The following is a 57,294-nucleotide window of genomic DNA, read 5'->3' as shown; positions in this document are numbered from 1 at the left end:
CCCGTCGCCTGGTGAACCGGCCGGCGCCGCGCTCCGCCCCCTCGCCAGGGGCGGACCGCGGCGCCGGCGTACGGACCGCGGTCCCGGGCCCGGGAGGGAGACGGGAACTCACCGCATACCCCGCCTTTACGAGGAAGGAGGACAATGACCACAGGGGGAGAACCGCTACGGGAGTCGAAGATGATCCGAAGCCGCTACACCCTCGACCGCGGTCTCACCACGCGCATGGTGACCACCATGTTCCTGCTCGGTCTGCTGTACGTCGTCCTGGTCGGTGTGCTGCTCGTCCTGCTGCACGGGGCCTGGCTGGTCATCCTCGTGATCGCGGGAGTCGTCCTCGTCGCCCAGTTCTGGTTCAGCGACAAGATCGCGGCCGTCACCATGGGCGCGCGGGAGGTCACCCCCGCCGAAGCTCCCGGACTGCACGGCGCGATCGACCGTATCTGTGCGCTCGCGGACATGCCCAAACCACGGGTGGCCATCGCCGCCAGCGACATCCCGAACGCCTTCGCGACCGGCCGCAGCGAGCGCACCGCACTGGTCTGCGCCACGACCGGTCTGCTGCGCCGGCTGGAGCCCGAGGAACTGGAGGGCGTCCTCGCCCACGAGATGTCCCACGTGGCCCACCGCGATGCCGCGGTGATGACCATCGCCTCCTTCCTCGGCGTACTGGCCGGCCTCCTCACCCGGATCACCCTGTGGAGCGGACTCGCCCGCAGCAGCAGGAGCTCGGACCCGATCGGCCTCGCGATCGCACTTGTGCCGCTGGTCAGCGCCGTGGTGTACGCGATCAGCTTCCTGCTGACCAGGCTGCTCTCCCGCTACCGTGAACTCTCCGCCGACCGGGCCGCAGCCCTGCTGACCGGCCGCCCTTCGGCGCTCGCTTCGGCGCTCACCAAGGTGAACGGCCAGATGGCCCGCATCCCGACCGAGGACCTGCGGAAGGCGGAGCCGTACAACGCCTTCTACTTCATGCCGGCCTTCTCCTCGAAGGAGAGCCTGGGCCGGCTGCTCTCCTCCCACCCGACGCTCGAACAGCGCCTGGACCAGCTCGCCCGCATCTCCGCCGAGCTCGCCCGGCCGTGACAGCCCGGCCCCCCGCTCGTCGAGCGGGCCGCGGCACCGGTCCGTGACCCGAGGACGGCGGCCGGCCGCCCCGACCCGTAGGAGTACGCCCCGTGGGACTTCTCGACAGCATTCTCGGCCGGAGCAAACCGGTCAGGCCCGACCTGGACCAGCTGTTCGTTCTGCCGTCCGCGGCGCTCACCCTCCAGGCGGGTGCGGGTTTCACCCCCACCGGGCTGGGGTCCGTCTGTTTCGCGGGCGTCGAGGGCGGTGGCTTCGCACGGATCAGGCAGGACGTGGAGGAACTGCTCGACGCGGACACCGCGCAGGGCGGCTCACCGGTCCGTTTCAGCCGCGACGCGTACGGCTACACCTGGCTGCTGGCCCAGCAGCCGCCGGACGACACCGCCGCGCTCGTCAACGACCTGCACGCTGTCAACTCGCTCCTGGAGGAGGGCGGGTTCGGTCCGCAGCTGCTCTGCTCACTGCTCGCGTTCGAGGACGCGGAGCAGCGGCCGCTCGCGCTGGTCTATCTGTACAAGCGGGGCACGTTCTTCCCCTTCGCGCCGGTGCCGGACGCTGCGGAGAAGCGGAACAGCTCGCTGGAGCTCCAGGTCAAGGCGGTTCTGGGGGACGACCTGCGGATCGAGCCGGACCTCGCCAGATGGTTCCCCGTCTGGGGTGCGCCCGGTCTGCGGAGCGGCTGAGGAGCGGACCCCTCGGGTGAGCCCGCACGAGCCGGGGAGGGTACGGGCGGCGCCCGTGAGGACGAGGAAGCGGTCAGCTCGGCGCGCGCAGTTGCCGCTGCCCGGGAGACGTTTCCGCAGGGACCTGTTCCAGCGGCGGCGCGGACAGCCCGCAGCTCATGCGGCACTCGGGCGCCGCACGGACCTGCTCGGGCTCAGCGGGGGCCGGCCTCCGGACGGTGAGGAAGGCGACGAGCGCGCCCGTGATCATGATGCCCGCGCAGATCGGCATGGCCTTGTCGAAGGACCGGTCGAAGGCGGTGGCCGAGTGGTACGCCTGCGGCCCCATCCCCGTGAGGAACGGCAGCGCGGCGACCGCCATCAGCCCCGCGGCCCGGGCCGCCGCGTTGTTCACGCCACTCGCGAGACCCGCCCGCGCGGTCTCCACGGAGGAGAGCACGGTCGAGGTCAGCGGGGCGATGAGCGTGACCAGACCCGCGCCGAGCACGAGCAGCGCGGGGAGCACGTCCGTGGGATAGAAGGCGTTCCTGCCGACTCGCAGCATCAGCAGCAGGCCTCCTGCGCAGAGCAGCGGGCCGACGGTCAGCGGGATCCGGGGGCCGATCCTGTCCGCGAGCTGCCCGGAACGCGCCGAGAACAGCAGCAGGAGGACCGTCGTCGGCAGCAGCGCCGTGCCGGCCGCCAGCGGCGAGTAGCCGGCCACGACCTGGAGTTGCAGCGTGCCCAGGAAGAAGAAGCCGCCCAGCGCCGCGTACACGCAGAGGGTCACGGCATTGACCATGGTGAACAGGCGTGAGGAGAAGACCGAAAGCGGCAGCATCGGGTCCGGCCGCCGCTTCTCCACCAGCACGAACGACACCGCGCCCACGACGCCGAGCGCCCCGGCCCACACGTTCTGCGCGATGAGTGAGTAGGCCAGGAGGGCCAGTGCGAGCGCCCCGAGCAGGGCCCCGGCCACGTCGAACCTGCCGTGGTGCCGTGGATCCTTCGTCTCCGGCACGTGCCGCAGCGCGACCGGTACGCACAGAGCCGCGAGCGGAAGATTGATCAGGAACACCCAGCGCCAGCCGGGTCCGTCGACGAGCCAGCCGCCGACGAACGGGCCGATCGCCGATCCGATGCCGCCGAGACCCGACCACATGCCGACGGCTTTCGAGCGGTCGTCGGGATGGAAGCTGGCCTGGATGATGGCGAGGGAGCCCGGCGTCAGCAGCGCGCCGCCGACGCCCTGCAGGGCGCGCGCGAGGATCAGCACCGCGGTGTTCGGCGCGACGCCGCACAACAGCGAGCCGCACGCGAACCAGACCACCCCGGTGACGAACACCCTGCGGCGTCCGTACCGGTCGCCGAGCGAGCCACCCAGGAGGATCAGGCCGGCCAGTGTGACCGTGTAGGCGTTGGTGATCCACTGCAAGGAGGCCAGCGGGGCGTGCAGGTCGTCACCGATGCGCGGCAGCGCGACGTTGACGACGGTGGAGTCCAGCAGCGCCATACTCGATCCGAGCACGGTCGTGAGGATGACCCAGCGGCCCCGGGTCGTGGACAGGCGGATATCCATATCCGGATCATCCCCGTCCGCAGCGGGTGCGGCGAGCCGGTCAGCACCCTTTCGGCCGCGCCCCGCCCTGCGCGCCGGCCGCCCGGCGCCATGCCTGCCGGGTGACTCCGTCCCGCGGACCGGCGGCCCGCTCCGGGGTCAGCGGCGCCACCAGCGGTCCTTCGGCCTGCGGTGGTCAGGCGGGGCGGGTTGCGGACCAGGCGGGGGCGGGGGCGCCGGGTCGGCCGGAGAAGGGGGCGGAGCGGCGGGCGAGGACGGCTCCGGGGGAGCGGGGTCCTCCCCGCTCCCCGCGTGACCGGGCTGCCCCGGGCTGCTCACGCCCCTCGCGCCGGTGTCCGCAGCGGCGCCGGTACTCCTCGCGCCGCTGTCCGCCGGGGCGGTGCCCGTGTCGGCACCGGCGGGCGGACGGAGACCCTCGGTCGAGTAGCGGGTGGTGGCGATGGTGTCGATCAGCTGCTGTTCGGTGAAGTCCTCGGAGCCCTCGATGTGGGGCACGAACCCCACCAGCATTCCGTCGCTGAGCACCTGTGCGTCGAGCCCCGCGGCCCCGTCCGTGTCCCAGATCGCCTCGATGTTCCAGTCGATGACGACGCGGACCCCGAACTGGTAGACGCCCACCTCGGCGAGGTGCGCCATCACCCCACGGGCGCGCAGCGCGGTCACCAGACGTTCGGCGCGTTCGGAGTTCATGGGCGGCAGCACCTTCCTGGGGGCGTGGACCCGGCGAGCGAGAACACCCAAAATTGGTACGCAATGAGATAAATCTCCCTCTCGATTCCACTGTATTCCCCGCACGACGGCAACGGCAGGGCTCAGATGTGGAACGGCACAGTCGTTACGACGATCTTCGGCAGGGGGCGCAGCGCGCGTCGCAGCCGCCCTCCGAGCGGGCTGTGCAGCAGGCGGTGCTGCCGGTGGCGTACGACGATCTCCGGGAGGATGACCGTGATGGTCAGGTCAGGACGCTGGTGGTGCAGCGACTCGATGTACCCGACGAGCGGAGCGACGGTCGCGCGGTACGGCGAGATCACGATCCGCAGCGGAAGGTGGTCCCCCACAGCAGCCAGCCCTCGCGGAACCGTTCGGCGTCCTCGTCACCGGCGCTGACGTGCAGCGCGAGAACCGGCTGCTGGAGAGAGGCGGCGTAGGCGAGCGCGCGCATGCTCGCCTGGTGCAGCGCGTCGATCAGGACGACGGACAGATGACTGACCGACTCCGGTGAGTCCTCGGACTCCCGGTCGTCCGCGGGCTCCCGGCCCCCTGCCACGGTCCCGAGGGGCGGCCCCGCCGTACCCGGGGGCCGCGGGGCGGGCGGCGAACTGCCGGCGCCCTCGGTGAGCTTGACCGATGTCGGGGTCGACGGGCAGGGCGTGGCGCCAGGCCGCCGGCGCGGCGGACACCCGTCCCCACTCCCGCCCGGTGCGCCGCAGGAGTCTCGACTGTTCCCAGGTGAGCTCGGGGACCACCAGCGGACTGGACGAGCGGTCCGGTTCCTGGCCGCCGGTCCCCGGCTCCTCGCCCGGGACCCGCTTCACAGCGGACCGTGCCCGCCGGCCGCTGGGCACGGACTGCTCCGGCCCGCCGGTGTGATGCCGTACCCCCCGGCGCGGCCGGGCGCGGCACAGGCGGGCGGCCCCGGGGTCCGGTCCGCCGGCCGGCCGGCCGCGGAGGACGCCGAGGGGAGCGTGGCGGTGGTGATGGTCATCGGTCTGTCGCTGACCACGATGAGATAGAAGGGCGCACCGCTGCGGGGCAGGCTGCGGAATCCGCCCGGTGGGCTCACCACGTACGAGGCGGAGGCGTGCGGGGCGAGAGTGGCAGGACCCGAACGGACGGTCCAGAATCCGGAGGCCCCCTGGCCGGTACGGCTGGCGAAGTGCGGCGAGAGCGGGTGGCCGGTGGTGTTCACCGCGCGGACGAGAACCGAGGTGATACCGCGGTGCGGCCGGTCGGCGAGCCGCGGCGTCACACTCATGCGCAGCGGCGGGGGGCTCGCGGCGGCCACCGTCAGGCAGAGCAGGGACGGGACGACCAGCACGGTGGCCACCAGCGACTTGGCTCTGCGGGAGCGCACACCCCGGAGCCCCGGCTGCCAGGCGGCGGCCAGCGCGGAGGCGGGCACGGTGGCGGCCGCCGCCAGCCACAGCGGCGTCATCAGCAGGTAGTAGCCGTCCTGCGAGCGGATGGCGAGATAGAAGGGCAGCCAGGGCAGCACGGTGAGGGCAGGGCCGAGCCGCCGCACGAAGAGCAGGGTGGCCCCGAGCAGTCCCAGGAGCAGCAGCGCGCTCGCGTAGGAGTAGAAGTTCAGGCGGCTGCTGCCGCCGGTGAAGTAGTAGGAGATCCCCATGGCGCCCTGGCCGTGCAGGATCGCCCCCTGGGTGAGGGGCAGCAGTGAGCCCTCCAGCCAGTCGTGGAAGCCGGCGGCCGCGAAGGGGGCGTTGAACACTGCCCAGGTGAGGGCAGCGGTACCGGCGTACCTGGCCACCACACCGAAGGCGGCACGCCCGCCCAGCTCGCCGCGGCGCACGGCATGGACCCCGATCAGCAGGAAGGGGACGAGGAACCAGGCCAGCTGCTGACTGGCGCAGGCCGCACCGAGGCAGACGGCCCGGAACACCCCGTACCGTCCGAGCCGGCCGCCCGCCCCTGTCCGGTGCCAGCGGACGACGACCGGGACCAGGAAGGCGAGGGCCACCACGGCCGGATAGCCCAGACGCGCGTATCCGGGCAGCAGGCCGAAGCCCAGGCAGACCGCGGTGACCGCAGGACGCCACGGTGCGGACAGCAGCACCCACAGGGCGGCCGTGCCGATCAGCAGCGCTGCCGTGGTGACCGCGGTCGCCGCTGCCGTGGAGTGGATCACGGCGTGGACCGGGGCCGCGATCAGCGCGGTCAGCGGGGGATAGGCGTACGTGTAGTCGGCGCCGCCCGACATCGTCTTGGTGACCCCGACCTTCGGTGAGTCGAAGAGCCAGGGCCAGGGCTGACCGTAGACGGGCCGGCCGTGCAGGATCGCGTTCGCCGCCTGAGCGGTCAGCACACCCTCGTCGGAACCGGCGTGATCCAGCCAGTAGTTGCAGAGCACGAGGGTGGCCGCGAGGGCCAGCACGGCCAGGTCGACTCTGCCCAGGGCGCGGCGGCCGCGTACCGAGAAGGCGAGGACGCCGCAGACCAGGATCCCCGCGTAGACGACCATGACGATGGCCGCGACCGTCGCGTGCGCGGTGATCGCCTCGGTCCAGAGATCGCGGGTGCCGATGAAGAGACTGATGACCGCGATGACGGTCAGGCCGCGGTGCCACTGCGGCGGGGCCGCGTCCGGCAGCCGCTGCGCCCGCAGCACCCGGACAGGACCGCCGAGCGGCCGTCGCGTCCCGGCGGCCGGGCCGCGCGTGGGCGGGCGGTCGTCCATGGCAGCTTCCTTCATGGTGAGCCCGGAACCCCGGACCGGAAAGCAGCGGCAGCCGTCGTGCGGACGCAGACCGTACGGGAGCACGTCGCGCACGCAGGCAGGTCGCTCGCGGAAGGCCCCGGACGGCGTCCGCCGTGCGGCCTTCTGTTGCGAAGGCTAGGACGGGAGCCGCCGCCGGGGGCCGCGACGGATACACCGATGGCCAGGCGGGGCCGTAAAACCCCAGGTGGGCGGGGTGGCAGCCGTACGGTGGCGCATTGCGCCGAACGGCTGTCCCGGGCGCACGGCCGGGTCCGGCCGCCTCCTCCGCGCCCAGGACGCGGGGGCGGGGCGGACGACGCTCATGCTGTGGTTACGAGAGGTTGATAAGCCTATTGTCAGTACCTGGCGGGCGGCAGCGGGCCGGTACGCCGAGCACGGCAGCGGGGGTGAGGGCGTGACCGGAACCGGCGGCACCGGCCTGGAACCGGCGGACTCGGCCGGGGCGGCGGAGTCCATCAGGCTGGTGGTGGCGAGAATCGCCCGCAGACTGAGACAGGCCCACCGGGTGGGTGACGTGACGCTCTCCGAGGTGTCCGTGCTCTCCCGGCTGAGCAGGGACGGGGCGGATTCCCCCGGCTCGCTCGCCGAGCTGGAGCGGGTGCGCCCGCAGGCGATGGCATCGACACTGGCCGCCCTGGAGGAGCGTGGACTGGTGAGCCGCGGGCCGGATGCCCGGGACGGCCGCCGTGCGGTGATCACGGTGACCGACGCCGGCCGGAAGGTGCTGCTCCACCGGCGGTCGGAGTCGGTCCAGCGGCTCGCCGGGGTGCTCGACGAGGAGTTCACGCCCGCCGAGCGGCAGGCTCTCCTCGCGGTGGTGCCACTGCTCGACCGGCTCGCGGAGCGACTGTGATGCGGGCCGCCGGGAACGGCAGCCCGCGCGGCAGCGCCGAGGTCGGCGAGCGATACAAGTGGATCGCGCTCTCGAACACCACACTCGGCGTGCTGATCGCGACCATGGACAGCTCGATCGTGATCATCTCCCTCCCCGCCATCTTCCGCGGGATCGGGCTCGACCCGCTCGCCCCCGGGAACATCGGCTATCTCCTCTGGATGATCCTCGGCTATCTGCTGGTCTCCGCGGTGCTGGTCGTCGCACTCGGCAGGCTCGGCGACATGTTCGGCCGGGTCCGGATGTACAACATGGGCTTCGCGATCTTCGCGTGCGCCTCACTCGCCCTCTCGCTCGATCCGCTGAAGGGCGGATCCGGTGCGCTGTGGCTGATCGGATTCCGTGTGGTGCAGGCGGTCGGCGGCTCGATGCTGACCGCGAACTCGGCTGCCATCCTCACCGATGCGTTCCCCGCCCGGCAGCGCGGCATGGCGCTGGGCGTCAATCAGATCACCGCGCTGGCCGGGCAGTTCCTCGGCCTGCTGGCGGGCGGTCTGCTGGCCACCATCGACTGGCGTGCCGTGTTCTGGGTGAGCGTGCCCATCGGTGTGTTCGGCACGATCTGGTCGTACCGGAGCCTGCGCGAGACCGGCTCCCGCACGGCCGGCCGGATCGACTGGGCGGGCAACCTCACCTTCACCGCCGGCGCGGGCATCCTGCTCGCCGCCATCACCTACGGGATCCAGCCCTACGGCGGACATCCGACCGGCTGGACCAATCCCTGGGTGCTCGGCGGGCTCAGCTGCGGAGTGCTGCTGCTCGTGGCTTTCTGCCTCATCGAGACCCGGGTCGCCGAACCCATGTTCCAGCTGGGGCTCTTCCGGGTACGGGCCTTCGCCGCCGGGAACCTCGCGGCGCTGCTCACCGCCATCGCCCGCGGCGGGCTCCAGTTCATGCTGATCATCTGGCTCCAGGGCATCTGGCTCCCGCTGCGTGGATACGACTTCGAGAGCACCCCGCTCTGGGCGGGCATCTTCATGCTGCCGCTGACGGTCGGGTTCCTCATCGCGGGACCGGTGTCCGGCTTCCTCTCCGACCGCTACGGCGCGCGGCTCTTCTCCACCACCGGGCTGCTTCTCGTGGCCGCCGGGTTCGTCGGCCTGCTGCTCCTGCCGGTGAACTTCTCGTACCCGGAATTCGCTGCCCTGCTGCTGGTCAGTGGTCTCGGGCAGGGAATGTTCTCCGCCCCGAACACCTCGGCGATCATGGGCAGTGTGCCGCCGGAGCAGCGCGGCGTCGCGTCGGGGATGCGCTCGACCTTCCAGAACTCGGGCACGGCCCTGTCGATCGGTCTCTCGTTCTCCCTGATGATCTCCGGACTCGCGGGTACGCTGCCGCACGCGCTGAGCAGCGGTCTCCAGGGCCAGGGCGTGCCCGACGGCACGGCTCACCAGGTGGCGGGGCTGCCGCCGGTGAGCACCCTGTTCGCCACCTTCCTCGGCAAGAATCCGATCAGTCAGCTGCTCGGCCCGAGCGGTGTGCTGGACAAGCTGCCCGCGCGCAACGCCGCGACGCTGACCGGGAAGGAGTTCTTCCCCGGACTCGTCTCCGGCCCCTTCCACCACGGGCTCGTCACCGTCTTCGGCGTCGCCACCGCGATGGCGCTCGTGGCCGCGCTCGCCTCACTGCTGCGAGGGCGCCACCATCGTCAGCCGCCCTCGCGCCGGCGGGTCTCCGACGACGGCCAGCCGCGCCGCTGATCGGTGGGCGCGAGCTGGTCGACCAGATCGGCCAGCTCCTCACAGACCCGCTCGATGTGCCGCCGGACGTTCTTGTGTTCGGTGACGATCGAGGCCAGCAGCAGCGCGGTGAGTGCCACCGATCCGTTGAGCGCCGTCAGGTCGATCATCGCTTCGAACAGGCTGAGGGTGCTGAACGACCCCGCGCGTCCGGTGGCAGCGACGACGGCCAGCACGGCCACCAGCAGCGCGCAGGGCGCGCTGCCCGCCAGCTCGAAGCGGAGCGCCGCCCAGATCAGCAGCGGGAAGACCAGGAACAGCAGCGAGTAGTGGCTCCCGGTGGCCACCGGGACCACCACGGCGGTGGCGACCGCGAGCGCTGTGGCCTCGGCCCACCTGTCGGTGCGCCGGGGGAGCCGGGCCCGGCGCAGGACGAGCAGCAGCGGAGTCACCATCAGCACGCCCACCGCGTCCCCCGACCACCACGCGAACCACACCGGCCAGAAACCGCTGTGGGGGAGCTTGCCGTCGATGAGCAGCATGACGGACCCCATCGTGGCGCTGATGAGCATGGCGCCGAGCGCTCCGAGGAAGACGAGGGCGGCGCCGTCCCGCAGCCGGGAGATGTCCATGCGGAACCGCGCTCTGCGGAGCATCAGGAGGGCGCACACCGGGGCCAGCGTGTTGCCCGCGACGATGCCGACGTTGCTGAGGTCGAAGTGGTGGCCGGTCGACGCGACGGCGAGCAGGGCGCCGATCGCGATGCCCGGCCAGACCGGCAGGCCCCAGAACAGCAGAGCGGCCAGGGCGACGCCCGTGGGAGGCCACAGGGGGGTGACGACGGCGCCGTGGACCGTCACCTGGCGCAGCAGACCGATCCGGCCGGACACGTAGTACGCGACGGCGACGGCGACGATCCGCAGGGCGGTTGCCGTCGCCCTTCTGGCTGTCTCGCTGCGTGTCACGGCCTCCATCAGACACCGTGTCCCGGGATACGGCGCGGCAAGACACGCGAGCCCGCCGGGCCGTCAGGCGGCCCTTCCCGGCACGCTGTCGTGGCACAGCACCAGCACGGCGGCGTCGTCCTCGTGGCCGGTGAGCGCCGCCGCCTTGATGATCTCGTCGGCCAGCTCGTCGGCGCTGCGTCCGGCAAGGGCGCTGGCGCGGCGCATGACGGCCTCGAGGCCCTTCTCGATGGAGAACGAGGGCCCTTCGATCACCCCGTCGGTGACCAGCACGAACGCGCCGCGCTCCGTCAGCCGCCGCCGGGTGACCGGGTAGCTCTGCTTCTCCGCGATGCCGAGGGGCAGGCCGCCCTCGTCGTCGATGACGCCGGTCCGCCCGTCCGACCAGGCCCAGACCGAGGGCACATGTCCGGCGCGGGCGCTGTCGATCTCCCAGGTGACGGGGTCGAAGCGCACGAAGGTGCAGGTCGCGAAGAGCGTGGCGCCCACCGAGAGCAGCAGGTTGTTGGTCCGGCCGATGATCTCGCCCGGGTCGGACGCGGTGGCGGCGATGGCCCGCATCCCGATCCGGATCTGGCCCATGAAGGCGGCGGCCTCGACATCGTGCCCCTGGACATCACCGATGGCGAAGCCGAGCGAACCGTCGGGGAGCGGAAACCCGTCGTACCAGTCGCCGCCGATGTCCAGACCGCTGCGGGCCGGTGTGTAACGGGCCGCGGTACTCAGGCCGGGCAGGTCGGGGAGGTCCGCGGGGAGCATTCCGCGCTGCAGCGCCTCGGCCAGCTCCACCCGCGCCTGATGGAACTCCACTTCGCGCCTGGCCCGGGCGGTGAGCTGGTGGAGCGTGGTGAGCAGCTCGTCGGCGCTTGCGGAACGGTGAGTACGACGCCGGTTCATGAGCGGCTCCGCGGTGCGTTGTTCCCGGACCGCGACCGGGGCCCGTGGTCGCGGATCAGGCCGTGGTACCGGCCTGTCGGGCCTCTCCTCTCCGGCGGTCACGATCCCTGGGTCCGGAGACCAGTACCTGCATCATATTTCCGGAGCCGGGATTCCGCAGCCCCTCGGCGGCGGAACCGGCCGGGGCGGGGCCCGGAGCGGCGGCGCCGGTGCCGTGCTCCGCCGCTCGCCGGCGGGTGCCCGCCGCGGCGGAAGGGCGCTCCTGCGCCGCTTCCGCCGGGGCGGGCACCGTACCGGGGCGTGCGCCGTGTATCAGGCCGTGGTGAGCGTCAGGCCGTACTGGTTCAGGATCTCGTTGATCGGCTGGAACCAGGTCTCGCCGCCGCCGGTGCAGTCGCCCCAGCCGCCGGACGTCACGCCCTGGGCCTGGTCGCCGCTGATGAAGGAGCCACCCGAGTCGCCCGGCTCCGCGCAGACGCTGGTCCCGGTCATCTCGTTGACAGCGCCCTGGCTGTAGTTCACCGTCTCATTGGTGGCCAGGACGTTCCCGCAGTGCCAGTGCGACGTGGAGCCGGAGCGGCAGACCGACGCGCCCACCGGAGCCGCTGCCGAGCCGCGGACCAGCTGGTCGGAGACCGTGCCCCAGCCGAGGACCACCGGTACGGTCCACCACCCGTTGCCGACGCTGACCCAGGCGTAGTCGTTGCCGGGGAAGGACGAACCCTGGAAACTGCCGACGGCCGAGCCGTCCCAGCCACTGACCGCGGCCCCCGGCTGCCCGCAGTGGCCCGCGGTGACGAATCCGCCGTTGACGGAGAAGCCGATGGAGCAGCGGACGTTGCCCGTGTAGTACGGGTCTCCGCCCACCGTGCCCGCCGCCAGGGTCCGCGCGGCCCCCGGCACCGTGTGCACCGTCACGGGCCCGGTCTTCCGGGCGCGGGCGACAAAGGCCCGGACATCGTTGTCATCCTGCGCGGAAGCGACGACGTCCACCACGACCCGGTTGGCCTCGGGGTCCACGTGCCAGCTGCTCACTCCGGTCGGCGCGTGGCCCTTGTCGAGCTGTTTCCTGGTCGCGTCGAGCGTGCGTGCGCTGTGCTTCACGAGGGCGACGGCCGCTCCGGTCGCCCGCACCGCGTCCGCCCTCCCGCTCCCTGTGAGGGCGACGGTCAGCTTTCCGCTGTGCGCGTCGTACCAGGCTCCGCCGTAGGAGGAACCGGCCGCGCGGCGCGCCGGGGCCTGGAGCGCTGTCGCGGTCCTTTCGGAGGCCAGGCGTGCCCTGGCCTGGGCCGCTGTGAGGCCGAGGTCCTTAGCCATGGCCGAGAGCAGCCCGGCCGAGGCCGGCTGCGCGGACGGTGAGGAGGAGGCGGGCGACGGGGAGCCGGCGGCAGCGGCCGGTACGAGTCCGGCCGTCGCCCAGGTCCCGAGGACGAGGAGCGCGGACAGTGCGGTACGGGTGAGAGTGCTGCGTCTCAAGGTCTGGCCCTTCTGTTGTTCCAGCATCGTGGGGATGGAACAGCAGGCGTCCGGGCGCGCTCCTTTGGGAGCGCTCTCAGAGTGTGCCGCAGCGGAGCGTAGCCGAATGTGGCGATCAGGTCCATGCCAATGAAGAAAGCCCCTCCGGGTGTGTGGCGAGGTGCGGCGCGGCAGGCTCCTGAATTTCTTCTGTTCTGATCTTCATTCGTACTTTCGTGTGCCCGGAAGGAGGGGCGAGTAGGACATTGATCGTCATATCGAACGCAATGAAACGGCCGGATGTGTGCCAGGAGGGGCTCAACGGATGAGCCGACGGGGTCGCCGCGCGTTCGGCCGTGTAGCGTCTCACCCAGCTGTCGTGGTTCCGAAGTACCTCTCGCCCGTGCGTACATGCACGGGCGGGTCTGCTGTTCGGCGTCTCCGAGGACCAGGGCGATCACCTCCGGCTCCCGCGAAGTGCGGGAGCCGACTTCGAGTCCCCTTGGAGGGCAATCATGGCCAGTGGCACCGTTAAGTGGTTCAACGCGGAAAAGGGTTTCGGCTTCATTGAGCAGGATGGTGGGGGCCCGGACGTCTTCGCCCACTACTCCAACATCAACGCTCAGGGCTTCCGCGAGCTGCAGGAGGGCCAGAAGGTGAACTTCGACATCACGCAGGGCCAGAAGGGCCCGCAGGCGGAGAACATCGTCCCCGCCTGATCCGGTGGGTGTGCCCCGTCCCCGGCCTGTGCCGGGGGCGGGGCACTGCCGTTTCCGGATCTTCACGGAGTGTTCGCCCCTGCGCCGGCCGCCGCGCGCGGGCGCGGACCGTGCCGTGCCGGCCGGCACGGGCGTGTTCGGCGGGCGCGCTCCCCTGTTTGTATGGATGATCTGCTGGGCAGCGAATGATTCGGGGCTGCCGCCGGAGCCGCCGTACGCAGGAGGACCCTATTGAGCAGCGCCGGAGGCCGTGAGATCGGCACCATCACCACCGAGGTTCCGGCCCGGCTCGACCGGCTGCCCTGGTCACGCTGGCACTGGATGATCGTGATCGGGCTGGGAACGGTCTGGATTCTCGACGGCCTCGAAGTCACCGTCGTGGGCAATATCGCCAGCCGGCTCTCGGAGAGCGGCAGTGGACTGTCCATCAGCGACGCCCAGGTCACCGGACTCGGAGCAGCCCTCTACGTGGCAGGTGCCTGTGCGGGTGCGCTGGTCTTCGGCTGGCTGACCGACCGCTTCGGCCGCAAGAAGCTCTTCCTCATCACCCTCGCGGTCTATCTGGCGGCGACCGCGATGACCGCCCTCTCCTTCTCGGCCTGGTGGTTCTTCCTCTTCCGGTTCCTCACCGGCTTCGGTATCGGCGGGGAGTACGCGGCCATCAACTCGGCCATCGACGAACTGATCCCCAGCAAGTACCGCGGCCGGGTCGACCTGATCATCAACGGCAGTTACTGGCTCGGCGCGATGGGCGGTGCCCTGCTCTCGGTCCTGGCCCTGGACACCGGGATCTTCCCCAAGGACGTCGGCTGGCGCCTCACGTTCGCGCTCGGTGTCGTCCTGGGCCTGGTGATCCTCCTGGTGCGCCGGCACGTCCCGGAGAGTCCGCGCTGGATGTTCATCCACGGACAGTCCGCCGGAGCGGACGAGATCGTCGGCGGTGTCGAGAAGGAGATCGAGCGGGAGACGGGCGCCCCGCTGCCGCGGCCGGGCAGCTCCATCACCATCGAGCAGCGCAGGAGCGTCAGTTTCGTCGAGATCGGCCGCACCCTGTTCCGCTCGTACCCCAAGCGCGCGACGCTCGGTTTCTCGCTCTTCATCGGCCAGGCGTTCCTCTACAACGCCATCACCTTCGGGTTCAGCTCCATCCTGGTGAAGTTCTTCGATGTGTCCAGCGGCACGACGGGCTACTTCTTCGCAGTCATCGCGTTCGGCAACTTCCTCGGCCCGCTGCTGCTCGGCAAGCTCTTCGACACCGTCGGGCGCAAGAAGATGATCTCGGGTACGTACATCCTGTCGGGGCTGCTGCTCTTCGTCACCGCCTGGCTGTTCGGCCAGGGGTGGCTCGACGCGGCGACGATGACGGCGTGCTGGTGCGTGGTGCTCTTCTTCGCCTCGGCCGGGGCCAGCTCGGCGTACCTGACGGTGAGCGAGATCTTCCCGATGGAGACGCGCGCCATGGCCATCGCCCTGTTCTACGCGCTCGGCACGGCGGCCGGCGGGATCTCGGGGCCCCTCATCTTCTCCAGCCTGACATCGAGCGGTGTGGTCTCGGACGCCGTTGTTGCCTTCTGTATCGGAGCCGCGCTGATGACAGCGGCCGGGGTGGTGGCAGTGCTGTTCGCCGTCGACGCCGAGGGCAAGTCGCTGGAGGACATCGCGCGCCCGCTCTCCGAACAGACCCCTGGCGGGCCGGCCGCGCCGCCGGGCGCTCCCGCCGTATGAACGCGAGGAAGGCACCGGACATGAGCGGCGACGAGCCCCTGGGAAAGTACTGGGGCAAGCGTGACTTCGGGACGACGTCGGAACCCAGGGGCGGGGCGGCGGACCGGGGCGACGCCCCCTGCTTCGTGGTGCAGATCCACGACGCGCGCCGGATGCACTTCGACTTCCGGCTGGAGGTGGACGGCGTACTCAAGTCCTGGGCCGTGCCGAAGGGGCCGTCCGCCGAACCCAAGGACAAGCGTCTCGCCGTACCGACCGAGGACCACCCCCTGGAGTACCGGGAGTTCGAAGGGGTCATCCCGCAGGGCGAGTACGGCGGTGGCACGGTCATCGTCTGGGACGAGGGGACGTACCGGCCGCTCAGCCACGACCGCAGGGGCCACGCCGTCCCGTTCGGTGACTCCATCGAGAGCGGCCACGCGACTTTCTGGCTCGAAGGGACCAAACTGCACGGCGAGTACGCGCTGACGCGGTTCCACGGTGGCGGTGAGAGCACCGACCCGGAGGCCTGGCTCCTCATCAAGGCGAAAGAGAAGACCGGGACGGTGCGGGACAGGGCAGGCCGGTCCCGGAGGACGCACCCGGAGGGCCAGGGCGCGCCCGATCCCCACAGGGCGCGCTCGGTCCGTACCGGCAGGACGCTGCGGCAGGTCGCTGAGAGCGCCGCGGACGGTGGCGCCGCCGGGGACGGCTGAGACGCCGCAAGCCCCCGGCCGTGGCGCGGGGAGAAACGGACGTCAGGACCGGCCGGGGCCCTGCGCCGGCGGATCGGTCCGGCGGCTGCCCGGCTGCGGACAGGGAGATCCGGGTGCGTGTACTGAATCCGCGCTGGTGGGGCAGACGGCAGGAGTGCGGGCGGTCCCGCCGGGCGCCGGCGTGGTGCGCGGCCCCGGACGGCACCATCCGCCGGGTGGCGACGGCCCACCGGTTGCCGGCAGCGGCCCGGCGGCTTCATGAAAGGACATGTGGATGAACAGCTCCCCGGAGCAGCAGCGCGACTCCGTACCGACCGTCACCGAGCCCGTCCCGGATCTGCAGCTCCAGTTGCTGGTCCGGCTGCTCGGCGAGCAGCTGCGGGCGACCCTGCCGGTCACGCTGAACATTCCGGGCGGTGTGCTGTACGGAGAGCTCATCGCGCACGAGGCGTGGAAGGCCGACTGGGCGAAGAGCCTGCGGGAGCTGGGCGGTTCCGGCGCCGATGTGATGGCCGGCTTCCCCGAGACGGTCGACCAGGCCCTCAGCGAGCTCCACGGCGACGAGGGCCCGCACCAGCTGCCCCGCTGGATCCACCTGCGTGATGCCACGCTGGTGGCCGGGGGGCTGAACTCGGTGGCGCTCCCGCTGTGGCGCGGACGGCTCGCCGATGTCTCCGGGTGGTCGCTCGGCAGGCCGGCGTGACCGGCTGAGCACCTGGCCGGACCCTGACCGGCCAGGGGGCAGGACAGCCGCTGTCCTGCCCCCCGGCCGGTCCCGCTCTCTCCGTCCCGGTATCCGTGGCGCGTTCCCCGACGGCCCCCGTCAGTGCGGCAGGCCGGCCGGTGCGGTCGCCCAGGCGGTGTCCGGCCGGTCCGACAGCCGGTAGGCCAGGCTGCCGCCCGCGGTGACCAGGCGTGCGTCCGTCCAGGAGCGGTCACTGCTGCGGCCGTTGACGGAGAGCCCGCTGATGTACGGATGCGACGCGTCCGCGGCGGGGGCGCTGAGGGTGATGTCGCCCCTGCCCGCGCGGCTGACGACCGCCTCGGGGAAGAGCGGGGCGCCCACCAGCATCGAGGCGCTCCCCGGCGTCTGCGGGTACAGGCCGAGCGCCGCGAACACGTACCAGGCGGACATGGTGCCCAGGTCGTCGTTGCCCGGGAGCCCGGCGGGACCTGTGCCGTACACGGTGTCGAGGATCTGCCGGACGGTGGCCTGCGTCTTCCACGGCTGCCCGAGCGCGTTGTAGAGCCACGGGGCGTGGATGCCGGGCTCGTTGGTCGGGTCGTAGCGCAGGGCGTCGCCGCCCTTGACCGACCACGCGCCGTCCGCCGTGTGGAAGAAGGCGTCCAGACGGCTCGCCGCCGTGGCTCGTCCGCCCATCGCGGTGGCGAGTCCCTGCACGTCCTGCGGCACCATCCAGCTGTAGGTGGCGCTGGTGCCCTGGGCGAACCCGAGGTCGCTGCCCGCGCTGAACGGCGTCACCCACGAACCGTCCGCGTCGCGCGCCTGGACGTATCCGGCTCCCGCGGTGGCCTGCGGGTTGAAGACGTTGCGCCACCACTCGCCGCGTGCGGTGAACGCGGCCGCCTCGTCGCTCCGGCCGAGCAGCGTCGCCCACTTCGCCAGCGCGGAGTCCGCGACCGCGTCCTCCAGGGTCTCGGCGGCGCCGCCCCAGCAGTGGCAGACGTCCTGGGGGGCATAGTGCGAGGTCAGGTACTGGGCGAGGTTGGGGCGCTGCCCCGTGCACTGCCCGGGGCACCCGGCGTCCGACAGGTCGTCGGGCCGGGGAACGGTCGCCTGGCGCACCAGGGAGTCGAAGGCCCCCCGGTAGTCGAAGTTCCGCACACCCATGGCGTAGAACGTCGCCAGGGTCGCCGCGGTGGGGTCGCCGGTCATCACATGGGTGGCGCCGCTGATGTGCACCCAGCGGTCCCACACGCCGTCGTTCTGCCGGGAGAAGTTGTACAGCGACTGGGCGAAGTCACCGGCGACCTCCGGTTTCAGGACGGCCAGCAGTTGTATCTGGGCGCGGTACTGGTCCCAGCCGGAGAAGTTGCTGTACTGCGCGCGCTGGCCGCGCCCGATCCGGTGCGCGACACCGTCCATGCCGGGGTAGCGGCCGTCGGTGTCGCTGATCAGGTTCGGCTGCATCAGCGAGTGGTACAGCGCCGTGTAGAAGGTGGTGCGCTGCGCGGTGCTGCCGCCGCCGGTCCGCACGGACCGCAGCTCGTGGTCCCAGGCGCCGCGGGTGCTCCGCGCGACATCCGCGACGCTCGCCCGCGGCGCGATCTCCTTGCGCAGGTTGGTCTCGGCGCCCCCGAGGCTGACGTACGAGATACCGAGACGCATTCTGACATCGTTGTCGGACGAGGTGTCGAAACCGACCCAGCCGCCCGAGCCGCGGCCCGCGCGGTCGGATCCCGTCGCATAACCCTCGCCGCCCGAACCGCTGACCGAACCCGGGGAGAGCGTCCCGTCCCGCCAGGTCCCGTTGGAGGAGAAGGCCCGGTCGAAGGAGGCGCTGAAGTACAGCTTGTAGTAGCTCTTGCGGTTGTTGGTGCCGCCGTTCGCACGACGGCCGCAGAATGCGCCGGTCAGCACCCAGCCGGTCACCTTGCGGTGGGCGGTGTCGATGTCGACGTGGGCGTCCTCGCTGCCGTTGAGCGAGTTGGAGACGCGGAAGAGCAGGCTGGCCGGCTTCCCGGCAGGGAAGGCGAAATCGGCGACGCCGGCCCGGGCGCTGACGGCGAGATCGGCGGAGGCGCCGGAGTCGAGGCCGACCCGGTAGCGGCCAGGGGTGGCGCTCTCGTTCGCGTGTGTGAAGCCGGAGGCGTAGACCGCGTCCTTGGTGTCGGCTGACGGTGAGGATGTGACGTCACCGACGAACGGCATGATCGGTACGTCGCCCGCAGCGCCGGGCGCGCAGCCCGCGCCGTTGACGTGGGTCAGGCTCAGCCCGCGCATCCGCGTCGTGTTGTAGTCGTAGCCGTTGGCGGCGGCGGTGTTGGTCTGGTCGCCGTTCGTGCTGGTGGGGGACCAGCCGATCATTCCGTACGGCGCGGTGGCCCCGGGGTAGGTGTTGCCGCCGTTGGCCGAGCCGATCAGGGGGTCCACGTAGGCGGTCGGCTGCCGCACCAGCGGTGCGGCCTCGGCCGATGGTGCGAGCAGGGCCGCCGCCAGCGCGGTGGCGACTCCCACGGCGGCTGCCGACGCGCAGGCCCTGCGGCGGGAGCGGAGTGGTCTGAGGAGCATGGAACGGGCCTTCCGGCGGGGGCAGGTGGACAGTGCCCGTGTGCCGGCCGGTCGTCCTGCCGCCACGCGGGAGCGACGTGATCATAAGTCGCCCGGGCGGTACGGGACATGACATGGACGGCCCGTTCGGTGAACGGTGGGTGAAGGGGCTCGTAGGGGGTCGCGGAGCCATGGCGTGTCGAACACACTGCCGGGGCAGGTGAACGGCGAAGGTGGTGGGAGGAGACAGGCAGGCAGACCGTCCCGGCACGGCCGGCGGGCGCGGTCCCACTCGTACGGCCGAGGAGTAGCGGATGAACACCGCAGACGTTCTGGCAGACATGTTCGGCCGTATCCAGGAGTCCGTGCACGAGGTGGTCGAAGGCCTCTCGGAGGACGACCTCGGTGTGCGGCTGGACGACGGGGCGAACTCCATCGCCTGGCTGGTCTGGCATCTGGCCCGGGTGCAGGACGACCACGTGGCCGACGCGGCCGGGCTTGAGCAGGTGTGGACGGCCCAGGGCTGGGCCGGCCGGTTCGGGCTGCCCTTCGCCGACGCGGAGACCGGCTACGGACAGAGCGCCGCGCAGGTCGCCCGGGTGCGGGCCGGCGCCGCTCTGCTGACCGGGTACTACGACGCGGTGCACGAGCAGACGCTGGGCTTCGTCGGGGGGCTCGACGACGCGTCTCTCGACCGGGTGGTGGACGAGGCGTGGTCGCCGCCGGTCACGCTCGGCGTCCGGCTGATCAGTGTCATCGGCGACGACCTCCAGCACGCGGGCCAGGCCGCCTTTGCCAGGGGAGCACTGGAACGCCGCTAGAAGGACCTCGCGGAGTGCTGTCCGCGGCCGACGGCGCTCCGCCGGCACCTCCTGGGCGCCGGTTCGCCCGGTGCCGGACGCCCGTGCCGTGCGCGCGGGGCGGCAGAGATCATGACGGCGGAGATGATGCGGGGTACACCACGAAAAGTTAAGCTTTGGGCAACTCAGCCCTCCTCCGGAGCGACCGTATGGCAGGACGAGATCTTCCGCAGATCGGGCCGGGCGAGCGGCTGGCCCTCAACCGCATGGGCAGTTTCGACTGGGATCTGCTCCGCGGGACGCTGGAGTTCGACGACGCGGGACTCGCCGTGTTCGACCTGCTTCCCGGCGAGTTCGACGGCAGGCTCGAATCCCTCGGCAGCCGTATCCCGCCCGAGGAGGGCAACAGGCTCGACACGGCGCTGACCCAGGCGGTCCGGAGCGGCCGCTCCTCCTACGGTGCGTACTTCCAGCTGCGGCGCCGCAACGGCATCCGGCAGTGGACGCACACCCGCGGCCGGATCCTGCGGGACGAGCAGGGGACCGCCTGCCGCGTCGTCGGAATCGTGCGCAACGCGACGACCGAACTCACCGAATTCGCCACCGCCAGCTCCGACGAAGCCGGCCGCAGGCGGGTGAGCGACATGGTCCAGGGCACCACCGAAGCGCTGTCCAGGGCCGTCACCGTGGATGATGTGACGGCGGTCCTGACCGGCGACGACGGGCTCGAACGCTTCGGCGCCGACGGTCTCGCCCTCGGCCTGGTCGCGGGCGGCGCACTGGAGATCGTCGCGCTCTCCGGGGACTCGATGCACGTCCTCGACGAACCCGGGCACCAGCGGCTGGACGAATCGCTCCCGCTGGCCGAGGCGGTCCTCAGCCGGCAGCCCCGGTTCGTCACCTCGATGGACGAGCTCTCGGAGCAGTTCCCACGGCTGCGCCCGGACGTCCGGCAGCTGGGGGCCGGCGCGGCCGTCTTCCTGCCGCTGATCGCACAGGCCCGGCCCATCGGCTGTCTCGCGCTCTTCTACCAGGACCGCGACCGCTTCTCGTCGGAGGACCGCAACCTCTGCCTGGGGCTCGCGGGCATCGTCGCCCAGTCCCTCCAGCGAGCTGTCCTCTTCGACCAGGAGAGGGAGTTCGCCGCCGGGCTCCAGTCCGCGATGCTGCCACGGCGCATCCCCGAGTTCCCGGCCGCCGAGATCGCCGTGCGCTACCACGCGGCGTGGAGCGGCCGGGAGGTCGGAGGGGACTGGTACGACGTCGTCGCCCTCCCGCGCGGCAGGGTGGGGGTCGTGGTCGGTGACGTCCAGGGCCACGACACGCACGCGTCGGCGATCATGGGCCAGCTCCGTATCGCGCTGCGGGCGTACGCGGGGGAGGGGCACGCCCCGGGCACCGTGCTCGCGCGCGCCTCGCGCTTCCTCGCGGAGCTGGACACGGACCGCTTCGCCACCTGCACCTACGCCCAGGTCGACCTGGCGTCAGGAGCGATCAGGGCCGTCCGCGCGGGCCACCTCGGCCCACTGATCCGGCACACCGACGGGCGGGTCGGCTGGCCGAACGTGCGCGGTGGCCTCCCGCTCGGTCTGGGTACCGAGTTCGGGCAGGAGGAGTACCCGGAGACCAGGCTCGACCTGGTGCCCGGTGAGACCCTCGTGCTCTGCACCGACGGATTGGTGGAGGAGCCCGGCACCGACATCGGGGACGGGATGGAGGCGCTCGCCGACGCGGTGCGCCAGGGCCCCGCGGAGGCGGAGGCGCTCGCCGACGACCTGGCCGCCCGGCTGTGGGAGCGCTGGGGGACCAGTGACGATGTCGCCCTGCTGGTGCTGCGCCGGGCGCTCGACCCGGGGACCGCGCAGGCGCCCCGTATCCATCAGTACATCCACCAGGCGGACCCGGAAGGGCTCGCGGAGGCGAGGGCCGTACTGCGCGGCGCGCTGGAGGCCTGGGATCTCGAAGAGTTCGTGGACGACGTGGAACTGGCCGCGGGGGAACTGCTGGTGAATGTGCTGCTGCACACGGAGGGCGGCGCGGTCCTCACCCTCGAAGTGGTGCCCGAGCCGGTGCGGCGGATCCGGCTCTGGGTCAAGGACCGGTCGAGCGCCTGGCCGCGGCGGCGCACCCCCGGTGAGGCGGCCACCTCGGGGCGCGGCCTGATGATGATCGACGCGGTGGCGGCCCGGTGGGGTGTCGAACCGCGCGGCGACGGCAAGGCCGTCTGGTGCGAGTTCGAGCCGCCGGGACCGGACGGCTGAACACCGCACTTCTCGTCCCGCCAAGGGCTCGGCGTCCGGTTCCGGGTCACCGGATGAGGTCTTCGACCTCCTCGGCATAGAGCGCGTCCACATCGAGGTCCATGCCGTCGAAGTGGCCCGCGACCTCCAGACCGACCAGGCCGTGCAGCCGGGTCCAGGCCCGCAGCGCCCGGCGCTTCGCCTCCTGGACCGGGCCGAGCTCCGCGCAGGCGGCCACGGCGGTGCGCATCATCCGGTCCGCGATGGCGGTGGTCTCCTCGGGCGCCGCGTACCCCGGCACCGGGGTCCCGTAGATCAGCAGATAGCGGTCGGGGTGCTCCTTCGCCCAGCCGCGCCAGCCGTGTGCGAACCGGCGCAGCCGCTCGCCCCGGTGGCTGCCCCCGCCGCCTTCGGGGGCCTCGGCGCCGGCCTGGACCAGCGCGCCGGCGAGATCGGTGTACGCGTCGGCGATCAGGGCGGTCAGCAGATCGTCGCGCCCGGCGAAGTACCGGTAGAGCGCGGGGCCGGTCATCCCCATGGCCTTGGCGATCGCGTTGACGGAGATGCCGGAAGGGCCGGTCCTGGCCAGCTGCTCCAGGGCGATGTCCATCGCCTCGCGCTTCGTCCGCTCCCGCAGACGCGCACGCCGGTCGGGCGGCGGGGAGGGGCTTGTCTCTTCGCTCATGCGGCGTCCCTTCGTAGCGCACTTGACAAGGGATCGTAACACCCTCACTCTGAAGTTAGAGGCTCTCACTAAAGAGTGAAGCATTCACGAGAGGCAGTGGCGCGATGAAGAACGCCGAGAACGACAGCTCCGCCGGGAACGCCACGGTCACCGAGGTCGTCCTGCCCGGCGTCGTCGAGCCGGAGGGGCTGGAGGTGCGCACCCGTCCGCTGCCCGTCGCCGGCCCCGGTGAGGTGCTGCTGGAGATGGAGGCCACCGGTGTCTCCTTCGCCGAGCAGCAGATGCGCCGCGGCAAGTACTACGACCAGCCGGCGTTCCCCTTCGTGCCCGGATACGACGTGGTGGGGTCGGTCGTGGCGACCGGGCCCGGCGTGGACCCGGGTCTGGTGGGCCGCCGGTACGCCGCGCTGCTCAAGACCGGGGGCTGGGCGGACCGTCTGCTCGTCCCGGCGGCGGACCTGGTCCCGGTGCCCGCGGGCGTCGGCCCGGCCGAGGCCGAGACCCTGGTCGTCAACGGCATCACGGCCTGGCAGATGCTGCACCGCGCCGCACGGGTCAGGGCCGGGCAGACGGTGCTGGTGCACGGCGCCAACGGCGGAGTGGGGTCGACTCTCGTGCAGCTGGCCCTGCTCGCCGGGGCCCGGGTGGTCGGTACGGCGTCGCCCCGCCACCATGAGGCTCTGCGCGCCCTGGGCGTCGTCCCTGTCGACTACCGGGGGCCCGGTCTGGCGGACCGGCTGCGCGCCGCGGCCCCGCACGGCGTGGACGCCGTGTTCGACCATGTCGGCGGCGACGGCATCGTCGATTCGTTCCGGCTGCTGGCGCCCGGCGGCACTCTCGTGGCGTACGGCACCGCGGCCACCCGCGACACACCGGGCTCCTCCAGGCTGCCCGTGCTGTTGCTGGTCGGGCGGCTGGCCCTCTGGAAACTGCTGCCCAACCGCCGCCGCACGACCTTCTACAACATCTGGGCGGGCAGGCGGAACGCCGCCGCGTTCCGGGCCCGTACCCGGGCCGACCTGATCCAGGTGCTCACCCTGCTCGCCGACGGCTCACTCACCGCCACGGTCGCGGCCCGCATTCCCCTGGACCGGGCGGCCGACGCGCTGCGGCTGGCCGAGTCGGGGACGGTGGCCGGGAAAGTCGTCCTGACCCCGGTGCCGTAGCGCCGGGGCGGGGCGGCGGTCGCGGCGGCGGTGTCACCGCCGCCGCGACCGCTGAGGCCCCGCTGCCGCATGTCCTACGGGACGTAGTTGAAGGTGTCCGGGTCGGGGCCGGTGCGCTCACCGCGGTCCAGGCCCGTGATGGCGGCCATGTCGGCCTCGGTGAGCTCGAAGTCGAAGAGCGCGAAGTTCTCCTCGACGCGTGAGCGCGTGACGGACTTGGGGAACACGATGTCGTTGCGCTGGATGTGCCAGCGCAACGTGACCTGGGCCGCGGTGCGGCCGACCCGCCGGGCGATACCGGTGATCGTCGGGTCGTCCAGGACCTTGCCCTGGGCGATGGGCGACCATGCCTCGGTGGCGATGCGGTGCCCGGCATCGAAGGCGCGGACCTCGTCCTGCGCCAGATAGGGGTGGACCTCGATCTGGTTGACGGCCGGCACGACCTCGGTCTCCTGGAGGAGCCGCCGCAGATGGTGCGGCTGGAAATTGGAGACACCGATGGCCTTCGCCCGGCCGGAGCGGTAGATCTCCTCCATGGCCTTCCAGGTCTCCACGAAGTCGCCGACACCGGGCAGCGGCCAGTGGATCAGGAACAGATCGAGATAGTCGAACCGCAGGTCGCCGAGTGTCCGGTCGAAGGCCTTGAGCGCGTCGTCGTGAGCGTGGAAGCCGTTGTTCAGCTTGCTGGTGACGAAGATGTCCTCGCGGGCCAGGCCGGACTCGCGTACCGCCTGCCCGACCTCCTTCTCGTTGCCGTACATCTCGGCCGTGTCGATGTGCCGGTAACCGGTCTCCAGGGCGGCCAGCGTCGCTGCCACCGTGTCGGCCGGCTCGATCTGGAACGTACCGAAGCCCAGCTGGGGGATCTGGACGCCGTTGTTCAGGCTGACGGTGGGTACTGCGTTCACAATCATTCCTCGCCTCGTCCGGATGATGCCTCGGTCGGGAGCGGTCCGCGCCGCACCCTGGAACCAGCGTGCAACGAGCGGAGCCCCCTGTCGCATCGGCTGCCCGGCACAGCTGTCCCCATGCGGGACGGCGGCGAAGACGGGGCGGTCATCACCATTCCAAAAGAATGGAACACGTTCTACTGTGCCCCTCGATCCGACGCCGCACCGAGGAGGGGCCGTGCACCTCGCATACACACCAGCACAGCAGCAGTTGCGTACCGAGCTGCGTGCCTACTTCGCCGACCTGGTCCCGGACAACGTCTACGCGAGGTACGCGGACCCGGCGGCCCAGAAAAGCTTCTACCGGCAGACCGTGCGCCGTCTGGGCGAGGACGGCTGGCTGGGGGTCGGCTGGCCCGAGGAGTACGGCGGGCGCGGTCTCTCCCCGATGGAGCAGTTCATCTTCTTCGACGAGGCGGCGCAGGCGGGTGTGCCGCTGCCGCTGATGGCGCTCAACACGGTCGGACCGACGATCATGCAGTTCGGCACCGACGAGCAGAAGGCCTTCTTCCTGCCGAAGATCCTCAAGGGCGAGATCGACTTCGCGATCGGCTACAGCGAGCCCGGGGCGGGCACCGACCTCGCCGCGCTGAGGACCCGCGCCGTCCGCGAGGGAACCGAGGAATCAGGCCACTACACGGTGAACGGCCAGAAGATCTGGACGACCAACGGGGACACCGCCGACTGGGTGTGGCTCGCCGTCCGCACGGATCCCGCGGCCCCCGCGCACAAGGGCATCACCATGCTGCTGGTGCCGACCGGCGACCCCGGCTACTCCTGCACCCTCATCAACACCCTGGCCTCGCACGACACCACCGCCAGCTACTACGAGGACGTCCGGGTCCCCGCGTCCCGCCGGGTCGGCGAGGAGAACAAGGGCTGGCGGCTGATCACCAACCAGCTCAACCACGAGCGCGTCACACTCGCCGCCCACGGCACCATGGCCATCCGGGCCCTGCACAACGTCCAGCGCTGGGCGGCCCGGACGGAGCTCGGCGGAGGGCGCCGGGTCATCGACCTCGGCTGGGTACGCGGCCGCCTCGCCCGCACCCACACCCTGCTCGACGCGATGAAGCTCCTGAACTGGCAGATGGTCAACGCGGTGCAGAACGGCACGCTCACGCCCCAGGACGCCTCCGCGGTGAAGGTGTACGGATCGGAGGCCCGAAGGGACGCGTACGCCTGGCTGATGGAGGTCACCGGCGCGGCGGGCCCCCTCAAGGAGGGCTCGGCGGGCGCGGTGCTCCACGGCGAGCTGGAGCGCGGGTACCGGTCGGCCGTCATCTTCACCTTCGGCGGCGGCAACAACGAGATCCAGCGGGAGATCATCTCCTGGATCGGACTGGGGATGCCGCGCGTACGCCGCTGAGCGGCGGCGGCCCCGCCGGGCGCCCGCCGCGGTTCCGGCCCGCCGCGGAACCGCAGCCCGCCGCGGCCCTACACCAAGTCGCGCATCCGCCGGATCGAACTGGACCACAGCGCCAGCGGGGCGAGGAAGGCCAGCGCGCAGATCACCCACAGGGCGCCCCTGTTGCCGAGGGCGGTGGCCGCGAGGCCGGCGGTCAGGGCGCCGAAGGGAATGGCGCCCCAGGATACGAACCGGACGGTCGCCATGACCCGGGGGAGCAGCACGGAAGGTGTCACGGTCTGGCGGTGCGTACGGGTGAGGATGCTCAGCACCACGACCCCCGCGCCGAATCCCATGTTGCCCAGCGCGAAGAGGAGGAGTCCCCAGCCCGCGTGCGCCAGGGGCATCAGTACGGCGAACACGCTCCCGGTCAGCGTGGCGAACAGGATGGTGCGTGCGGTGCCCAGCCGGTCGGCCAGACGCGTCGTGAGGGCTGCCCCGATCAGGCTGCCCAGGCCCTCCCCGGCGATCAGCACACCGACGAGGCCTGCCGGGGCGTCGAGCGTCCGCACCAGGAAGACGGGGATCAGTGCCATGAGAGCGCCGCAGATGAAGTTGACCAGGGTCGCCGCCATCACGCACGGCCGCATCACCTTGTGACGGGCGACGTACCGCCAGCCCTCCTTGATCAGTTCGATCATCGGTTCCGGCGTCGCCGCGGGCTCCGCGCGGGGCGGCCTCGGCAGGGTCCGCAGCAGGACCGCCGACACGGCGTAGCTCACCGTGTCGAACACCAGGCTCACCGCCGCGCCGCACACCTGGACGAGCACACCTCCCAGCGAGGGGCCGCCCATCTGGGTGACGGCCTGGGAGGCCGAGGTGAGACTGTTGCGTGAGGTCAGTTCGTCCTTGCTGACCACCATGGGCAGGAAGGTCGAGTTGCCCACGTCGAAGATCACCGTGGCCAGCCCGATCACGAGCGCGACCACGACGAGCTGGGCCAGGCTCAGGATGTCCAGCGCGGCGGCCACCGGCACCGACACCACGGCGGCGGCCCTGATGAGGTCCATCGCGATCTGGGTCCCGCGCAGGGGGAGGCGCTGCACGATGACGCCGGCCGGCAGCCCGATGGCTATCCAGGCCGCGTACTGGGCGGCGGTCAGAAGGCTGATCTCCAGGCTCGACGCGTGCAGGAGCACGACGGCCACGAGCGGCAGCGCGACCGAGGTGACCGCGTCACCGAAATTACTGATCGTGGACGCCGACCAGTACCGCCAGAACGCCCCTGCGGTTCCGGCGCGGGCCTCGCGCGCGGTTCCGTCGACATCAGTGCCTGTCATCGCCATCCTTCGGTAGTGGGTGTGTCCCGGACCGTGCGGACGGTGTCCGGGACACACCCCATGGGTTGGTCATGCCTACTCGGCGCGGCGCATACGGCGGTCGCGTACCGGTGACTCTGCGGAGTGGCTCGGCCCGAACAGCCTTGCCGTGAAGTCGCCTTGGGCGTGCAGGCGGATCGCCGGCTTGAGCCCCTCGCTCTGCGGGACTGCCGCTGCGGCACCCGCCCCGGCGCTACTGCCGGCGGCGGCAGCCATCCGGTTCAGCCGCTCCTCGGCGAGTGCCACGGTGGTGTCCGCCCACTGCCGCACGGCCGCGGGCATCTGCGGCCCCCTGGCTGCCTCCTGTATGCGGTCCCAGAGCCCCGCACTGCTCCACTGGGTGAACCGGCGGTGGGCGTTCTGCCAGGAGACGGCGAACGTCTTGGGCAGCGCACGCCAGGGGGCTCCGCTCACCAGGACATAGAGGATCGCCGCGAACATCGCCTCGTCGTCCGCGCGTTGGGTGCCACCCCCCTGGGGGCGCACCGTGGGCCTGGGCAGGAACCTGCGGGCCACCGGCCACAGCACCATCGGGGCCAGCCACGCGAACCGGCCGCCGGGGGCCGCCGCCTGAGCGGGGGCCTGGCGCGCCGTGCCGCTCCGGCCGCCGGTGCGGGAGCCTGCCGGGGGGACGAGGAGGGAGTACCGGTCCAGGTTCACCGTTCCTCCGCAGCGGTCGCCAGGGCACGGAAGACAAGAGCGGCCGACGTGGCCCCGGGGTCCTGATGCCCCACGCTGCGCAGACCCAGGTAGGAGGCACGGCCCTTGCGGGCCCGCATCGGGATGGTGGCCCGCATGCCGTCCTCCGCCGCGTCGGCCGCGGCACGCGCCGAGGCCGTGAAGCCGGCTCCTTCGGCGGCGGTCCTGCCGAACGCGTCGGCGGCAGCGGCGTACACGTCGTACAGGGTCGCGTCCCCGCGCTCGGCTGCTCCCAGCCGTTGGATGCTGTCCCGCGCGGCGGCCAGGGCGGAGGCGAACGTCCCGGTGTCCGGCGCAGTGGTGTCCGGCGCTCCGGTGTCCAGCGCTCTGCCGAGTGCTCTGAAGGAACTGCCGAACAGCGGGCCGGACGCGCCGCCGACCACGGACACGAGAGTGGTTCCCGCGCTGATGAGGATCTGCCCCGCGCCGGCCGAGGCCTGCTCCGGCGCGTTCAGACCCGCTGCCACCGCGGAGAAACCACGGTGCATGTTGAGGCCGTGATCACCGTCGCCTATGGCCAGGTCGAGTTGGGTCAGTCTGTCCTTCTCCGCGTCGATGAGCAGGGCGACCGTCCGCAGCCACACGCGAGTCAAATCGGAGTCCACCAGTTCTCCTCACTCCTTGGTTCCCGGCTCGCGCCGGACGTATCAACTGCCCTGCCGGAGCACCGGCGTTCACGGGGGTCTCCCGTGGACCGGCCGGCGCCGTGCCGGACAGGCAGACAGCGTGAGAGGGACACCAGTCGTGTCCGGCGCGGCGACAGAGCTGCCGGCCGGCTGCGCGCGATGTCCACGCCCGCCGCGCCATTGCGGCCGGGACCTCACAGAGAACGACGTTCAGCTGCAACAGTGCAGTATTTCCAGTGCTGTTCACCAGAGCGGGACAGCGGTCCCCGCGCACCGCGGGCGGTTTGCCGGAACCCGGGTCGCCCGCGGCCGCGCGGAGTTCCCGCGGGAGGGGGGAGGGGTGGGGCGGGATGGGCGCCGGCTGCCCCGGCAGGAGTGTCCGGGCGGGAGAGGCGGGATCGGTGAACTCTCTCAACGGGGCCCCCTGTACCGCTGGAACGCTGTTCACTATCGCTGAACACTGCTCAGGAACGTTATGCGGCACAGATCCGGAAGGTCAAGGATTTGATGGCCCTCAGATGTACGGACGGTTCCACAACGGTTCCACAGGGTGGTTCGTTCCCGCTGCGGCGCCGGGCGCGTGGATGTGCACGGCCCGGAGGGCCGTGTCAGAGCATGGCAGGACGGCCGCCGCCGCGGAAGGCGCCCAGTTCGCTGGAGAGGTTCCGGGCGGTCTCCCGTGTCGCGATCGCGAAGTCCTGGCGCCGCTCGTCGCACAGGAGGCGCTCGACCGGGCCGACCAGCCCGACCGCCCCCACGGCGACGCCTGTCCGGTCGATCACGGGAGCCGCGATCCCGGCGTCCCCCAGGGTGAGTTCCTGGGCCTCCACGGCGTATCCGGTGTTACGGACCTCGTCGAGCTGCGCGGCCAGTTCGGCCGGGTCCGTGACGGTCCGGCCCGTGAGGGCGACCAGCGGGCCCTTCAGGAGCTGCCGGCGGCGCTCCGCGGGTGAGAAGGCGGCGATGGCTTTGCCCAGGGCGCTGGCACCCCAGGGCAGCGTCGCGCCGGTCTCCAGGACCTGCACGATGCTCTCCGGCCGGAAGGCGTGGTGCACCACCAGGACCTCCTCCTCGACCAGCACGCCGACCCATACCGCCTCACCGGTCCTGGTCACCAGCAGATTCGCCCAGGTCGCGGCCCGGGTGCGCAACTCATGAGTGTCCAGGTACGCGTTGCCCAGTGTCACCAGGGCGGGCCCGAGCTGGTACTTGCCCGACTCGGCGTCCTGGACGACCAGGCTCTCGGACTCCAGGGTCCGCAGCAGGGCGTGGACCGTCGGCTTGGCCACCCCGATGCGCTCGGAGAGCTGGGTGACGCCCAACCGGAGCTCCGCGCCCATGAGTTCCCGCAGGATCCGCACCGCGCGCTGAACCGACTGGACCATGAAATCCTCCCTCTGTTCCGTATTGCTGAGTCGCGTTCCGAGGATTATGTTCCGGTCATGAGCCCGTCCGCCGGCATCGGACTGGTGCCGCACAGCGTAGATGTCGCCGCCGGGCCGGGGGAGCCGGTCCGGTATACCGGTGCGGAGAGCATGCCGGTGGCGTGAACGGCGACCGTGCCGGACCCGCCGCCGGCGGCGATCTCACCACTGCCCCCACGAGCGCGGAGGAGCCCCGCTGTGCAGTCGATTCCCGACAGGACGTCAGGTGAGCCGCAGCCGGTGCCCGGTATGCCGGCCACCGTGACCAGCTGGCGCCTGCCTGTGGTGCTTCCGAGTGATCTGCACGCCCGCCCGGCAGGCCGGATCGCCACCGCGGCCCCGCTGTTCAGAGCTGAGACCCGCCTGGAACACCGGGGCAGGAGCGCGGCCGCACCCAGCATCCTCGCCGTCATGGGGCTCGGCGCGCGCGCCGGGAGTTCGGTGGACGTCGTCGCCGACGGCCCGGACGCCCGGGCGGCGGCGGAGGCCATCGCGGAGATTCTCGGCACCGCCGGCTGAGCCGCAGCGGGGGCCGGTTGCGTCGAGGGGGCGAGTCACTCCGCAGCGGGGGCTGCGGGGCCGCTCGCCGGGGGAGGGCCGCCCAGCCGGCCGGCCAGCTCCGTCAGCCGTTCGTCTGCGAGCGGGACACTGAGCCGTCCGGTCGCGGTCAGGCCGCCGGAGCCGGTGGACCACGTGGGGTGCAACTTGCCCTGCACGCCGAGCGAGGCGAGGCGTTCGAGAGCGTCCCGGGGCCCGTCCGGCACCAGGACGTAGGGGAGATGGCCGGCCGCGGCCACGGCGGACGGCGCGCATCCGGCCGCCAGCAGATCGCGTACGTACGGCTTGTTGGCGGCGATGCGGCGACGCAGACCCCCGGTCACATCACCGAGTCCGAGTACCCGACGGCCGACGCGCAGCGAGAGCGACGACGGCTGCAGTGGCGGCACGGCTCCGCGCACGATTCCGGCCAGAGCGGCGGAGGCCACGCAGTAGCCGAGGCGGACACCACCCAGCCCGTACGCCTTGGAAAGTCCGCGTACGACAAGGAGGTTGCTGGTCTCCGTCACCAGATTCGCGGCGCTGTACCCCGGCGGGCAGTAGTTGGCGTTCGACTCGTCGACGAGCACCACCGCGTCCCGGCGTGCGGCCTCGGCGCACAGCTTCCGGACCTCTTCGAGTGCGGTGAACCGGTCGTCGGTGAGCGCGGGGCGCTCAAGGAGCAGGACCGAACCGCGGTGACCGTGCCCGTACGGCACGCACCTGGCTCCCGCGAGGGCGGCCCAGTGCGGATAGTCGGGGTAGACATCCGTCACCACCTCGACGGTGCCGCCCGCCGCCAGCCTGCTCAGCCCGTGCAGCAACGGGCCGACCCCCGCGCCGCAGGTGACAGAGGCGTCCCAGTCCGGCCGGCCGAAGAACTCCGCCACCGCGGGACCGAGCACGCCCTCGCCGTAGGGGTCCTTCACGAGGTAGCCGCCGATATAGGGGAGTCCCTCGGCCAGTTCGGCAGCGAGTTCGTCCGCGACCAGGCGCATCACGTCCGCGCCGAGCTGCTCGCGCTCGTCCTGGGTCCAGGCAAGGTTCAGGAGTCCGGTTCCGTCGGACAGGGCGCCCAGCTTCTCGTACGAACCGATCGCGAGAGACATGTTCGGCTGCCGCCTTCCCCGGGCCGCTGAAGGGGGCGGCCGCCCCCCGGACGGCCGGGAGGGGGCCGGAAGGGCGGGCGCCCGGTGCGCCCGCCCCTCCTCCCTTGGGCAACTCCGGTCAGGAGCGGATACGGAGCACGCTGTTGCCCGGGTAGATGGCCTGCGAGCCGAGCTCCTCCTCGATCCGGATGAGCTGGTTGTACTTGGCCGTACGGTCGGAGCGGGACAGCGAACCCGTCTTGATCTGACCGCAGTTGGTGGCCACTGCCAGGTCCGCGATGGTGGTGTCCTCGGTCTCGCCCGAACGGTGCGACATGACCACGGTGTACCCGGCCTTGTGCGCGGTCTCCACGGTGGTGAGCGTCTCCGTCAGGGAGCCGATCTGGTTGACCTTCACCAGGATGGAGTTGGCGTAACCCTCGCGGATGCCGTCCTTGAGCCGGTCGACGTTGGTGCAGAAGACATCGTCGCCGGTGAGCTGGATCTTGTTGCCCAGGGAGGCCGTCAGCTGCTTCCAGCCCTCGATGTCGTCCTCCGCCATGGCGTCCTCGATGGAGGCGATGGGGTAGCGCGACACGAGCTCCGCGAGATAGGCGGCGTGCTCGTCGATCGAGCGCTTCACACCCTCGCCCGCGTAGTCGTAGACACCGTCGTGGAAGAACTCGGACGTCGCGGGGTCGAGGACCAGACAGATGTCCTCGCCCGGCGCGTAACCCGTCTGCTCGATGGCGCGTACCACGAAGGCCAGCGCCTCGTCGGCCGAGCGGAGGTTGGGCGCGAAGCCGCCCTCGTCGCCGACGGCGGTGTTGTGGCCCGCGTCCGCGAGGGACTTGCGCAGGGTGTGGAAGACCTCGGAGCCCATCCGGACGGCCTCGGCGAAGTTCTCCGCGCCGATCGGCGCGATCATGAACTCCTGGAAGTCGATCGGATTGTCCGCGTGGGCGCCGCCGTTGATGATGTTCATCATGGGGACCGGCAGCTGCCGGGCCGCGATGCCGCCGACGTAGCGGTAGAGCGGCGTCCGGTGAGCGGCGGCCGCCGCCTTCACGGTGGCGAGCGAGACGCCGAGAATGGCGTTGGCGCCCAGGTTGCCCTTGTTGGGCGTGCCGTCCAGATCGATCATCGTCTCGTCGACGAGAGACTGGTTCTCCGCGTCGATACCGAGCAGCGCCTCTGCCAGAGGGCCGTTGACGGCGTCGACGGCCTTGCGCACGCCCTTGCCGTGGAAACGGGCGCCGTCGCCGTCCCGTAGTTCGACGGCCTCGTTGGCGCCGGTCGACGCGCCCGAGGGCACGGCCGCACGGCCGAAGGAACCGTCCTCCAGGGTGACATCGACCTCGACAGTCGGGTTGCCCCGGCTGTCGACGATTTCACGGGCGACGATTCGGGATACCGCAGTCATGTGACTCCTCGAACGCATTGATTCAATCGCCGCCATCCTGCCAGAGTTGTGTCATCCACGCGACGGCGTCTCATAATCACCAATCAAGGCATGCCGATTGAGCGGCACAACACTCAATTGATGCGCCGTGTGGTTCAGTTCGGATTCGTGAAGTCGTCCGTCCATGGTTCGAAGGAGTCCACCGAATGACCGTTGTCGGCCCCGGCGCAGCCCAACTCACCTGCTCCTTCTGCGACAAGAGACAAGACGAAGTCTTGAAGATTGTCTCGGGTCCCGGTATCCATATCTGCGACGGATGCGTCGACCTCTGTGCGGAAGTGGTGGCCGACGAAAAGAGGTCGCAGTCAATGACCCGGCTCGGCGGACTCCCGAAGCCACGTGAGATACGGGCATTTCTGGACACTTATGTCGTGGGTCAGGACCGCGCAAAGAGGTCGCTGTCCGTGGCTGTCTACAACCATTACAAGCGGGTGCGTGCCGACGAGCCGGGCGACGACGAAGTGGAACTGGCGAAGTCCAACATCCTGTTGCTGGGGCCCACCGGCTCCGGGAAGACGTTGCTCACCCAGACGCTGGCCAGGATCCTCGACGTCCCCTTCGCCATCGCCGACGCAACCGGACTGACCGAGGCCGGCTACGTGGGGGAGGACGTCGACGGGCTGCTGCTGAAGCTGATCCAGGCGGCGGACTTCGATGTGAAGAAGGCCGAGACGGGGATCGTCTACATCGACGAGATCGACAAGATCGCCCGCCGGGGGGACGGCCCCGCTGTCTCACGTGATGTGTCCGGCGAAGGGGTCCAGCAATCGCTGCTGAAGGTACTCGAAGGCTCGGTCGTCACGGTCACACCGCAGAACCGGGGCACCGGAGCCGTCCAGGGGAGCCGCAGCCGTACAGCCCAGGAGGGTCTGCAGATCGACACCTCCCACATCCTGTTCATCGTCGGCGGTGCGTTCGCCGGCCTGGAGAAGATCATCGAGAAGCGCACCCGGGCCAAGGGCATCGGCTTCGGCGGTCAGGTGCGCTCCCGGCAGGAGGAGGCGGCGGGCGACCTCTTCGATGCCGTCACCCCGGAGGATCTGGTGAAGTTCGGGATGATCCCCGAGCTGATCGGCCGGCTGCCCATGATCACCTCGGTCGCCCAGCTGGACCGGGAGGCGCTGCTGCGCATTCTCACCGAGCCGAAGAACGCCCTGGTCCGCCAGTACCGGAAGCTGTTCCAGCTGGACGGGGTGGAGCTGGCCTTCGAACCCGCGGCACTTGAGGCAGTGGCCGACCAGGCGATCAGCCGGGGCACCGGCGCCCGGGGGCTGCGGTCCATCCTGGACGAGGCACTGATCTCGGTGATGTACGACGTGCCGTCGCTGGAGGACGTGGTGCGGGTGACCGTGACCGAGGAGACCGTGCTGCACGGGGCCGAGCCGCTGCTGGGCCGGAGCGAGGCGCAGGTCAGGACCTGACCGCAGGGCGGACCCGGGAAGAAGGGGGCGGGGCCGGGGAGCGATCCCTCCCCGCCCCCTGTGTCCTGCGGACGCGTGGAGTGTGTCTCAGTCCCGCAGCCCGTATGCCGCCAGCTCGTCCTGGGCGGCGGCGGAGTCGAAAGCACCGAGCTGGACGAAGTACCGCCGGGTCTGCGCGGAGGTGGCCCGGGCGTGCGCGCCGAGCACCTCCGGTGTGTACACCTCGGTGACGATCTGCTCAGCGGTGTCCCGGCCCAGCCCGTACCCCGCCAGTTCCTGGCGGAGCGCGTCGAGGTCGGGACGGAGGAAGGCGTCCATCAGCCGGGGAACGAGCCGCCCCGCGAACTCCCTCCCCGCGGGGTCGAGCTGGGCCCACAGCCGGCGCAGGAAGTGCGCGAAGTAGGCGTGGTGGCGCCCCTCGTCCGCCGCGTGGTCCCGGATCGTGCTGCTCACCGCATGAACGACGCCGTCCCGCTGGGGCAGTTCCGCGAGACTCGCGGAGATGAGTGTCTCGGAGACGATCACGAAGAGCAGCTCGGCCAGGGGGCGCCGGCCGGCCGGCAGTTCACCGAGGATGGCCTGGAGCCGGCGCAGGAAGAACGGCTCGCCGGGCAGCCGGGGGGCGAGACCCGTCGCGCGCCGTACCTGGGCTGCGAGGTCGGCCGAGAACAGGGCGTGGTACGCCTCGTCGCAGTACATCTTGTACGCGTCGAGCCGCATCTCCTCGGGGATGTCGACGCCGACCGAGCCGTGCGCGATGCCGAGGACCGTGCGGTTCACGACCAGGTACTCCAGCTTGGCGGTGAAGTCGAGGTACCGGTACAGGTGCTGGACCAGTATCTCGTCGAAGACCTCCGGCGGCAGCGCCCGGACCAGCGGATGCCGGGCGACCGGAACGAGATCCGGGGAGAAGAAGCGCTGCGGCTGCCCGGCGTCCTGGTCCGCGTCCATCCGCACGAGCCGGCGCGGCGCACTGCGGACGCTGGCCCGCTCGTACCAGCTCCGGAAGGAACTGCGGTACGCCGGGGGGTCCTCCTGCGCAGCCCCGGCCTCCGGGCCGTCGTCGCCGGGGGCGGCCCCGGGGTCCGGTGCCGTCCGGCTCAGCAGCTGCCTCGGGCAGTAGAAGAGCGCGGAGCAGCCGACGAACATCCCTACGGTTCCGCACATACGGCATCAGTCTCTCGGAGAAGTCACGGACGGCTGGGGGTCCCGGACACCAGGACGGGTGAGAGGCAGAGCGCGCCCGCCGCAGGACGCGGAGGAGGACCTGCCCAGGACCGCTCACCCGTTACGCGCCGGATTCCACCACGCCGTGGCCCCGCAACTGCTCGACGAAGTCGGTGACGTCGGCCAGTGCGACGTCCGCGGGGATGCCGTACTCCTCGGCCAGGCTCGCGCCGATCTCCCGGAGCGTCGAAGTGCCGTTGATCCGGCGGAAGATGGCCTCGGCGATCTCGTCGAGCTCCAGGGCCTGATCCTGTACCGCGACGTACAGCTTGCCCCGGTACTTGCGCACCCGCGCCTCCATCCGGCGCCGCACCACGCTGCCGGGCTCCAGCTCCGACTTCCCCGTCATTGGATTTCCACCTCTATGGAAAGGTCCCTGCACTGTTCCATGACCCGTGTCACCCAGGCCCCCGGCTCCTCGGGTGAGAAGCCGCTCATCGTCTCGGTGGCCCAGTACTCCGCGTAGGACAACTGCTTCGGCTGGGCCTCACGGAAGCGGCGCGCCCGCCACTTGGGGGTGCGTGAGCCGAAGGCGCCGTGGCTCTCCAGCAGTGCGTCGACCACATGGCCGAACGCCTTGCGTGCGGAGAGGACCGCGCTGTCCGTGTCGTTGGCGGCCAGCTGACCGAGTGCGTCCTCCACGGCCTCGTCGGCCTCGGCGAGCGACCGGGTCGTGACGAAGGCGCGGAACGCGGTGCCCTCCAGCCCCTGCCGCCGGGCACGCACCCAGGAAGTGCCGCTCAGGGTGATGCAGGTGGCGAGGCGCTCCAGGAACAGCTCCTCGGCGTCGATCAGCGCCTTGGCCGTCGAGTTGCCCTCCTCGAACTGGTCCCAGGTCACCTTGGCCAGCATCTGGTCGACCTGGGTGTCCTGCCAGTACTTGACCTCCCAGCGGCGGCCGTCCACGTACACCACAGCGGCGGGCACGGTGTCGGGCCGCAGCGGGACCGGGATGGTGCGGGTGCTGTCGCCCTGCCAGGAGGAGCGGGAGATCACATTGAAGTCGTAGTCGCTCATCTCGTTCGCCCAGCCCCGTGCCACGGAACCCACGCAGATCACGGCCAGATGATCGGGGGGCAGCAGCTCTCTGCGTTCCAGTTCTTCGAGGCAGCCGTTCAGACTCGCTTTCACGCCAAGTCCTTCCCATGGTCCGTGTATGAGGGGCGCGGGCTCCCTGCCGTCGTTCACGCGGCCGCGGGGCCGGAGGTCAGCAGGCCCAGTTCGAGCGACTCGGCCAGCAGGGACTCCACCGACGCGTGCGTGACACCGGCGGCGCCGAGCAGCTCGGCCAGCGGCCGCTTGCCGTCGAGCGCGTGCAGCAGCCGCACCCAGGACGGGTTCTCCAGCTCGTCGATCACGTACTCGACCGACCCCTCCACGGTCACGTACCAGAGAGTGGGCTCGTCCTGTGAGTGCAGCAGCAGGACGTTCTCCGCGAGTGCGAAGCTCAGCGCGGTGTCCACGGCCGGCCGGCGTACCACCCGGGACTCGATGCTCTCCCGCTCCGCATCCCAGTCCGTCACGGGCACCCCCTGCGGCACGGCTGCCTTCACCGATTCGACGTGAGGGGTGGGGAGATGGCCGGTCATCTGCTCGATCAGGCCGAGGTTGACCACCCGCAGCAGCAGCTCGACATGGCCGTCCGACGGGTCGCGCTCCAGGCGGCGCAGCTGGGAGCGGACCTGGTCGGCGTCCAGGTAGTGGCGGGCGGCCGGGCCGCTGAGCGCCTCTTCGAGCAGGCGGTCGCCGTCCTGGGCGAGCATCCTGATGAACGTGCGGTACGTGTGGTGCTCGCCGTCCCCGTAGAAGAAGGGGCCCTTGGGCCGGTCCACCATCTCGGGCGGCAGAATGCCGGCCATCGAGCGGCGCAGTATCTGTTTGTCCCACACGAGGCTCGCACGCAGCTGCGCGGGGACGGCCGCGACCAGTTCGATGAGGCGGTGGTCGAGGAAGGGGACCCGGGCCTCGACGCCGTTGCCGCCCGCCGTGCGGTCCTCGTGCCAGCAGTTGTAGAGCTGTACGTCGCGGTACTTCCACCGGAACAGGGCGCTGTAGGGATCCGGGGCGGCGCCGCCGGCGGCCTCGCGCAGATGGCGGGCGCTGACCGGGGACCGGCCCGACCTGTCCCACCAGGCGCCGAGGTCCGGACGGAGTCCCCGGTCACGGCTGACGCCGAGGCTGTCGACATTGGCGAGGAAGTCGTTCCAGTCGCCGCCGCCCGCGATGGTCGCCGAGTAGCCGCCGTTGAACTCGTCGGCTCCGCCGCCCAGCAGCATGGCCTTGATCTCGGGTGCGTGTGCGCCGACGTAGCGGTACATCTCGTACTTGTAGAAGGTCTCGGGCCCGGCGAGCGGCGTCTCCATCAGCCACAGATGCCTCTTCCACTCCTCGGCGGAGGGCACATGGGCCGTGTCCAGCAGCACTTGATGGTTGGTCAGGGAGAGGGAGCGCGCGAAGTTGTGCGCGGACTCCGCGTCCCCGTTGGCGAGCGTGCTGCCGTTGAGCGCGGTGAAGGTGCGCGGCTTGACCCCGGCGAGGGCCGCCACGGCCGCCGAGTCGATCCCGCCGCTGAGGAACAGCCCGATCTCGACATCGGCCATCTGGCACTCGGCGACACTCTCCGCCAGGAACGTCCCGTAGTCCCGGACGAGTTCGCTCTCGGACGCGGTGGACCCGCCGTCGTAGGCCGGGAAGTCCCAGTAGCGGTGGGTCGAGGTGGTGCCGTCGCGCACATCGATCGAGACGATGGAGGCGGCCGGCACCAGCTCGATGTCCTTGAACCACGAGTGGGCGGGGCTGTCGTCCGTCACCGGCGCCATGGTGAGCATCTGGTCGGACAGCGCCCGGCCCCAGTCGAGCTCGCGCGGGCAGGCGGGGTCTTCGAACAGCGCCTTCATCTCGCTGGCGAAGACCACCCGTTCCTGGTTGCGGTGGTAGAAGAGCGGCTTGATGCCGAACCGGTCGCGGGCGAAGATCAGCCGGCCGCGGTCACGGTCCCAGAGCACCAGCGAGAACATCCCGCGCACCCGGTCGAGGAAGTTCAGGCCGTCCCTGCGGTACAGGTGCAGCAGCACCTCGCAGTCGGAACGGGTGCGCATCCGGGTGCCGGCCGGCAGGCCGTCCGCGAGCTCACGGTGGTTGTACACCTCGCCGTTGGCGATCAGGACGAGGGATCCGTCGTCGGTGGAGAGAGGCTGGGCGCCGCCCTCCGGGTCGACCAGTGAGAGCCGTACGAAGCCGAGGCCGACGGGTCCGGAGCGCAGGTAGGTCTCGTCGTCGGGTCCGCGGTGCGCGACGGCCCTGGCCATCCGGCGGAGAAGAGCATCCGCCCGTTCGTCGGCGATCCCGCCGTCGAGGCGGGCGATCCCGGACAGGCCACACATACAGCTACCTCATTCGCTACGGGGTCGGGCCGGGCTCGCCGACGCGCGGTGCCGGTACGGGTGGTGCCGCGCCCGGATCGCCCCGGGCGCGGCACTGATGCCGTGCTGAGAGACTCAGACGACGCTCTTGAGGACGGTGCCGGAGGTAACCTCCTTGGCCACCGGCTTGGTGTACTTGCGCATTGCATTCACCTCCCCGCCATTGAACGGGACCGGCAGGGCCCGACTTACGGCCCGCCTGAATTCCCTCGGTCGGTACGCTCGAAATGCAACCGTCAGATCCCGGTCTCCGTCAAGGTCCACATGAGACAAGCGACGTGTCAGAAATTCCTTATCGGCCCGCATAGTTGCTGGTCAGGGGTGTGCGTGACAGGGAATTGCTGCAATATGCCTCCCCCATACATGCCTGCGACATGAGACAGAATCTTGGCCGCCGGCGTTCCCTGCTCTATATAGATCGCGACTCGGCAATCGATTCGGGGTGTCCTCTTTGAGTGAATCATCGGTATCGCGCCTTATGCGCACCATGCGGATCGACAGCGTCATGGACAACGTGGCGCGTATCAGTTCCTTCGACCGGTATCAGGCGTCGCTCGGACTCGGGCAGGCCGCCGCGGTGGTGGCCGGCGAGGCCGCTCGCGCAGGCCTCGACGAGGTGGCCGTCACCCACTTCCCGGCCGACGGGAAACCGCAGTGGTGGACCTTCCGCGCGCCGGTCTCCTGGACGCCGCTGACCGCCCGCTGCACCGTCTTCGCGGGCGCCGGGGGCACCGGCCCCGCCGTCGCGCACACGGACCACGCGCAGCAGCCGTTCGCCCTGGCGGCCTACTCCGCCGCCACCCCTGCGGGCGGAGCCGTGGCGCCGCTGGTCCGGATCCGCGGTGACGAGGCGATCGGCTCCCGGCTGGCCGGTACCGTCGCGGTCGTGGACCGGTCCGCCTTCCTCCGGGGCTCACTGATCCCCGAGCTCACGGCGGCCGGTGCGCTCGGCCTGCTGACCGACGCACCGTGCAACACGGCGGACGGGGAACCGAAGCCCGGCCGTATCGAACTCCCCATGGACAGCGCCCTCTTCGCCTTCAGTGTCACGCCTGCCATGTTCGGGGCGGCAGCGTCGGCCGCGGACGGCGGAGGGAGCGTGCGGGCCGAGATCGCCGTCGACCGGACCGCCGCGATGCCGGTCGTCAGCGGGGTGCTGCCCGGAGACGACACGGACGACGAGATCTGGCTGACCGCACACCTCTGCCACCCCCGTCCAGGCTCCAACGACAACGCGTCAGGGGTGGCCGCGCTGCTCGGTGTGGCCGACGCACTGTCCCGGGTCCGCCGCGCGGACTCCGCGTACGGCACACGGCGCCCGGTCCGGTTCTTCTGGGGAGCCGAGTTCCTCGGCAACGCGGCAGTACTGCACAGCCGTTCACAGCCGGGCGGCGGCAGGTTGCCCGCGGCTCTGATCAACCTGGACATGGTGGGCGAGGACCAGGCGCTCTGCCGCTCGCCCTTCGTCGTCGAACGGCCCCCGGAGACCAGCCCCACCCTGCTGGCGCCGCTGGCCGAACACGTGGTGGAACAGGTCTTCGCCGCCACCGGGGACAGCCCCGGGACCTGGAGTCCCTCGCCCTTCCTCGGCTTCTCGGACCACGCCCTGTACGCCGATCCCTCGGTGGACCGCCCCGCGGTGCAGTTCTGTCATCCGGACGACCGGTTCAACCACTCGGCGGCCGATTCCCCCGACAAGGTGTCGCCGGTGGAGATGGCGCGCGCCACCACCGCCGGCGCGGCGCTCGCGCTGCTGCTCGCCAACGACGGGCCGGGCCCGGACGCGCTCGGCAGGATCGTGGACGGCTGGTGCGCGGGCGAGGAGGAGGCCGCGGCCCGGGTCGCCCGACGGCGCGGCGACGCCTGGGGCCAGGGACTGCACGGCCATGTGCTGCGCTGGAACGAGGAGTTGCGGTCCCTGGCCGCCGGCGCCCCGCCCGGTGGGCAGGGGCTCCCCGCGGCTGCCGGCGTCCCTTCCGGGGGCCGGCCCGTGGAGCGCCGCTGGGACGGCCCGCTGAATCTCCGCGCCATGCTGGGGGAACTGCCCCCGGCGACACGGGCCCGGCTCGCCTCGATGATCGCCGCCGACAAACACCAGTTGTCGGTGCTGTTCAACCTGGCCATCCGCGCCGACGGCCGGCGGGACCGCCGGGCGGTGTGCGCCGACACCTCCTACGCGCTGCGGCGCCCACTGGAAGCCGCCGGTACCGAGCGGCTCTTCGACGCGCTGCTGGAGTCGGGCTGGCTGGCCGAGGTATGAGCGGCGGGGCCCCGCGGGACGCGCCGTCCCCGGGTGCCCCGCGTGCCCGCCTGCCCGCACCCCGCCTGCCCGTACCCTGTCCGCCTGCGCCCCGCCCGCCCGCGCCCCGTCCGTCAGGCGGGCGGGGCGCACATCGCGGGCCTGCGTCCCGGATGACCGGTGGCCGACTCCACCACCGAGCCGGCCCGCAGAACCGTCGCCTCGTCGAACGGGCGGCCCACGATCTGCATGCCCAGGGGGAGCCCCGAGCCGGAGAGTCCAGTCGGCAGGGCGAGCGCCGGGTGGCCCGTCACATTGAACGGGATCGTCTGCATCCCGGTCAGCCCGCGCGGGGGCGGCCAGTCCAGCGGGAAGGCGTCAAGCCGGCCGGCCGGGGCGAGACCGGTCGCCGTGACCAGCACGTCGTACCGGTCGAACACGGTGCCCTGCACGGTGTCGGCCAGCTCCTGGCGCAGCCGGTACGCCTGCAGCAGATCGGCCGCGCTCAGACCGGCCGCCGGGGCGATGCGCTGGTAGGTGTAGCGGCCGTAAGAACCGGGACGCGCCCTCAGATCGGCCTCGTGGATGGCGTACGCCTCGGCGGACATGATGACCCGGCCGCAGGCGTTGAAGAGGGCGTACGGGGGCAGTTCGACCTCGGTGATCCTCGCGCCGCCCTCCGTCAGCGCGGCGAGTGCGCGTTCGATCGCCGCCACCACCTCCGGTGAGGTCCCGGGGTCCCCGGCGAACCAGCCCGGCGCGTAGGCCACCCGCAGTCCACGCACACCCCTGCCGAGGCCGTTCGTGTACACGGGAACAGGACTCCGGACGCTGGCCGGGTCCAGCGGGTCGTGGCCGGCCACCGCGCCCAGGGCGATCGCGGTGTCCTCCACGGTCCAGCCGAGCGGCCCCATGTGGTCGAGCGCGTACGAGAGCGGGAAGGCGCCGCGCCGGGAGACCAGGCCGTATGTCGGCTTGAACCCCACGGTCCCGCAGAGGCAGGCGGGCCCGCGGACTGATCCGCTGGTGTCGGAGCCGAAGGCGACCCGCACCAGTCCCGCGGCGACGGCGGCCCCTGCCCCTGAGGACGAAGCGCCGGTGAAGTGCTCGGGGTTCCAGGGGTTGCGTGCCGTCGGGAAAGGCAGCTCGGGGCTCGGGCCGCCCAGCGCGAACTCATGGGTCGCCAGCTTGCCGACCAGGACCCCACCGGCCGCCCGCAGCCGGGCCTCGACCTCGCTGTCCGTGTCCGGGACGTGGTCGACCATCAGCCACGAGTGGCTGGTGGTGCGGATCCCCTCGGTGTCGAAGATGTCCTTGAGCCCGTAGGGAATGCCCTGCATCGGGCCCCGGTCGATGCCCGCCGCCAGTTCCCGGTCGGCCCGCGCCGCGTCCTCCAGCGCGCGCTCCCCGGTCACCGTCACGAACGCGTTCAGCAGCGGATCGATCCGCGCGATCCGCTCCAGGGCGTGCCGGGTCAGCTCCGACGACGTCAGGGTGCCGGAGCGCATCCGGGCCCCGGCCTCGGCGACCGTGAGCTCGTGCAGCGGCGCCGAGCCGTCCGGCGCTGCGGTCTCTCCCGGCCGGCCGGGTCCGGATTGCCGGCGCCCGCCGGGACCGGGACCCGCGGTGGTTCTCGTCCGTACACGGTGTTCAGTCAACAGGGGGTTCCGTCCTCATCCGGTACACGCCCGACGGCTCATGGCCGACCGGGCGATCCGCACTGCGCAACAGCTCTGCCATCGCCATGAGTTCGGCGTACGAGGCTGCCGTCCCGGCCCGGAACTCCGGGGGTACGGACAGTCCCGCACGCGACATCACCAGGTCGAAGTCGGACGGCTCGCCTGCCCTGTTCACCTGGCAGGCCTCCCCAGCCCGAGATGGTCCCGCAGCGTCGTTCCTTCGTACTCGGTGCGGAACAGCCCCCGGCGCTGGAGTTCGGGCACCACGAGATCGGTGAAGTCAGCGAGAGAAGAAGGCAATTGAGGGGGCATCACGATGAACCCGTCCGCCGCACCGCTCCGGAACCAGTCGGCCAGCTCGTCCGCGACCGACTCGGCCGTGCCGACGACTTGACGGTGGCCGCGCGACCCGGCCACCCGCTTGTACAGCTGACGGATGCTCAGTCCTTCCTCCGCTGCCATCTTCGCCAGCAGTTCGCTCCGCGACTTTCCCGAGTTGGACGGGGGGATCTCCGGGAGCGGCCCGTCCAGGTCGTAGCCGCTCAGATCGACATGACCCAGTTCACTGCTGAGCAGGGAGAGCCCCACCTGCGGATCGATCAGGTCCTGGAGGCACTCGAACTTGTCCTCGGCCTCCGCCATGGTGCGTCCGACAAAGGGGAAGATCCCCGTCATCACCTGCACCGACTCCCGGGACCGCCCGTGCTTCTCGGCCCGCGCCTTCACGTCGGCGGTGAAGGCCTGCGCCCCGGCAACCGACTGCTGCGCGGTGAACACCACATCGGCGGTGGCAGCGGCCAGTTCGCGGCCAGGACCCGACGATCCCGCCTGGATCGTCACCGGATGCCCCTGCGGGGTGCGTGGCATGTTGAGCGGGCCGCGTACCGTGAAGTGGTCGCCCCGGTGGCCGAGCGGGCGCACACCGTCCGGGTCGAAGAACTGCCCGGCCTCCTTGTCGCGGACCCACGCCTCGTCCGACCAGGTGTCCCAGAGACCCTTGACGACCTGCGCGTACTCTTCGGCCCGCGCGTACCTCGCACCGTGCTCGGGGTGTTCGGTGAGGCCGAAGTTGTAGGCCTCGTACGGATTCTGCGAGGTGACGAGGTTCCACCCCGCCCTGCCCGCGCTGATGTGGTCGAGTGAGGCGATCATCCGGGCCGCGTGGTACGGCTCGGTGTAGGTCGAGGACACCGTCGCCGTCAGCCCGATCCGCTCGGTCGCGGCGCTGAGCGCGCCGAGCAGGGTGAGGGGCTCGAACTGGGCGACATAGCGGATCGCGGTACGGCTCAGCGCCTCCATGTCGGTCCCGCGCAGCGCCGAACTGTCAGGGAGGAAAAGGAAGTCGAACCGCCCGCGCTCGGCGGTCCTGGCCAGCTCGGTGTAGTGGGAGATGTTCACACCGGCGTCGGCGGGGACGTCGGGGTGACGCCAGGCCGCCACGTGGTAGCCGGTCGGGTAGAGGAAGGCCCCGAGCCGCATATGGGCGCGTTCCGTCATCGAGTCTTCCCTTCGAAGCCCCAGGTGGACAGGGGGGTGTAGAGCTCGGCCGGGGAGGCGGAGCCGTGATCGTGGGTGTACGCGGGGTCGGTGAGGAAGCCGGTTCCCTCGGCGATCAGGGTGAGCGGGCCGGCCCTGCGGCCTGCCAGCGAGCCGGGCTCCAGGAGCTCCTCGGTCCCCACCAGCCTTATGTCATGCGGTAGTTCACGCCGCAGCACGGTGGCGAGCCGGTCGGTACCGGCGGTCTGCGGGTACAGCCACCGGACGCGCCCCGCGCCCCCCATGGTGAATCGGTGTTCCTTGCCGAGCCGGTCCAGCATCAGCTGCAGTCCGGGATCGTGCCGGGTCGGAGTGAGCCCGTGATCGGCGTGGGCAGCCACCGCGACACCCCGGTCCGCCAGTTCCTGCGCCAGTGTCCCGATGCGGGTGAGCACCTGCTGGACGTGGCTGTCGTACCCGTGGTGATGGACGTGGCGGTCGAGTTCGACGAAGCACCACAGCAGGCAGGGTCCTTCGCCGCCGTACCGGGCGAGCGTGGTCCCGATCGCGCTGCGGAGACGGCCGGCGACCTCCCCGGGGGGCGGCGGCCGGTAGGAACCGTCCGCCACGGTCCCGGGCCCCGTGTAGAACCGGTGCCCGGTGACGGGCTCGGCGTGCCGCAGCAGCGCGTCCCGCCAGCTGGACGGGTACGCCTCCAGGTCACCGAGGACGGCGAGAGGGCGCAGACCAGAACGCGCCGCGTCACTGAAGATGTTCTCGCGGACGGGAGTCAGCCCGGGACCCGCGTACTCCATCACGTTGATCAGTGCCCCCGAGCCGCCGGGATCGCTGAAGACCACTCCGGGGACGCCGTGTTCGGCGACCGGGCACCCGGTGAGCGACGAGAGCCAGCCGGCCGACGAGGTCGTCGGGCGGACCGAGGTGAGCCGTTCGGTCCTCGCGTGCGGCCAGTGCGCCACGGCCTGCTCGAACGGGAGCCCGTCGACGGCCAGGACCACGAGGTGCCGGGGCGCGGCGTGGGTCGCTGCCGCGGCTGTCAGTGCGGCCAGCCGTGAGCGGAACGCCGTGCTCATGCCCCCTCCGCGCGGGCCAGTCGCTCCACCGCTTCCTCGGCCCACTGCGCGGCCACGCCCAGGACCGAGCTGTTGGAGGAGGGGCGCGCCGCACTCTGCTGGAAGACCCGGAGCCCTTCCGCGGGGGCGCCGAGAAAGGTGAGCCGGGGTTCGGTGCCTCCGTCCGGCAGCACCGGGTGGAAGCGCTCCGTGAGGTCGAGCCCGCCCGGTACGAAGTCCGGGGCGCCGTCGTGTCCCTCGTTGCGCCACTGCCTGGCCAGTCCGGAGCCCAGCAGCGTCCGGTAGAGCGGCAGCACATCGCGGTGGGGGTCGAAGGGATGCACCCGCCCCTCGACGACGGCGTCGACCGTACGGACCGCTCCGGTGGCGGAGCCCGTCACGCGGAAGGACCGCCGCGCGCCGCCGTCCACCGGCACGACCGACGGCCGTGGCCCCACCGAGAGGTCGAGCAGCCCGGTGTCGAGCAGGGCGAGTACCTTGCGCATGGGCTCAAGTCCGGCGCCGTTGGACAGCCGGTTGTAGTGGCGGAGATGGGTGCGTACGAACCGGCGGTGCGAAGCGGCAGTCAGACCGCCGAAGTCGACCGCTTCACCGAACACGGCGCGCAGGTCGCGCCACACCCCGTCGCAGGCGGCCTTGAGCGCGTTGCCGAGGTTGCCCTCCAGCGCGTCGGCGTGGTCGCGCCGCAGGTAACCGGCGGTCTGCCGGGCCCAGTCCGCGCCGTCGTCGCCGCGTACCGCCCGGGCCGCGGGCAGTGGGTCGAGCACGGCGCGCCAGTCGAACCGGCCGCCGTCCAGCGGCTCCTCCAGGGACTCGACCAGGGTGTCCGCGCCCTCCTCGCCCCACGGGCCGTCACCGGCGAGGAAGCGCCGGAAGGCCGGCCCTGCTGCCGCCCGCAACCGGCCGGCCGCCTCGTCGCCCCGGAGTGTCCTGTGGTGCACCCAGGCCATCTCCAGGACGACCAGCGGAAAGAGATGGAGGTCGAAGTCGAGTGGCCGCCGCCCGGACGCCTGAGCGGGTCCCACCCGCGCACGCAGCGCGCGTACCGCTTCGACGGTGAAGAAGACCCCTCTGTGCTCAAGCCGGGCGGGGTCGGAGACCTTGTGGTTCAGCGGACGCCCCGACACCGGAACGCCACTCGGGCTGAACGCGACGATCGACGACGGCTCACGCCCTCCCGGGACGTAGCGCAACCCCTGGGGCAGGGCCCCCGCGTCCGGTACGAAGGTCCCCCCGCGGCCTTCGGTCAGTTGCAGTACGACGTCGATGAAGGTCAGCCCGAGACCGCGCACGGCGACGGGCCTCCCCGGGCGGACCGCTTCTTCGCCGAGTGTCTCCCCGAGGGGGTACGCGCACGGTATGTACCCCTGCTTCCCGGCGAGGAGCTCCTCCGCGCTGCCCGGGGCCGGGGTGTTCCAGGAGTGCCCGGTGACGAAGAGGACCTCGTCGGCGATGAGGTCCCCGTCCCCTCCCGCGCTGATCACGAAACCCGGGTCCGGACCGTCCGCACGCCGGACAGCGGTCACCTCAGCGGCCCGCAGCTCGACGGTGACCTGCGGCAGCGCCTCCAGCCTGGCCACGTACTGCAGGAACATCTCGCGCAGCGCCAGGCCGTGCACATAGCGCCGGGGCACCTCGTACGGCCGCAGGTCGAAGTCCGGGTCGCCGGTGCGTTCGTACTGCTGGGCGCACCACTCCTGGAAGGTGGGGCGCAGCGCCTTCGGGAGCAGCTTCAGCGGCGGTTCGGTGGATTCGTCGGGGGCGAAGGCGATCTGCCCGGCCACCCGGTTGAGGTAGCCGGTGCGCGACTGCGTGTCGCTGTGCACCTCACCGGCGCCGGCCCGGCCGCCCCGCTCGAAGACCACCAGGCGCAGCGGCCCCGCCGGCGGGGCCCCGGGCAGCACGGCGGCCAGCTGGGCCACCGCATAGGTGCACATGGGGCCGCCGCCGACGATGGTCAGGCACTGCTCTCTCACGTCGGGCGCTCCGGTCAGCTGGCGGGGGAGTTCGGCAGAGCGCCGCTGAGCATCTTCTGGAACTTGCGCAACAGCGGGAAGGGGACGGTGCGTTCGACGTGGAACCCGAGCTGTTCGTTGTAGGTGTACTCCACCGGGTCCTTGAGGCTCAGCTGCGACAGACCGCGGGCGACCTGTTCCAGGTAGCCGGGGAACTGCGACTGCATGGCGTATACGACGCTGTAGTAGAGGTTGCGGCCGAGCGAGAAGCACGGGTAGCGGGCGTCGTAGTTCTCCAGTGAGAACTTGGGGAAGCAGCCGTCGATGATGCGCTTGGGGCAGAGCCACAGCGGGAGGACGAGTACGGTCTCCCCGATCTGCCGTGCGGGGAAGGCGGCGGGCTTCAGGCCGGTCGTCACCCGGTAGAGGTTCTCGCAGACGATGTCCTCAAGATTCACACCGGTGCAGATGTACGAGGTACCGATGTCGCGCGCGGCCTTGGAGAGAGCGAGGCGGATCAACAGCGTGCCGAGGAACTCGAAGTCGTCGCCCTGGAATTCACGCTCGAAACGGTCGATGAGTTCGACGGAGTCGGCAGGAATGCCGAGCAGCTGCTTGACCTCGTCGGCCTCCATGACCGTCAGTTCGAGCCCGTACTTCTCGCAGAGGGCCTGCGCCCGGGGGACACCCGCGTCCCAGTCCGGAATACCCTTGAGAATCACCGGGTGGACCCGCACGCCGTGGTCGGTCAGCTGGCTCAGGCCGTACAGCAGGGCGTTGCTGTCACCGCCGCCGCTCACTCCCACGACCAGGTCCGCGCCTTCGGGCACGTGGGCCCGGACGGTGTCACCGACGCGGTCGGCAATGATCTGCCGGCACTCCTCCGGGCTGAGCTTCTTGAGGAACGATTCGGCGGTGCCGGTCTCGTTGTCGAGCCGCTGGTAGATGTACTCGGTGGCCTCGGCGCCGGGGTGGTCGCTCTCGATCGTCTTGAAGTCCTCGATGGAGAAATTGAACGGGTTCACGTTCCGGTTGAAGTACAGAAGAATCTCGGACGCGTCCTCGAAATCTCCGAGCCGCCGGTCCAGGGACGGAGAGAGGGTCGGGTCACCGCCGGACTTGGGCATCACATAGGCCGCGACGGCGGACCACGGGACATGGTTGCGGCTGAGGATGTCGATCAGCCGCTCATCGGCTTCCCCGCTCAGCTGCTGCCGACCGTGCGAGGTCACAACAGAAACCGAAGGAAGCTCGCGTGAAGAAGTGTCGGGCATAACCAGTCCTATTCGGCGTCGATAGAGTGTGCGGGAATTACGCGATGGATGGCGAGTGGGCCGCCGGACGAATGGCGGCCCACTCGGTCATTCAATTACTGAGCGCCGGTCTCGCAGCTGGCGCCCGTGATGACCTCAAGGCCGTGCTTCGAGGCCGGCACGAAGGAACCGGCGGCACGGAAGGCCTCCAGCTCGCGGACGCCCATGACGGCGTGCTCGGCGACAGCACCGGAAGGAATGAGCTCGACGAGCTCATTCTTCAGGTTGAAGTTGCTGCTCTGCACAGCGGTGGAAACAGCTTCACGCATGTTGACCACCCTCCCTTATTTGTCAGTCGGGAAGATTTTCCCGATGGCCGGAGATTAACCTGGCACATCGGGGAACCGTCAAGGTGACCTGGGGTGCTCAATGGCGGGTCGTGGAAGTGCATTTCTTTACTCGAATGAGGTTTGATGCACTTCCCGTGTCCGAATTGACCGGTCCCGCCCTTTCTGGGGGGTCGCAGGAGTCAAAGGAACGCGGAATCTGTCTCGTCTGGAGGGCTCTCGGCCACTGCTTCTCAAATCCTGTCTCACGTGATTCCGTCCCAATATCCGGGCTCTGCTAGCATCCCGTCGCATCCTGGTACCGGTACGGCGGAAGGGCCCCATGACGACGCTCGACTGGACGGCGCTGACCCGGAGCCCGGCCAAGGAGGATCTGTACCGTCGCGAGACGTACTTCCGTGAGGGACTGCGGGACGCCGAGGACGTGTTCGGCAGCGAGGAGCCGGCCCGGATCCTGCGTGACTCCGCCCTTCTGATGCTCAAGCCCGACGGCCTGGCCGCCGGGAAACTGGCGGCCGTGCTCGGCTACCTCGCCGACCACGACTTCACCGTGGCCGCGGTGGAGGAACTCCGCTTCGGGCGTTTCCAGTGGCGTGAGCTGTGGCGCTACCAGCTCACCTCGGCCACGCTCGACCGGCTCGCCGTCAACGACCTCCTGCTGGGGGCCGGCCCGGCCCTGGCGCTGCTGCTGCGCAGCGGTCCCCGCCATGAACTCCCCGCCACCGTAAGGCTGTCCGTCCTCAAGGGCTCGGCCACGCTGGAGGCGCAGAAGCCGGGCACCCTGCGCAGCCTGCTCGGCCAGCCGAACCGGGTGCTCAGCTATATCCATGTGGCGGACGAACCCGCCGACCTGCTCCGCGAACTGGGCCTGCTCTTCGAGGAGCCCGCCCGCAGGAGGCTGCTCGCCGGGCTGGCCCGCGGCCGGCTCGGCCCGGGGGACGCGGAGGTACGGGACCGGATGCTGGAGCGATTCCCTGCTCCGGGCCGGTCACTGTCGCCGGACGAGGCCCTGCGGCGCGTCACCGGTGTGGTCGGGACGGCCGCCGCGGCGGCCGGGGAGAGCGCGGCGCTCACCGCCGTGCGCGGGCGGCTGGACCGCATGAAGAACGGCGAGCGCGTCGAGTGGCTGCCGTTCCTCCGCGACCTCGAAACCCTGGGGGCCCGTCCGGACCGCTGGGATCTGGCGGTGCTGGGCACCACCCACATCGTCTATGACGAGCCCGGCCATCCGAAGGTCCTGACCAATCCCGATCCGCAGTCCTGGAAGTGAGAGACCACATGACCACTGTCCCTGCAGCGCGCGATGCCCGGATGCCGGGGGAGTCGGCGTGGCCGGCCCTGACGGCCTCAGCCGTCAAGCGGGAACTGTTCGGTGAGGACCTCTACTTCCGGGAGAGCTGGGCCGATCTCACCGATGTGGCCGGGCCGGACGCCGCGGTCGCGGCAGGCCCGCTGGCCCTCCTGAGTTTCAAGTGCGACGGGATCGCCGCCCGCCGCGCCGGACGGACCCTGGACTACCTCGCCGAACACGGTTTCAGCATCCTCGGGAGCGCCCGGTTCCGGCACAACCGGCATTCCATGCGGGAGCTCTGGCGGTACAACTGGCACGTCTACGCCACGGACCGGCTCGCCCTGATGACCCTCATGCACAGCGTCACCGACTCGGTGCTGGTCATCGCCCGCGACGACCGCTACGACGGTGTGGTGCCCGGCTCGGTGCGCCTGGCCGACCTCAAGGGCTCCGCCGACCCCGCGGCGCGCGGCCCGGAACACCTCCGGTCGGTCCTGGCCCCGCCGAACAAGATCATCAACTTTGTGCATGTCGCCGACGAACCCGCGGACATCGTCCGGGAGGCCGGTATCTTCCTCGACCGCCCGGCGCGGCGTGAGCTGTTCGCCGAAGTGGCCGCCGCCTCCGCGGACACGGCCACCGAGCGGGCGTACGCGGAGGTCGGCCGGCTGGAGGCCGAATACCCGGCGACCGGTTTCGAGCTGGACGCCGCCCTCGACCTGGCCGGGCTCCGCGCGGGCCCCGACGCCGGCGCCAGGCTGCGCTTCGCTGCCTCCGGCGGTGAGCGGCTGACCTGGGACACTCTCTGCACGCTCATCGACCCGTCGGATCCGGGCCTCGGAATCTGGGATTTCGTCAGGATCGCCACCGAGGTACTCGACGCCGACCGCCCCGCTTCCGCGGACCTCCTTCCGCCGAGCTCCGGCGAGGAGTGGCGCGCCCGGCGCGTCTGAGCCACGCCAGGGCGGCGCCCCGCACGCGGGGCGCCGCCCTCGCCGTGCCGCGAAGAGGCGGCGGCCTCCGGGAGTGGCACACGGCCGGCCGGGGCATGCCGTACGGAGAGACATATGACCCGGTACGGGACACCCGCGCCCGGCCCGCGGCGGGCCCGGACGCCGGGCGGCCGGCGGACACGGGCACCGGACAACGAGCGGTGGTGCGGCATGAGCGAAGGACCGCGGGCGGCGGACCGACCGGATCCAGGGCTTTTCGGTCCCGGTTCGGTGACCTGGCAGGCACACGCGGACCCGGTCATGTGGATCGCCGGTGTCCGCGCCCTCTACCTCCAGGCGCTCCACCCGCGCGCGGTCCGCGGGGTCATGCAGAACTCGGACTTCCGCAGGGACGCCTGGGGGCGTCTGCTGCGCACCGCGAGCTTCGTGGGCACCCTCACCTACGGCACGACCGGGGCCGCCGAACGGGCCGGCGCCCGGGTGCGCCGGATCCACAGCCTCCTCGGTGCCACGGACCCGGCGACCGGCGAGCGGTACGGCGTCGGAGAACCGGCGTTGCTGCTGTGGGTGCACTGCGCCGAGGTCGACTCGTACCTCAGCGTCCTGCGCCGCTCCGGCTTTCCCGTCAGCGACGCGCAGGCCGACCGCTACATCGACGAGAACCGGGAGAGCGCCCGGCTGGTCGGGCTCGACCCGGCGCAGGTGCCCGCGGACCGCGCCGCACTCGCCGCGTACTTCGCGTCCGTACGGCCCGGACTCGCCGCCACCGCGGACTCCCGCGAGGTGGACGCCTTCCTGCGCAGGCCCCCGGTCAGCGCCGTTCTCACTCCGGCGCGCGAGGTGATCTGGCGGCAGGTGGCCGGCCTCGCGTACGCCGCACTGCCTCCGTACGCCCATGAGCTCTACGGGAGACGGGCGCCCGAGCCGGAGACCGTGACCCGCCGGCTCACTGCCACCGGCAACGCCCTGCGCTGCATTCCCGCCCGGCTGCGCTGGCAGCTGCCGCCCCGCCATATTCTGAAGGCGATGGACCGCCTGGGGCCCGGCAGCCGCCCGGCCCCGTGCGGACTGCGGACACCGGACGCCATACTGGACGGGCCGAGGGAGGCGAAGCTACACGACGGGGGCGACAGCACGAGATGGCGGACACCAGGCTGATCCACGGCCGGTACCGGCTGCTCGAACCGATCGGGCGCGGAGGCATGGGGGAGGTGTGGCGCGCACGGGACGAGTCACTCGGCCGCCAGGTGGCTGTCAAATGCCTCAAACCGCTCGGCCCCCAGCACGATGAGTCCTTCACCCGGGTCCTGCGCGAGCGCTTCCGCCGTGAGGCACGGGTGGCGGCCTCCCTGCAGCACCGCGGGGTCACCGTCGTCCATGACTTCGGTGAGTACGAGGGTGTCCTGTACCTCGTCATGGAGCTGCTCGACGGGCGGAACCTCAGCCAGCTGCTGGAGGCCAACGGGCAGCAGCCGCTGCCGGTGGCCGACATCGTCGACATCGCGCGCCAGGTCGCTTCCGCCCTCGCGTACACCCATGAGCAGGGCATCGTCCACCGGGACCTGAAGCCCGCCAACATCATGCGGCTCGCCGACGGAACGGTGAAGATCTGCGACTTCGGTATCGCCCGGCTGGGCCACGACATCGGCTTCACCTCCCGGCTCACCGGTACCGGCGTCGCCATGGGCACCCCGCACTACATGTCGCCCGAGCAGATCGCCGGCGGTGAGATCGACCACCGCAGCGACCTCTACTCGCTGGGGTGCGTGCTGTACGAAATCGCCACCGGGGCGCCGCCGTTCGACCTCGATGACGCCTGGGGGGTGCTCGTCGGCCACCGGGACACCGCGCCGGAGCCGCCGCGCAGCCACCGGCCCGACCTGCCGGAATTCCTCGACCTGGCCGTGCTCGGCCTGCTCGCGAAGACCCCGCAGGAGCGCCCGTCGGACGCCAGGGAGTTCGGCCTGCTGCTCGGCCCGGAGACGCCGGCCGCCGGACTGCCCACGACCGCCGCACCGGGCGCGGCGGTCCGACTGCCCCCGCAGCTGCCGCCGCTGCCCCCCTGGACCCGGTCCATGACCACCGGTCACAAGGCCACCGGCACCTGGACCGTCACCTCGACCCCGACCGACCGGGCGACGGCCCTCACCGGGGAGTGGACGACCGCGGGCGCCCCGGGCGGCGCCGCCCCGGTGCCCGTGGTGCCCACCGGTCAGCGGCCCACGCCGTCACCCGCCCTGGTGGCCGCGCTGGAGGGCCGCCACAACGCCGGGCTCAGCCTCAGCAGGCTGGGGCGCTGGACGGAGGCGGGGGAGGTGCACCGGGCGGTGGCAGCCGAGCGTGAGTACGTCCTCGGCCCCGGCCATCCGGCCACCCTGGCCAGCCGCTGCGAAGTGGGCTTCACCCTGCTCCGTACCGGGCGGGCGGGCGACGCGCTGCGCGAATTCTCCCGCGTCGCCGACGGCCGGGAACGCGCCCTGGGCGCCGACCACCCCGAGACCCTTGCCGCACGGCAGGAGACGGCGTACGTGCTGGGGCAGCTCGGCCGGCACTTCGAGGCGCACCAGGTGTACGCCTCGGTGCTCGCCGCCCGGGAGCGCACCCTGGGCCCCGACCATCCGGACACACTGCGCTGCCGTCACAATCTCGCCTTCAACCTGAGCAGGCTGGGGCGCCTGGAGGACGCGCACCGGATGGCTTGCGAGGTCGCCGCGGCGCGCGCCGCGGTCCTCGGCGCCGCACACCCGGACACCCTGGTGACCCGGTACGAGGTCGGCTACGCGCTGGGCCAGCTGGGCCGCTGGCAGGAGGCGCTGGAGATCTACCGCGAGGTCGCGGCGGCCCGTGCGCAGTCACTGGGCGCCGACCATCCCGACACCCTCGCCACCCGTTACGAGGTGGCCATCGGCCTCGGCCGGCTGGGCCGCAGCGAGGAGGCGCTCGAACGGTTCCGGGCGCTGGTCGGCGACCGTACGCGGGTCCAGGGTCCGGAAGACCCGGAGACCCTGCGGGCCCGGCACGGCCTGGGTGTGAACCTCGGCCGCCTCGGACGGTGGGACGAAGCGATCACCGAGGCCCGCGAGGTCTGCGCGCTGCGCGGGCAGGTGCTGGGCGGCGACCACCCGGACACCCTGGTGAGCCGCCGTGAGATCGCCGTGGGACTCGGCTGGCTCGGCCGCTGGGCGGACGCGCTCACCGTCTACCGGGAAGTGGCCGGTGCCCGGGAACGGGTGCTCGGCCTCGACCACCCCGATGCGCTGGCCAGCCGTAACGACGAGGCGCACTGCCTGGAACAGCTGGGCAGCGGCGAGGAGGCCGCCGAGCTGTACCGGCAGGTCGCCGAGAGGCGCCGGCAGCGGAGCGCGCCGGGCCTGTGAACGGCCGCGGAGCGGACCGTGCGACCGGGCGGCAGGAGGGAACCGGCGCTGCCCGGTCCGTGCGGGCCGGACGGGACAGCGCCCGGATGTCAGGACCCGATCGGGTTGACGAACGTCGCCGGGTGGGTCGCGCCGTCCTGCTTGGTGACAGCGCCGCCGAACGGCCACTTCAGCGTGAACTGCGCCTTCTCGTCGGGCGGGGTGATACGCACCAGGCCGGGCTGGAAGGCTCCCGAGCCCTTCTCCGTGGTGGCGCCCAGCGTGATGCTGAAGTCGGTGGTGCTTCCGGGCGACAGCGAGACCGCCGTCACCGGCTTCGCCGAACGCGACAGCGACCAGGTGCCGTCGGATGCCTGGTTGCCGGTCATGTCGACGCCCGGGAAGCCGCGCAGGGTGCAGGTCCGCTTGCCGATGTTGGTGAACGCCACCGAGGCCTGCGTCTGGTTGTCGGAGTTCATGTCCGGTGCGGCGTCACCACCTGTGGCGAAGGCCGCCTTCAGCTCGGATGTGTGGCAGCGGGCCCCCGCGGAGGCTACGGACGCCGTGCTCTTCCCGCCGGACCGGGTGGAGCCGTCCGACGCCTCCGTACCGCCGTTGGACGCGGAGTCGCCGGAGCCGGAGCCGGTGGCGGAGCCCGTGCTGCCGGACGCCGCGGCCTTGCCCGTTGCGCTGTCGGACGAAGAGGACGATGAACTGCCCGTCGTCCCGGACGCCTTGTCGTCGGACGAGGACGAACAGGCGGCGGCGCCGAGGCCGAGCGCTGTGACGGCGAGGAGGGAGACCATCCGGCGGGGGAGCCGGCTGAACGGTGAGGTCATGAGTGTGGGGCCTCTGCTTCGTGAGTGAGTGATCTACGTCTGGATATCACGCGCTCGGCGCCGCCACAGTTGCGGGAGACGGGCACAGCGGTATGTGACATGGGTCTCCGCGTGCCGGGTGAACCGCCCCGCCCCGCTGCCCTCTGACGACGCGTCACCGCAGACCGGCCCGGGTGGCCCGGATCAGTCGGCGGAACGCACCCAGCCGGCCGCCTCGATCCGGGCCGCGTCCGCCGCCCGGGACCCGTCGAAGACCGTACGGCGGCCGTCCCCGATCACGATGCCGGTCACATACGCCCCGCGTCCCACGTAGAGCTGATCGGTCGTGTACCGCCAGCGCAGTCGTACCTCCTTGCCGTGCCACGCTGCCAGATCGGCGTCGAGCCGGTGCCAGACGCGTCCGGACCAGCCGTCCACCGATCCTGTGGGGTGGGTCTGGGGCCCCTGTCCCTCTGCGGCGGTGGTGAAGGGCACCGGCTGCCAGGCCGCTCCGGCGTCCACCGACGCCTCCAGGACGAGGACGTCGGAGTGCGGCTCGCTGTCCCACCAGACCGAGGCGCCGAGGCGCGGCCGTCCGGACACCGGGACGACGGCGGGCAGGGTCAGGGTCGCCGTCGCCGCACTGGCCATGCCGGAGAACCAGGCGGTGCGCCCGCGCGTGGGCCGTACGGGCACCGCCCGCGCCAGGCTGTTGCCCGCCTGGACCCTGGGCGCGCTCCCGGTGCGCCAGTTGCGCACCGGATGGACCGAGTTGCCCAGCATGATCAGGAAGGTGTCGGTCGACGGGTCGAGGACCAGGCTGGTGCCCGTGAACCCGGTGTGGCCGGCGGTGCGCGGTGTGGCCATCGCGCCCATGTACCAGTGCTGGTAGAGCTCGAAACCGAGACCGTGGTCGTCCCCGGGGAACGCCGTGTTGAAATCGGTGAACAGCAGGTCGACGGAGTCGGGCCGCAGGATGCGGGCCCTGCCGTACGCACCGCCGTTCAGCAGGGTGCGCGCCAGGACCGCCAGGTCCCAGGCGCAGGAGAAGACTCCGGCATGACCGGCGACACCGCCGAAACTGTAGGCGTTCTCGTCGTGCACCTCGCCCCAGACCAGCCCGCGGTCGAGTCCCGACCAGGGCAGCCTGGCGTCCTCGGTGGCCGCGATCCGGGGCCTCCAGGAGGCGGGCGGGTTGTAGCGGGTGCGGTCCATCCCGAGCGGTTCGGTGATGCCCTCACGGACCAGTGCGTCGAGGGTGCGGCCGGTGACCCTCTCCAGGACCAGCTGCATCGAGATGAGGTTGAGGTCGGAGT

The 57,294-nt window shown here is 71.3% G+C and carries 50 protein-coding genes (2 of these 50 only partly in view); 20 read left to right on the top strand and 30 right to left on the bottom strand.

Annotated elements, in window-relative coordinates:
- From OG917_RS03380 to pspAB, 3 genes are all read left to right on the top strand, one after another.
- Positions 1-15, top strand: partial view of a cytochrome P450 gene (locus tag OG917_RS03380; RefSeq protein ID WP_328316001.1) — the final stretch only. Its footprint begins 1,200 nt before the window's first position; the window shows 15 of its 1,215 coding nt (coding positions 1,201-1,215); its start codon lies off the left edge, out of view; its stop codon occupies positions 13-15.
- A gap of 165 nt (positions 16-180) precedes the next feature.
- A complete protein-coding gene (gene htpX / locus OG917_RS03375) occupies positions 181-1,086 on the top strand; it encodes a zinc metalloprotease HtpX (RefSeq protein ID WP_328321631.1) in 906 nt (301 codons plus the stop codon).
- Between the two features lie 92 nt (positions 1,087-1,178).
- Positions 1,179-1,772, top strand: coding sequence for a PspA-associated protein PspAB (gene pspAB, locus OG917_RS03370; protein WP_328316000.1), 594 nt, complete (start codon positions 1,179-1,181; stop codon positions 1,770-1,772).
- Positions 1,773-1,845: 73 nt separating this feature from the next.
- Here the strand turns inward: pspAB and OG917_RS03365 are convergent, their stop codons facing one another.
- The 5 genes from OG917_RS03365 to OG917_RS03345 all read right to left on the bottom strand — a co-directional run bounded on the left by OG917_RS03365 (position 1,846) and on the right by OG917_RS03345 (position 6,742).
- On the bottom strand, positions 1,846-3,330 hold the full coding sequence (locus OG917_RS03365) for an MFS transporter (protein WP_328315999.1): 1,485 nt from the start codon (positions 3,328-3,330) through the stop codon (positions 1,846-1,848).
- A 138-nt stretch (positions 3,331-3,468) separates the two neighbouring features.
- Entirely contained in the window at positions 3,469-4,020 is a 552-nt protein-coding gene (locus OG917_RS03360) for a hypothetical protein (protein ID WP_328315998.1), read from the bottom strand.
- Between the two features lie 122 nt (positions 4,021-4,142).
- The gene (locus OG917_RS03355) at positions 4,143-4,388 is read right to left on the bottom strand and encodes a hypothetical protein (RefSeq protein ID WP_328315997.1); all 246 of its coding nucleotides are present in this window, start codon (positions 4,386-4,388) and stop codon (positions 4,143-4,145) included.
- The gene (locus tag OG917_RS03350) at positions 4,358-4,597 is read right to left on the bottom strand and encodes a hypothetical protein (RefSeq protein ID WP_328315996.1); all 240 of its coding nucleotides are present in this window, start codon (positions 4,595-4,597) and stop codon (positions 4,358-4,360) included. Before OG917_RS03350 ends, OG917_RS03355 begins: the two co-directional genes overlap by 31 nt.
- A gap of 264 nt (positions 4,598-4,861) precedes the next feature.
- Positions 4,862-6,742: a hypothetical protein gene (locus OG917_RS03345; RefSeq protein WP_328315995.1), complete on the bottom strand. Its 1,881-nt coding sequence runs from the start codon at positions 6,740-6,742 to the stop codon at positions 4,862-4,864.
- Positions 6,743-7,178: 436 nt separating this feature from the next.
- Between OG917_RS03345 and OG917_RS03340 the strand changes: the two genes are divergently transcribed.
- The gene (locus tag OG917_RS03340; RefSeq protein WP_328315994.1) at positions 7,179-7,637 is read left to right on the top strand and encodes a MarR family winged helix-turn-helix transcriptional regulator; all 459 of its coding nucleotides are present in this window, start codon (positions 7,179-7,181) and stop codon (positions 7,635-7,637) included.
- A complete protein-coding gene (locus tag OG917_RS03335) occupies positions 7,637-9,376 on the top strand; it encodes an MFS transporter (RefSeq protein ID WP_328315993.1) in 1,740 nt (579 codons plus the stop codon). The genes OG917_RS03340 and OG917_RS03335 overlap by 1 nt, the downstream gene beginning before the upstream one ends.
- Here OG917_RS03335 and OG917_RS03330 read toward each other — a convergent pair.
- From OG917_RS03330 to OG917_RS03320, 3 genes are all read right to left on the bottom strand, one after another.
- Complete coding sequence (locus OG917_RS03330; RefSeq protein ID WP_443058903.1) at positions 9,325-10,320, bottom strand: MASE1 domain-containing protein; 996 nt, start codon at positions 10,318-10,320, stop codon at positions 9,325-9,327. The genes OG917_RS03335 and OG917_RS03330 overlap by 52 nt on opposite strands.
- A gap of 63 nt (positions 10,321-10,383) precedes the next feature.
- Positions 10,384-11,217: a PP2C family protein-serine/threonine phosphatase gene (locus tag OG917_RS03325; protein ID WP_328315991.1), complete on the bottom strand. Its 834-nt coding sequence runs from the start codon at positions 11,215-11,217 to the stop codon at positions 10,384-10,386.
- A gap of 312 nt (positions 11,218-11,529) precedes the next feature.
- Complete coding sequence (locus tag OG917_RS03320) at positions 11,530-12,693, bottom strand: S1 family peptidase (RefSeq protein ID WP_328321629.1); 1,164 nt, start codon at positions 12,691-12,693, stop codon at positions 11,530-11,532.
- Positions 12,694-13,187: 494 nt separating this feature from the next.
- Between OG917_RS03320 and OG917_RS03315 the strand changes: the two genes are divergently transcribed.
- The 4 genes from OG917_RS03315 (at position 13,188) to OG917_RS03300 (ending at position 16,514) form a co-directional block, all read left to right on the top strand.
- On the top strand, positions 13,188-13,391 hold the full coding sequence (locus OG917_RS03315; protein ID WP_164262258.1) for a cold-shock protein: 204 nt from the start codon (positions 13,188-13,190) through the stop codon (positions 13,389-13,391).
- Between the two features lie 231 nt (positions 13,392-13,622).
- On the top strand, positions 13,623-15,116 hold the full coding sequence (locus tag OG917_RS03310) for an MFS transporter (protein ID WP_328315990.1): 1,494 nt from the start codon (positions 13,623-13,625) through the stop codon (positions 15,114-15,116).
- Between the two features lie 20 nt (positions 15,117-15,136).
- A complete protein-coding gene (locus tag OG917_RS03305; protein WP_328315989.1) occupies positions 15,137-15,811 on the top strand; it encodes a DNA polymerase ligase N-terminal domain-containing protein in 675 nt (224 codons plus the stop codon).
- A gap of 274 nt (positions 15,812-16,085) precedes the next feature.
- Positions 16,086-16,514, top strand: a complete 429-nt coding sequence (locus OG917_RS03300) for a hypothetical protein (RefSeq protein ID WP_328315988.1) — start codon at positions 16,086-16,088, stop codon at positions 16,512-16,514.
- A 120-nt stretch (positions 16,515-16,634) separates the two neighbouring features.
- Here OG917_RS03300 and OG917_RS03295 read toward each other — a convergent pair whose 3' ends face one another.
- Positions 16,635-19,064, bottom strand: coding sequence for a GH92 family glycosyl hydrolase (locus OG917_RS03295; RefSeq protein ID WP_328315987.1), 2,430 nt, complete (start codon positions 19,062-19,064; stop codon positions 16,635-16,637).
- A gap of 293 nt (positions 19,065-19,357) precedes the next feature.
- On the opposite strand from OG917_RS03295, the gene OG917_RS03290 reads away from it, so the two are divergent.
- Both OG917_RS03290 and OG917_RS03285 read left to right on the top strand, forming a co-directional pair.
- Positions 19,358-19,864, top strand: a complete 507-nt coding sequence (locus OG917_RS03290) for a mycothiol transferase (protein ID WP_328315986.1) — start codon at positions 19,358-19,360, stop codon at positions 19,862-19,864.
- Positions 19,865-20,052: 188 nt separating this feature from the next.
- Positions 20,053-22,104 carry a SpoIIE family protein phosphatase gene (locus OG917_RS03285; protein WP_328315985.1) on the top strand — a complete coding sequence of 684 codons (2,052 nt, stop codon included), beginning with the start codon at positions 20,053-20,055 and terminating at the stop codon, positions 22,102-22,104.
- Positions 22,105-22,150: 46 nt separating this feature from the next.
- Here OG917_RS03285 and OG917_RS03280 read toward each other — a convergent pair whose 3' ends face one another.
- Complete coding sequence (locus OG917_RS03280) at positions 22,151-22,768, bottom strand: TetR/AcrR family transcriptional regulator (protein ID WP_328315984.1); 618 nt, start codon at positions 22,766-22,768, stop codon at positions 22,151-22,153.
- Between the two features lie 104 nt (positions 22,769-22,872).
- Between OG917_RS03280 and OG917_RS03275 the strand changes: the two genes are divergently transcribed.
- Positions 22,873-23,934: a medium chain dehydrogenase/reductase family protein gene (locus tag OG917_RS03275; protein WP_328315983.1), complete on the top strand. Its 1,062-nt coding sequence runs from the start codon at positions 22,873-22,875 to the stop codon at positions 23,932-23,934.
- Between the two features lie 74 nt (positions 23,935-24,008).
- Here OG917_RS03275 and OG917_RS03270 read toward each other — a convergent pair whose 3' ends face one another.
- Complete coding sequence (locus OG917_RS03270) at positions 24,009-24,848, bottom strand: aldo/keto reductase (RefSeq protein WP_443058902.1); 840 nt, start codon at positions 24,846-24,848, stop codon at positions 24,009-24,011.
- A gap of 214 nt (positions 24,849-25,062) precedes the next feature.
- Here OG917_RS03270 and OG917_RS03265 point away from each other — a divergent pair, with 214 nt between their 5' ends.
- Entirely contained in the window at positions 25,063-26,253 is a 1,191-nt protein-coding gene (locus tag OG917_RS03265) for an acyl-CoA dehydrogenase family protein (RefSeq protein ID WP_328315981.1), read from the top strand.
- 68 nt (positions 26,254-26,321) lie between these two features.
- Here the strand turns inward: OG917_RS03265 and OG917_RS03260 are convergent, their stop codons facing one another.
- The 4 genes from OG917_RS03260 to OG917_RS03245 all read right to left on the bottom strand — a co-directional run bounded on the left by OG917_RS03260 (position 26,322) and on the right by OG917_RS03245 (position 30,321).
- Complete coding sequence (locus OG917_RS03260) at positions 26,322-27,572, bottom strand: MFS transporter (protein WP_328315980.1); 1,251 nt, start codon at positions 27,570-27,572, stop codon at positions 26,322-26,324.
- A 75-nt stretch (positions 27,573-27,647) separates the two neighbouring features.
- A complete protein-coding gene (locus OG917_RS03255; RefSeq protein WP_328315979.1) occupies positions 27,648-28,271 on the bottom strand; it encodes a transposase in 624 nt (207 codons plus the stop codon).
- The gene (gene dhaL / locus OG917_RS03250) at positions 28,268-28,915 is read right to left on the bottom strand and encodes a dihydroxyacetone kinase subunit DhaL (protein ID WP_328315978.1); all 648 of its coding nucleotides are present in this window, start codon (positions 28,913-28,915) and stop codon (positions 28,268-28,270) included. The genes OG917_RS03255 and dhaL overlap by 4 nt, the downstream gene beginning before the upstream one ends.
- A 629-nt stretch (positions 28,916-29,544) precedes the next feature.
- Positions 29,545-30,321, bottom strand: a complete 777-nt coding sequence (locus OG917_RS03245; protein ID WP_328315977.1) for an IclR family transcriptional regulator — start codon at positions 30,319-30,321, stop codon at positions 29,545-29,547.
- Between the two features lie 237 nt (positions 30,322-30,558).
- Between OG917_RS03245 and OG917_RS03240 the strand changes: the two genes are divergently transcribed.
- Complete coding sequence (locus OG917_RS03240) at positions 30,559-30,879, top strand: HPr family phosphocarrier protein (RefSeq protein WP_328315976.1); 321 nt, start codon at positions 30,559-30,561, stop codon at positions 30,877-30,879.
- 35 nt (positions 30,880-30,914) lie between these two features.
- Here the strand turns inward: OG917_RS03240 and OG917_RS03235 are convergent, their stop codons facing one another.
- Both OG917_RS03235 and eno read right to left on the bottom strand, forming a co-directional pair.
- A complete protein-coding gene (locus OG917_RS03235) occupies positions 30,915-32,006 on the bottom strand; it encodes an aminotransferase class I/II-fold pyridoxal phosphate-dependent enzyme (protein WP_328315975.1) in 1,092 nt (363 codons plus the stop codon).
- Positions 32,007-32,124: 118 nt separating this feature from the next.
- Positions 32,125-33,408 (bottom strand): phosphopyruvate hydratase, encoded by a 1,284-nt coding sequence (gene eno / locus OG917_RS03230; protein ID WP_328315974.1) that lies wholly within the window; start codon positions 33,406-33,408, stop codon positions 32,125-32,127.
- Between the two features lie 185 nt (positions 33,409-33,593).
- On the opposite strand from eno, the gene clpX reads away from it, so the two are divergent.
- Positions 33,594-34,868: an ATP-dependent Clp protease ATP-binding subunit ClpX gene (gene clpX / locus OG917_RS03225; RefSeq protein ID WP_328315973.1), complete on the top strand. Its 1,275-nt coding sequence runs from the start codon at positions 33,594-33,596 to the stop codon at positions 34,866-34,868.
- Between the two features lie 87 nt (positions 34,869-34,955).
- Here the strand turns inward: clpX and OG917_RS03220 are convergent, their stop codons facing one another.
- The 4 genes from OG917_RS03220 to asnB form a co-directional block, all read right to left on the bottom strand.
- On the bottom strand, positions 34,956-36,035 hold the full coding sequence (locus OG917_RS03220; RefSeq protein WP_328315972.1) for a diiron oxygenase: 1,080 nt from the start codon (positions 36,033-36,035) through the stop codon (positions 34,956-34,958).
- Positions 36,036-36,156: 121 nt separating this feature from the next.
- Positions 36,157-36,444, bottom strand: coding sequence for a PqqD family protein (locus tag OG917_RS03215; RefSeq protein WP_328315971.1), 288 nt, complete (start codon positions 36,442-36,444; stop codon positions 36,157-36,159).
- Positions 36,441-37,226 (bottom strand): nucleotidyltransferase domain-containing protein, encoded by a 786-nt coding sequence (locus OG917_RS03210; protein WP_328315970.1) that lies wholly within the window; start codon positions 37,224-37,226, stop codon positions 36,441-36,443. The genes OG917_RS03215 and OG917_RS03210 overlap by 4 nt, the downstream gene beginning before the upstream one ends.
- Positions 37,227-37,279: 53 nt before the next feature.
- Positions 37,280-39,478: an asparagine synthase (glutamine-hydrolyzing) gene (gene asnB / locus OG917_RS03205; RefSeq protein WP_328315969.1), complete on the bottom strand. Its 2,199-nt coding sequence runs from the start codon at positions 39,476-39,478 to the stop codon at positions 37,280-37,282.
- Between the two features lie 526 nt (positions 39,479-40,004).
- On the opposite strand from asnB, the gene OG917_RS03200 reads away from it, so the two are divergent.
- Entirely contained in the window at positions 40,005-41,777 is a 1,773-nt protein-coding gene (locus OG917_RS03200; protein ID WP_328315968.1) for a M28 family peptidase, read from the top strand.
- Between the two features lie 113 nt (positions 41,778-41,890).
- On the opposite strand, the gene OG917_RS03195 is transcribed toward OG917_RS03200, so the two are convergent.
- From OG917_RS03195 to OG917_RS03165, 7 genes are all read right to left on the bottom strand, one after another.
- Positions 41,891-43,414 carry an amidase gene (locus OG917_RS03195; RefSeq protein ID WP_328315967.1) on the bottom strand — a complete coding sequence of 508 codons (1,524 nt, stop codon included), beginning with the start codon at positions 43,412-43,414 and terminating at the stop codon, positions 41,891-41,893.
- Complete coding sequence (locus OG917_RS03190) at positions 43,407-43,610, bottom strand: hypothetical protein (RefSeq protein ID WP_328315966.1); 204 nt, start codon at positions 43,608-43,610, stop codon at positions 43,407-43,409. Before OG917_RS03190 ends, OG917_RS03195 begins: the two co-directional genes overlap by 8 nt.
- On the bottom strand, positions 43,607-44,932 hold the full coding sequence (locus OG917_RS03185) for an LLM class flavin-dependent oxidoreductase (RefSeq protein ID WP_328315965.1): 1,326 nt from the start codon (positions 44,930-44,932) through the stop codon (positions 43,607-43,609). Before OG917_RS03185 ends, OG917_RS03190 begins: the two co-directional genes overlap by 4 nt.
- Positions 44,929-46,005, bottom strand: a complete 1,077-nt coding sequence (locus tag OG917_RS03180; RefSeq protein WP_328315964.1) for an alkaline phosphatase family protein — start codon at positions 46,003-46,005, stop codon at positions 44,929-44,931. Before OG917_RS03180 ends, OG917_RS03185 begins: the two co-directional genes overlap by 4 nt.
- Positions 46,002-47,981: an FAD/NAD(P)-binding protein gene (locus OG917_RS03175; RefSeq protein ID WP_328315962.1), complete on the bottom strand. Its 1,980-nt coding sequence runs from the start codon at positions 47,979-47,981 to the stop codon at positions 46,002-46,004. The genes OG917_RS03180 and OG917_RS03175 overlap by 4 nt, the downstream gene beginning before the upstream one ends.
- Before the next feature lie 14 nt (positions 47,982-47,995).
- Positions 47,996-49,192 carry a hypothetical protein gene (locus tag OG917_RS03170; protein WP_328315961.1) on the bottom strand — a complete coding sequence of 399 codons (1,197 nt, stop codon included), beginning with the start codon at positions 49,190-49,192 and terminating at the stop codon, positions 47,996-47,998.
- A 137-nt stretch (positions 49,193-49,329) separates the two neighbouring features.
- Positions 49,330-49,542: a hypothetical protein gene (locus OG917_RS03165; RefSeq protein WP_328315960.1), complete on the bottom strand. Its 213-nt coding sequence runs from the start codon at positions 49,540-49,542 to the stop codon at positions 49,330-49,332.
- Between the two features lie 340 nt (positions 49,543-49,882).
- On the opposite strand from OG917_RS03165, the gene OG917_RS03160 reads away from it, so the two are divergent.
- The 4 genes from OG917_RS03160 to OG917_RS03145 all read left to right on the top strand — a co-directional run bounded on the left by OG917_RS03160 (position 49,883) and on the right by OG917_RS03145 (position 55,181).
- Positions 49,883-50,830 carry a nucleoside-diphosphate kinase gene (locus tag OG917_RS03160; RefSeq protein WP_328315959.1) on the top strand — a complete coding sequence of 316 codons (948 nt, stop codon included), beginning with the start codon at positions 49,883-49,885 and terminating at the stop codon, positions 50,828-50,830.
- Between the two features lie 8 nt (positions 50,831-50,838).
- Positions 50,839-51,804, top strand: coding sequence for a hypothetical protein (locus OG917_RS03155; protein WP_328315958.1), 966 nt, complete (start codon positions 50,839-50,841; stop codon positions 51,802-51,804).
- Positions 51,805-52,014: 210 nt separating this feature from the next.
- Positions 52,015-52,962 carry an oxygenase MpaB family protein gene (locus OG917_RS03150; protein WP_328315957.1) on the top strand — a complete coding sequence of 316 codons (948 nt, stop codon included), beginning with the start codon at positions 52,015-52,017 and terminating at the stop codon, positions 52,960-52,962.
- Entirely contained in the window at positions 52,944-55,181 is a 2,238-nt protein-coding gene (locus OG917_RS03145; protein ID WP_328315956.1) for a serine/threonine-protein kinase, read from the top strand. Before OG917_RS03150 ends, OG917_RS03145 begins: the two co-directional genes overlap by 19 nt.
- An 89-nt stretch (positions 55,182-55,270) precedes the next feature.
- On the opposite strand, the gene OG917_RS03140 is transcribed toward OG917_RS03145, so the two are convergent.
- Both OG917_RS03140 and OG917_RS03135 read right to left on the bottom strand, forming a co-directional pair.
- The gene (locus tag OG917_RS03140; RefSeq protein ID WP_328315955.1) at positions 55,271-55,999 is read right to left on the bottom strand and encodes a DUF4232 domain-containing protein; all 729 of its coding nucleotides are present in this window, start codon (positions 55,997-55,999) and stop codon (positions 55,271-55,273) included.
- 183 nt (positions 56,000-56,182) lie between these two features.
- Positions 56,183-57,294: the 3' portion of a serine hydrolase gene (locus tag OG917_RS03135; RefSeq protein ID WP_328315954.1), read on the bottom strand. The gene runs 730 nt beyond the window's last position; 1,112 of the gene's 1,842 nt are visible here — the last part of the coding sequence; the start codon falls outside the window, past its right edge; the stop codon is at positions 56,183-56,185.

The sequence above is a fragment of the Streptomyces sp. NBC_00388 genome (assembly GCF_036061255.1).
GTDB lineage: Bacteria > Actinomycetota > Actinomycetes > Streptomycetales > Streptomycetaceae > Streptomyces.
Note: the sequence above shows the minus strand (reverse complement) of the source record. Positions and strands in the feature narration are given on the sequence as shown.

Bases quoted from the DNA above. Each gene is read 5' to 3' on its own strand.
- OG917_RS03360 (WP_328315998.1), bottom strand. From the start codon at position 4,020: ATGAACTCCGAACGCGCCGAACGTCTGGTGACCGCGCTGCGCGCCCGT.
- OG917_RS03280 (WP_328315984.1), bottom strand. From the start codon at position 22,768: ATGAGCGAAGAGACAAGCCCCTCCCCGCCGCCCGACCGGCGTGCGCGT.
- OG917_RS03300 (WP_328315988.1), top strand. From the start codon at position 16,086: ATGAACAGCTCCCCGGAGCAGCAGCGCGACTCCGTACCGACCGTCACC.
- OG917_RS03365 (WP_328315999.1), bottom strand. From the start codon at position 3,330: ATGGATATCCGCCTGTCCACGACCCGGGGCCGCTGGGTCATCCTCACG.
- OG917_RS03275 (WP_328315983.1), top strand. From the start codon at position 22,873: ATGAAGAACGCCGAGAACGACAGCTCCGCCGGGAACGCCACGGTCACC.
- OG917_RS03315 (WP_164262258.1), top strand. From the start codon at position 13,188: ATGGCCAGTGGCACCGTTAAGTGGTTCAACGCGGAAAAGGGTTTCGGC.
- clpX (WP_328315973.1), top strand. From the start codon at position 33,594: ATGACCGTTGTCGGCCCCGGCGCAGCCCAACTCACCTGCTCCTTCTGC.
- OG917_RS03155 (WP_328315958.1), top strand. From the start codon at position 50,839: ATGACCACTGTCCCTGCAGCGCGCGATGCCCGGATGCCGGGGGAGTCG.
- asnB (WP_328315969.1), bottom strand. From the start codon at position 39,478: ATGTGTGGCCTGTCCGGGATCGCCCGCCTCGACGGCGGGATCGCCGAC.
- OG917_RS03290 (WP_328315986.1), top strand. From the start codon at position 19,358: ATGAACACCGCAGACGTTCTGGCAGACATGTTCGGCCGTATCCAGGAG.
- OG917_RS03185 (WP_328315965.1), bottom strand. From the start codon at position 44,932: ATGACGGAACGCGCCCATATGCGGCTCGGGGCCTTCCTCTACCCGACC.
- OG917_RS03245 (WP_328315977.1), bottom strand. From the start codon at position 30,321: ATGGTCCAGTCGGTTCAGCGCGCGGTGCGGATCCTGCGGGAACTCATG.
- OG917_RS03180 (WP_328315964.1), bottom strand. From the start codon at position 46,005: ATGAGCACGGCGTTCCGCTCACGGCTGGCCGCACTGACAGCCGCGGCA.
- OG917_RS03215 (WP_328315971.1), bottom strand. From the start codon at position 36,444: ATGACGGGGAAGTCGGAGCTGGAGCCCGGCAGCGTGGTGCGGCGCCGG.
- OG917_RS03165 (WP_328315960.1), bottom strand. From the start codon at position 49,542: ATGCGTGAAGCTGTTTCCACCGCTGTGCAGAGCAGCAACTTCAACCTG.
- OG917_RS03200 (WP_328315968.1), top strand. From the start codon at position 40,005: ATGCGGATCGACAGCGTCATGGACAACGTGGCGCGTATCAGTTCCTTC.
- OG917_RS03150 (WP_328315957.1), top strand. From the start codon at position 52,015: ATGAGCGAAGGACCGCGGGCGGCGGACCGACCGGATCCAGGGCTTTTC.
- eno (WP_328315974.1), bottom strand. From the start codon at position 33,408: ATGACTGCGGTATCCCGAATCGTCGCCCGTGAAATCGTCGACAGCCGG.
- OG917_RS03220 (WP_328315972.1), bottom strand. From the start codon at position 36,035: ATGTGCGGAACCGTAGGGATGTTCGTCGGCTGCTCCGCGCTCTTCTAC.
- OG917_RS03285 (WP_328315985.1), top strand. From the start codon at position 20,053: ATGGCAGGACGAGATCTTCCGCAGATCGGGCCGGGCGAGCGGCTGGCC.
- OG917_RS03160 (WP_328315959.1), top strand. From the start codon at position 49,883: ATGACGACGCTCGACTGGACGGCGCTGACCCGGAGCCCGGCCAAGGAG.
- OG917_RS03235 (WP_328315975.1), bottom strand. From the start codon at position 32,006: ATGTCTCTCGCGATCGGTTCGTACGAGAAGCTGGGCGCCCTGTCCGAC.
- OG917_RS03325 (WP_328315991.1), bottom strand. From the start codon at position 11,217: ATGAACCGGCGTCGTACTCACCGTTCCGCAAGCGCCGACGAGCTGCTC.
- OG917_RS03145 (WP_328315956.1), top strand. From the start codon at position 52,944: ATGGCGGACACCAGGCTGATCCACGGCCGGTACCGGCTGCTCGAACCG.
- OG917_RS03345 (WP_328315995.1), bottom strand. From the start codon at position 6,742: ATGGACGACCGCCCGCCCACGCGCGGCCCGGCCGCCGGGACGCGACGG.
- OG917_RS03270 (WP_443058902.1), bottom strand. From the start codon at position 24,848: ATGATTGTGAACGCAGTACCCACCGTCAGCCTGAACAACGGCGTCCAG.
- OG917_RS03260 (WP_328315980.1), bottom strand. From the start codon at position 27,572: ATGACAGGCACTGATGTCGACGGAACCGCGCGCGAGGCCCGCGCCGGA.
- htpX (WP_328321631.1), top strand. From the start codon at position 181: ATGATCCGAAGCCGCTACACCCTCGACCGCGGTCTCACCACGCGCATG.
- OG917_RS03305 (WP_328315989.1), top strand. From the start codon at position 15,137: ATGAGCGGCGACGAGCCCCTGGGAAAGTACTGGGGCAAGCGTGACTTC.
- OG917_RS03335 (WP_328315993.1), top strand. From the start codon at position 7,637: ATGCGGGCCGCCGGGAACGGCAGCCCGCGCGGCAGCGCCGAGGTCGGC.
- OG917_RS03140 (WP_328315955.1), bottom strand. From the start codon at position 55,999: ATGACCTCACCGTTCAGCCGGCTCCCCCGCCGGATGGTCTCCCTCCTC.
- OG917_RS03295 (WP_328315987.1), bottom strand. From the start codon at position 19,064: ATGCTCCTCAGACCACTCCGCTCCCGCCGCAGGGCCTGCGCGTCGGCA.